The sequence below is a fragment of the Faecalicatena orotica genome (assembly GCF_905197545.1).
GTDB lineage: Bacteria > Bacillota > Clostridia > Lachnospirales > Lachnospiraceae > Faecalicatena_A > Faecalicatena_A orotica.
On the sequence record NZ_CAJJZH010000007.1, the window covers coordinates 1 to 57,671 of the forward strand.

Here is a 57,671-nt window from a genome sequence, read left to right on the forward strand (position 1 = left end):
AAACCCCGCCCCCACCCAATACTACTAAAAAAAAAAAAAAAAATTAATTACCCGGGTGGCGGGGGGGCCCCCCCCGGTTTTCTGGGGGGCCCCACCCCCTTGCTCCCGAAAGTCTGAATATTCAGAAATTTAGGAGGATGAAAGAAATGCAGCAGAAACAGTACAAATTTTGGTTTTGCACAGGATCACAGGATTTATATGGGGATGAGTGTCTTGCACATGTTGCGGAACATTCTAAACAGATTGTGGAATCGCTGAATGATTCCGGGATGCTTCCGTATGAGGTAGTATGGAGACCGACTCTCATTACGAATGAGCTGATTAGGAAGACATTCAACGAGGCGAATACAGATGAAAGCTGTGCGGGTGTGATTACATGGATGCACACGTTCTCGCCTGCGAAGTCATGGATTCTCGGACTTCAGGAGTACAGGAAACCTCTGCTCCATCTGCATACGCAGTTCAATCAGGAAATCCCGTATGATACGATTGATATGGATTTTATGAATGAAAACCAGTCAGCACATGGTGACAGGGAGTATGGCCATATCTTCAGCCGACTCCAAATGGAGAGAAAAGTGATCGTAGGCTTCTGGGGTGACAAGGCAGTGCAGGCAGAGATCGGTTCATGGATGCGTACTGCGGTTGGTGTGATCGAGAGCAGCCATATCCGCGTGATGCGTATTGCGGATAACATGAGAAATGTTGCTGTTACAGAAGGTGACAAAGTGGAGGCCCAGATTAAGTTCGGCTGGGAAGTCGATGCATACCCGGTTAATGAGATTGCCGAAGCTGTGGCGCAGGTATCTCAGGCAGACATTAATGCACTTGTAGAAGAGTACTATGATAAATACGAAATTCTTCTGGAAGGAAGAGATGAAAAGGAATTCAGAGAGCATGTAGCCGTACAGGCAGGTATTGAAATCGGATTCGAAAGGTTCCTGACGGAGAAAAACTATCAGGCAATCGTTACACATTTTGGTGACCTTGGAAGCCTGAAACAGCTTCCGGGACTTGCAATCCAGCGGCTGATGGAAAAAGGCTACGGCTTCGGAGGAGAAGGTGACTGGAAGACAGCTGCTATGGTACGTGTCATGAAGATCATGACAGAGGGAATGAAGGACGCAAAGGGTACCTCCTTTATGGAAGACTATACATATAATCTGGTACCGGGCAAGGAAGGAATCCTCCAGGCACACATGCTGGAAGTGTGCCCGACGATCGCAGACGGCCCTGTCAGCATCAAGGCACAGCCTCTTAGCATGGGTGACAGAGAAGATCCTGCCCGCCTTGTGTTTACTGCAAAAGAAGGACCTGCGATTGCAACTTCACTGATCGATCTTGGGGACAGATTCCGTCTCATCATTAACGACGTAGACTGTAAAAAGACAGAGAAACCAATGCCGAAATTACCGGTAGCGACAGCGTTCTGGACGCCGCAGCCGAATCTGAAGACAGGTGCACAGGCATGGATACTGGCAGGCGGGGCACACCATACGGCATTCTCCTATGACCTGACAGCAGAACAGATGGGAGACTGGGCGGCAGCAATGGGTATCGAGGCTGTTTATATTGATAAAGACACAACCATCCGTCAGTTTAAGAATGAATTGTTCTGGAATGCAGCAGCATTCAGAAGATAAGGCTATATAGCAGCCGGGATCCCGGCAGAAAGCAGGCAGGAGTAAAACCCTGTCTGTTTTTTACTGCAAAGGCCCACCTTTCATTGCAGGGGCGGCCGTGTTATACTATAGAAACAGTTGATTATCAGGAGAGTGATATAATATGAAAACAACAATCTTTGACGCAGTAACATTAACACAGCAGCTGATTCGCATAGAAAGCACCAATCCGGGGACCTATGAGAGGGAGATAGGCACCTTCATATCTGATTATCTGAAGGGAGCAGGCGTTGAACCAGAGCGTTCTGAAGGAGAAGACGGCCGCTTTAATATCAGGGCGGTAATAAAAGGGCGTAAGAAAACACCGGCGCTTGTTTTTATCTGTCATATGGATACAGTAGTCACAGGAGATGGGTGGAAAAAAAATCCATTTTCCGGGGAGATTCAGGACGGCAGGATTTATGGAAGAGGTGCATGCGACATGAAATCTGGTCTGGCGTGTGCGCTCACGGTTTTTGCGGAAATGGCGCAGGCAGTAAAAGAGGGCGCTGTCGTGCCTGAATACCCGCTCATGTTTATCGGAACATCCGATGAGGAAGGGGACATGACGGGGGTGGAAAGAGTGGTTGCTGAACAGTGGGTGACAAAGAATGACTGGATCGTGGATATGGAGCCCACTGACGGGAACATCCAGATGTCCCACAAGGGTCGGACATGGTTTGAAGTGGAAGTAAAGGGCGTGACCGCACATGCAAGTATGCCGGAAAAGGGGGCGGACGCCATTGCGGGAATGGCAGCTGTACTTACTTATATAAGAAGTAAAATAAAAAAATGCCCTGTACACGAAGAACTCGGGCCTTCTACCGTCACCTTCGGGCAGATTGGCGGCGGGTACAGCCCCTACGTTGTTCCAGACAGCTGCAGGGCAACGATTGATATGCGGCTGGCCCCGCCGATGAACACGGAAAAAGCGGCAGACCTGGTACAGTCGGCCATACGCTACGGAGAAGAACAGGTGCCCGGTGTACATGGAAGCTATAGAATCACTGGTGACAGGCCGAGCGTAGAGACACATGAAGATTCAGTCCTCTTGAAAGAGCTGGAAAAGGCAGTGGAGGAAACGACGAAAACGCCCCCCGGGATCACTGTATTTCCTGGTTATACGGACACGGCGGTTATTGCCGGAAAGCTTGGAAACAGGAACTGTATGTCCTACGGGCCGGGCAGTTTACAGCAGGCCCATAAGCCGGATGAGTTCGTTAATACCACAGAAATCGACAGATGTCAAGAGGTTTTTCGGAAATTAGTAAGAAATATGTTGACAGCAGGAAGAGCTTTGTGATATAGTAAAAAATGCACTATTGTGGAAAGGTATGCCATTATAGTGACGATTTACTGTCACAGGGCTCTTTCCCGATATTACTGGAATTAACGAAGGGCGACTCGTAGCCCGCCAAAAAATATATGAGGAGTGAAACGTCAATGGAGAAAAACAGAATTCGTCCCATCACAAACGGAAAAAGTTCACGCATGAGCTATTCCAGACAAAAAGAAGTATTAGAGATGCCGAATCTAATCGAAGTCCAGAAAGACTCTTACCAGTGGTTTCTGGATGACGGACTGAAAGAGGTATTTGATGATATTTCCCCGATCACTGACTTCAGTGGACACTTAAGTCTGGAATTTGTCGATTTTACACTTTGCGAAGACGACGTAAAGTACACAATCGAAGAGTGTAAAGAGCGTGATGCAACATACGCTGCGCCTTTGAAAGTAAGGGTCAGACTTTACAACAAAGACAACGATGAGATTAACGAACATGAAATATTTATGGGAGACCTGCCGCTTATGACGAAGACAGGTACCTTTGTAATCAACGGTGCTGAGCGTGTCATCGTAAGCCAGTTGGTTCGTTCCCCTGGTATCTACTATGGGATAGCCCATGATAAGTTAGGTAAAGAACTTTACTCAGCAACAGTCATCCCAAACCGTGGTGCATGGCTGGAATATGAAACAGACTCCAATGACGTTTTTTATGTACGTGTAGATAGAACGAGAAAAGTGCCGATTACAGTATTGATCCGTGCACTTGGTATCGGAACGAATGCAGAAATCATCGACCTCTTTGGTGAGGAGCCAAAAATCCTTGCAAGTTTCGGCAAAGATACAGCCGAGAATTATCAGGAAGGTCTGCTTGAATTATATAAGAAGATACGGCCGGGCGAACCGCTTGCGGTAGACAGCGCAGAGAGCCTGATTACGAGTATGTTCTTCGATCCGAGGCGCTATGACCTGGCGAAAGTCGGACGATATAAGTTCAACAAAAAGCTGGCTTTAAAGAACCGCGTAACAGGACAGAGACTGGCAGAGGACGTTGCAAGCCCGCTGACAGGAGAGATTCTGGCGGAAAAAGGAACCGTGATTTCAAGAACACTTGCAGATGAGATTCAGAACGCAGCAGTGCCTTACCTGTGGGTAGAGGGAGAGGATGAATCACGCAATATTAAGATTCTTTCCAACATGATGGTTGACCTGCAGGCAGTTGTAGATATCGACCCGAAGGAAGTGGGAGTGACAGAACAGGTATATTATCCGGTACTGGCAGGACTTCTGGAAGAATCAGCAGGGGATATCGACGAACTGAAATCCATGATCCGCAGGGATATTCACGATCTGATTCCGAAGCATATTACAAAGGAAGATATTTTAGCTTCCATTAACTATAACATCCATCTGGAATACAGAATGGGTAATGACGACGATATCGACCATCTGGGCAACAGACGTATCCGTGCTGTCGGAGAACTTCTCCAGAACCAGTACAGAATTGGTCTGTCCAGACTGGAAAGAGTTGTCCGTGAAAGAATGACAACACAGGACCAGGAAGGCATTTCCCCGCAGTCACTGATCAACATCAAGCCGGTAACAGCGGCAGTTAAGGAGTTCTTTGGTTCTTCCCAGCTGTCACAGTTCATGGACCAGAACAACCCGCTTGGTGAGCTGACCCACAAGAGACGTCTCTCAGCACTGGGACCAGGAGGTCTGTCAAGAGACCGTGCCGGATTCGAGGTTCGTGACGTTCATTATTCCCATTATGGAAGAATGTGCCCGATCGAGACTCCTGAAGGTCCTAACATCGGTCTGATTAACTCACTTGCTACCTATGCAAGAATCAACCAGTACGGTTTTGTGGAAGCCCCATACCGTAAGATTGACAAAACAGATCCGGAGAACCCGATTGTTACAGAAGAAGTTGTCTACATGACAGCTGATGAAGAAGATAATTATCACGTGGCACAGGCGAATGAGCCGCTGGATGCGGAAGGACATTTCATTCATAAGAATGTATCCGGCCGTTACCGTGAAGAGACACAGGAATATGAGAGAAGCAAGTTCGACTACATGGACGTTTCGCCTAAGATGGTATTCTCTGTGGCTACAGCCCTGATTCCTTTCCTGGAGAACGATGATGCCAACCGTGCGCTGATGGGATCCAACATGCAGCGTCAGGCGGTTCCGCTTCTTACAACAGAAGCCCCGGTTGTCGGAACAGGTATGGAAGTGAAGTCTGCAGTTGACTCTGGTGTCTGCATCGTTGCAGAGAGAGCCGGTGTGATTGAGCGCTCCACATCAACAGATATCACAATCAGACATGATGACGGAACGAAGAAGACTTACAAACTGACGAAGTTCTTAAGAAGTAACCAGAGCAACTGTTACAACCAGAGACCAATCGTCGATAAAGGCGAAAGGGTAGAGGAAGGACAAGTAATTGCTGACGGTCCGTCCACGTCCAATGGGGAGATGGCGCTCGGAAAGAACCCTCTGATCGGTTTCATGACATGGGAAGGTTACAACTACGAGGATGCCGTTCTGCTGAGCGAAAGAATGGTTCAGGATGATGTATACACATCTGTGCATATTGAGGAATATGAGGCAGAGGCACGTGATACAAAGCTCGGGCCTGAAGAGATCACAAGAGATATACCGGGTGTCGGCGATGACGCGCTGAAAGACCTGGATGAAAGAGGTATCATCCGCATCGGGGCCGAGGTCCGCGCAGGAGATATCCTGGTCGGTAAAGTAACTCCGAAGGGAGAGACAGAACTGACAGCCGAAGAGAGACTGCTTCGTGCAATCTTTGGTGAAAAGGCGCGTGAAGTAAGAGATACTTCCCTGAAAGTGCCTCATGGTGAATACGGTATTGTCGTAGACGCCAAAGTATTTACAAGAGAGAACGGCGACGAGCTGTCTCCGGGAGTGAATCAGGCAGTCCGCATCTATATTGCGCAGAAGAGAAAGATTTCTGTAGGTGACAAGATGGCCGGCCGTCATGGTAACAAGGGTGTTGTTTCCCGTGTACTTCCGGTAGAAGATATGCCGTATCTTCCGAACGGGCGTCCTCTGGACATCGTTCTGAACCCGCTGGGTGTGCCTTCCCGTATGAATATCGGACAGGTACTTGAGATTCACTTAAGCCTCGCGGCAAGAGCATTAGGATTTAATATCTCTACGCCAGTCTTCGACGGTGCGAACGAGATTGATATTATGGATACCCTGGATCTGGCAAACGATTACGTGAATCTGGAATGGGAAGAATTCGTGGAGAAACACGGCGAAGAGCTCCTTCCGGAAGTTCTGGAATATTTGTCTGACAACAGAGAACACAGAAAACTGTGGAAGGGAGTCCCACTGTCACGCGACGGAAAGGTCCGCTTAAGGGACGGCCGTACCGGAGAGTATTTCGACAGCCCGGTTACAATCGGACACATGCACTACCTGAAGCTTCATCATCTGGTAGATGATAAGATCCACGCCCGTTCTACAGGTCCTTACTCACTGGTTACACAGCAGCCATTGGGCGGTAAGGCACAGTTCGGCGGACAGCGTTTCGGAGAGATGGAGGTTTGGGCACTGGAAGCATATGGTGCATCCTATACTCTGCAGGAAATCCTGACTGTGAAGTCAGATGACGTTGTCGGACGTGTGAAGACCTATGAAGCAATCATTAAAGGCGAGAACATCCCTGAACCGGGAATTCCGGAGTCCTTCAAGGTACTTTTAAAAGAGCTTCAGTCACTGGCACTGGATGTACGAGTGCTGCGTGATGACAATACAGAAGTAGAGATTATGGAAACTGTAGATTTCGGCGAGACCGATCTGCACTCTATTATCGAAGGTGACAGAAGATACCGTGATGAAGATGAACCTCTCGGGGAACATGGATTCACAGAACAGGAATTTGTTGGGGAAGAACTTGAGGATGTGGAACCTGAGGACGATGAATTCGAAGACGATGCAGAGCTCGACTTTGATGAATTTATAGATGACGAAGAATAGGAGGAGCCATTTATATGCCAACAAGTAACAATGAACAACAATACCAACCATTGACTTTTGATGCAATCAAAATCGGGCTGGCTTCACCGGAAAAAATTATGGACTGGTCAAGAGGTGAGGTAACCAAGCCGGAGACCATTAACTATAGAACACTGAAACCTGAGAAAGACGGACTTTTCTGTGAGCGTATTTTCGGACCAAGCAAGGACTGGGAGTGCCACTGCGGTAAGTACAAGAAGATTCGTTACAAAGGTGTTGTCTGCGACAGATGTGGTGTTGAAGTAACAAAAGCCTCCGTACGCCGTGAGCGTATGGGGCACATCGCACTGGCAGCGCCGGTTTCCCATATCTGGTACTTTAAAGGAATCCCGAGCCGTATGGGACTGATTCTGGATATTTCTCCGAGAACACTGGAGAGAGTGCTGTATTTTGCTTCTTATATCGTACTCGATAAAGGAGAAACTGACTTACAGTACAAACAGATCTTATCCGAGGCAGAGTATCAGGAAGCAAAAGAAAAATGGGGCTATGGCTCATTCCGTGTCGGAATGGGGGCTGAGTCCATTCAGGAACTGCTCCAGTCTATTGATCTGGAAAAGGAATATGCAGAACTGCAGGCTGGCCTGACCAACGCAACAGGACAGAAGCGTGCAAGAATCGTAAAACGTCTGGAAGTAGTAGAAGCATTCCGTGAATCCGGCAACAAACCGGAGTGGATGATTCTGACAGCTATTCCGGTTATCCCGCCGGATTTACGTCCGATGGTACAGCTGGATGGCGGACGTTTCGCAACATCTGACTTAAATGATTTATACAGAAGAATTATCAATAGAAATAACCGCCTTAAGAGACTCCTTGAACTGGGAGCCCCGGACATTATCGTGCGTAACGAGAAACGTATGCTACAGGAAGCTGTTGATGCGCTCATTGACAACGGCCGCCGCGGCCGCCCGGTTACAGGCCCCGGAAACAGGGCGCTGAAATCCTTATCTGACATGCTGAAAGGTAAATCCGGACGTTTCCGCCAGAACCTGCTCGGAAAACGTGTTGACTATTCAGGACGTTCCGTTATCGTCGTAGGGCCGGAACTGAAGATCTACCAGTGCGGTCTGCCGAAAGAGATGGCAATCGAGCTGTTCAAGCCTTTTGTTATGAAAGAGCTGGTTGCAAACGGAACCGCGCATAACATCAAAAATGCAAAGAAGATGGTGGAAAGACTTCAGACGGAAGTATGGGATGTACTCGAGGAAGTTATCAAAGAGCATCCGGTTATGCTGAACCGTGCCCCCACACTTCACAGACTTGGTATTCAGGCATTTGAGCCTATCCTTGTAGAAGGTAAAGCGATCAAGCTGCACCCGCTCGTATGTGCTGCCTACAATGCCGATTTCGATGGGGACCAGATGGCCGTCCATGTACCGCTGTCTGTAGAAGCACAGGCTGAGTGCCGTTTCTTACTGCTCTCACCGAACAACCTGCTGAAACCATCCGATGGTGGTCCGGTTGCCGTTCCTTCACAGGATATGGTACTTGGTATCTACTACCTGACACAGGAAAGACCTGGTGCCAAAGGTGAAGGCATGTTCTTCAAGAGTACGAATGAAGCGATACTGGCATACGAAAATGGTTATGTAACACTGCATTCCAGAATCAAAGTCCGTGTGTCAAAGATGATGCCTGACGGAACCGAGAAGACGGGTGTGATAGAGGCAACAGTAGGAAGGCTCCTGTTCAATGAAATCATTCCTCAGGACCTCGGATTCGTGGATCGTGAAGTAGAGGGCAATGACCTGATACTTGAGGTTGATTTCCATGTAGGTAAGAAACAGCTCAAACAGATCCTTGAGAAGGTTATTAATACACATGGTTCTACACAGACAGCAGAAGTGCTTGATAACGTAAAAGCGATCGGCTACAAGTTCTCTACAAGAGCGGCTATGACCGTATCTATTTCCGATATGACTGTGCCGCCGGAGAAGCCTCAGATGATCGAGGAAGCACAGAATACCGTTGACAGGATCACAAAGAACTACAAGCGTGGTCTGATCACCGAGGAAGAGCGTTACAAAGAAGTCGTTGAGACATGGAAGGCAACCGATGATAAGCTGACAGAGGCGCTGCTGTCCGGTCTTGATAAATATAACAACATCTTCATGATGGCTGACTCCGGAGCCCGTGGTTCCGATAAACAGATCAAGCAGCTGGCAGGTATGCGCGGACTTATGGCCGATACAACGGGCCGTACAATCGAGCTGCCTATCAAGTCGAACTTCCGTGAAGGTCTGGACGTATTGGAGTACTTCATGTCTGCGCATGGTGCCCGTAAAGGTCTGTCTGATACAGCCCTGCGTACAGCCGATTCAGGATACCTGACAAGACGTCTTGTCGACGTTTCCCAGGAACTGATCATTCATGACAGCGACTGTGTGGAAGAAGGAAAAGAAATTCCGGGAATGTATGTCAAAGCATTCATGGATGGTAATGAAGAGATTGAGAGCCTTCAGGAGCGTATTACAGGACGTTTCTCCTGTGAGGATATTAAAGATAAAGATGGAAATGTCCTTGTAAAAGCAAACCACATGATTACTCCGAGACGTGCGGAGAAAGTCATGAAAAAGGGTGTGGATGCAAAGGGCAACCACTTAGAAAGCGTTAAGATCCGTACCATGCTTACATGTAAGTGCAAGAATGGTGTATGCTCCAAGTGTTACGGAGCGAACATGGCAACGGGAGAAGCAGTACAGGTCGGCGAAGCTGTCGGCATTATTGCCGCACAGTCCATCGGTGAGCCGGGTACACAGCTGACCATGCGTACATTCCATACGGGTGGTGTTGCCGGTGATGATATCACACAGGGTCTTCCTCGTGTCGAGGAGCTTTTTGAGGCAAGAAAGCCGAAAGGTCTTGCCATTATCACAGAGTTTGCAGGTACTGCAGTGATCAGCGATACAAAGAAGAAGCGTGAGATCATCGTAACAAATAGTGAGACAGGAGAGTCCAAGGCATACCTGATCCCGTATGGTTCCCGTATCAAGATACAGGACGGCGCGGTATTAGAGGCCGGAGACGAACTGACAGAAGGTAGCGTGAATCCTCATGATATCCTGAAGATCAAAGGCTTACGTGCCGTTCAGGATTATATGATTCAGGAAGTACAGCGTGTGTACCGCCTGCAGGGTGTTGAGATCAACGATAAGCATATCGAGGTTATTGTGCGCCAGATGCTGAAGAAGATTCGTATCGAGGAGCGCGGTGATTCCGAATTCCTGCCGGGTACAATGGCAGATGTGCTGGAATTCAATGAAGTGAATGAACAGCTTGAAGCAGAAGGCAAAGAGCCGGCAACGGGCGAGCAGATTATGCTTGGTATCACAAAAGCATCCCTTGCAACAGATTCCTTCCTGTCGGCAGCATCCTTCCAGGAGACAACAAAGGTTCTGACGGAAGCTGCAATCAAGGGTAAAGTTGACCATCTGGTCGGACTGAAAGAAAATGTAATCATCGGTAAGCATATTCCGGCTGGTACAGGTATGAGAAAGTACCGTGATGTTAAACTGAGCACGGAATTTGAAATGGATGACGAGATAGACTTTGACGAAGAACTAGATATTGAGGAAGAACTGGTACTTGCAGAAGAAGAATAGAAAAAGGAGCTGACGGCTATTTAGCCGCCGGCTCTTTTTTTACCTGCAGAGGTGAACAAAACAGACGGAAAATCACAGGGGAAACACTTGTAATATAAAAATATTTAACAAAAACTAACGGTTATCTTGTGTTTACGTCAGGAATAAAGTATGATTAAACTAGCTTGAATTTGAGGGGGCGGTTATGGATGGAAAAGATGGACAGTTCTTATCTGGTGTTTGAGGTGGATGCGGTTTTTTATCTGCTTACTCTTTCCTGTGTAGAAAGAATCATGGATGCAGACCAGGTGACAGAGCTGTCTTTTGTTGATTTTTTGCATACCGCAGGAGGTCATACGGACAGCGGAAATACTGTACACAGGTATTGTATACTACTGAAGGCAGACGATATACAAAGTACCTGCCCGGATGATTTTTGTATTGACCGGGAGGCGGCAGGAATCTTAGCCAGCAGAATAGACGGGATTGTAGAAAGCAGCTATCTGAGAGAGTTCCCGCTGACGGAGCCGGTTATCAACAGTCAGAACCATTTTCTGAAATCGGTGGCGAAAATACAGCTGGCTGACGGCGAACGCTGGGGATATATGCTGGACGCAAAGCTGCTGAAAAAGGCAGCAGAGATGGACACGCCCATACAGGCGGCAGAGGAACAAGGGACAGAAGTATGGAAAACGCCGGCAGAAGAGGCGGCACAGTACCTTATACTGGAGCGGGAAGGGCAGACCGTATATATAGACAGGGATAAGATAGTGGCTGTAGTGATGCGGCCCCAAATTTTGAGAGTGCCGCTGGCCTCTGACCGGGTAATGGGGATTTCTTTTTATGAAGAGGAGCTGGTAGTGTATTATGGCCAGTCTGTGGAAAGCGATAAAGAGTGTTTACCGGAAGGCGCGAGAGGTTTTGCCTGTGGTATCATATTCAGGACAGAACAAGGACATCTTGCAGGTATGGCAGGTGATTCTACAGGAGAAGCAAGTGCCGGGACTGGATTAACTGATTCAATACTGCCGTTGGGGGACGGCGTGTGGGGGAAAAGAAGTGATTAGGCTTACAGATCAGGAGTTTTTGGATATTGTGGAATATTTCCGTACACAATACGGAATTAATCTTAAAAATAAAAAGATATTAATCGAATGCAGAATGGTAAAAGAGCTTGAACGGTGCGGTGCAGAAACGTTTGCGGAGTATCTGAAAATGCTTCAGAAGGACCGGACCGGTGAGATTGCAGGCGGAATGGTAAACCGGCTGACGACAAACTTTACGTATTTCCTTCGGGAACCGGAACATTTTACTATACTCAAAGAGAGGGTCCTGCCGGAGCTAGCTCTAAAGAAAAGGTATGGATCCTGCCAAATATGGTGCGCCGGCTGTGCCACAGGTGAGGAATGCTATACACTTAAGATGTGTCTTCAGGAATATCAGGACCAGGGAGGACAACTGCCGAATGTGAGAATCCTTGCCACGGATATTTCGGAGGAAGTACTTAAGAAGGCAGAACAGGGCATCTATCCGGAACGGGAACGTGAAAATATCCCGTTGTCCTGGCGGGAGAAGTATTGTCAGGATATCGATAAAAATAATTTCCGGGTAAATGAAAACCTCAGGTATAACATAAGGTTTCAGAAGCATAATCTGATGGAGCCGATGAGACAGAATGGAAAGTTTGACGTTATATTCTGCCGGAATGTCATGATTTATTTTGACAAGGTGTCAAGAAAGCAGCTTGTTTCACGGCTTGAGGAAAACCTGAATCCCGGAGGGTATCTGTTCATAGGTCACGCGGAACTGCTCTCCAGGGAAGAGACAAGTCTGGAGCAGGTGTATCCGGCAGTATACAGAAAGTCAGAGAATGCATAAGAGATCAGGGGCTTTAAAAAAGATGGAGGAAAAGATATGGAAAATAAAATAATGATAGTAGATGATGCTGTGTTTATGAGGACGACCATACGAAAAACACTGGAAAAGGCAGGATATAATAATATTCTGGAGGCGGCTGACGGGGATGAGGCGGTTGCCATCTACCGCAGGGAAAGCCCGGACCTTGTTCTGCTCGATATTACTATGCCCGGAAAGTCAGGGATCGAAGTACTGGGTGAGATTATTGAATATGACCCGAAGGCTAAAGTCGTTATGTGTTCTGCAATCGGACAGGAGATGATGATCCAGAAGGCGATTGGCTGCGGTGCTCTGGAATTTATAGTGAAACCATTTAAAAAAGAAGAACTACAAAAGGTAGTTGCATATATTCTGGAAAGCTAATACATAGGAGAGGAAAAAGCTATGAAGGGACTTTTTAAGAATCTGAGAGTGGGGCGAAAGCTGATGGCAGCATTTGCCACGGTCATAGCACTGTATATCCTGACGGTTATATTATCGGTTCTGAGTATTCGTGATCTTGGACAAAGAATGGAGGCGCTGTACAGCGGCCCGTTTGCAAATGTTGAGACTTCACATGAAGTGAGCACGAATATTTTACAGATTGTAAAAAATCTTGCGATCATATCTACAACAGATAATGTGGTTGATGAAGAAGAGTGCATGCAGATTATTCAGGAAACAGCGAAAAATGTTGATGCAGGGATAACAGAGCTTAATTCGGGATATATCAGCGGCGGAGAAAAAGTAGACCAGCTTTCTGATGAATATGGAAAATTAAAAGAGGCCCGACAGCGCGTTTATACATATCTTGAGCAGAATAATGACCAGGCGGCATTTGATGTCTATTTTAAGGAATACGAGCCACAGGCGGAAACTGTAATCAGTGTTGTAGATGAGGTCGAGGAAGCCTCCAAAGCAGATGCAGAAGCCAGTCTGGAAACCGTTAAAAAACAGAATGTCAGTGTCATTACATTCTTGAGTATGCTTGCGGCCTTTTGTGTCCTGATTACCATCTTTTTATGGATTGCGATTACCAGAAGCACAGTGCAGCCTATTATAGCAGTGAAGGGGGCAGCCAGCCAGATTGCAAATGGCCAGCTGGATGTGAAACTGGATTACGAATCCGCCAATGAATTTGGTGAACTGGCTGATGATATCCGTTCCACAGCACGGTCCTTAAGCCTCTATGTTTCGGAACTGAGAAAAGGCCTGCTCGCTCTGGGGGCCGGACGGCTGAACTATACATGTGATATAAAGTTCAAGGGGGATTTTATCGCTCTCGGTGAATCGATGGAAGAGATTGGGAAGATGCTCAGAAATTCCATGAGGCAGATCAGCAGCAGTTCGGAGCTGGTGTCAGGAGGGGCAGAGCAGGTATCTGACGGGGCCCAGGTGCTGGCACAGGGGGCGTCTGAACAGGCGAGCTCGATCGAAGAGCTTGCCGTAAGCATCAATGAAATTGCTGAAAGCGTAGGCGTCAACGCAGAGAAAGCTGTGAAGTCCAGAGACTATGCGTCTGAAGTAAGAGACCGCATTCTGGAGAACAACCAGCAGATGGAGAAGCTGCAGGGCAGCATAAAAGAGATTCAGGAAAACTCGAAAGAAATTACAGGCATTGTCAAGGAGATAGAAGACATCGCATTTCAGACGAATATACTGGCCCTGAATGCGTCTGTAGAGGCAGCAAGGGCAGGTGATGCTGGCAAAGGCTTTGCAGTTGTGGCAGGAGAGGTGCGCCGGCTTGCGGCCAAGACCGCAAGTGCGTCCAAGCTGACTGCAGACCTTGCGGAGAAGAACTCAGAGGCTGTCAGAGAAGGCTATGAGGCTGCCAGTATGACAGCCCGTACATTAAAGACATCTGTAGAAGGTGCCGAGACCGTTAACGAGATGGTCGGGGACATATCCAGGCTCTCCGAACAGCAGGCAGATGCAATCGCCCAGATCAGAAAGAGTGTTGAGCTGATCTCCGATATTGTGCAGGGTAACTCTGCCACATCGGAAGAGAGTGCAGCAGCAAGCGAGGAGTTGTCAGCCCAGGCCCAGATGCTGAGAGAACTGGTAGAACAGTTTGAACTTTAATACAGCACCGGGCAAAGTATTTAGGATACGCGGTACCGGGACAGGAAAGAAGGATACAGATGGAAAATTATTTAGCTTTGGATGATATAGCAAAGGATATATTAAAGGAACTGGGAAACATCGGGACGGGAAATGCGGTCGCATCTCTTTCAATGATGATGGAGCATCCGCTTGAAGTAGGGGTGCCGACTCTCAGATTCGTGAAATACCAAGACATTTTTGATGAGCTTGACATACAGGAAGAACTGCAGGCGGGCATTCTGATTCAAGTATTTGGTGAACTCAAGGGGATGTTCCTCTTCCTGATGGATGAAGCGTTTACGCGTGCAGTTATGGATGCGATGCTGGAAGAGAAAGAGAGGGACCTGACGGCTTTGGATGAAATGGAGCTGTCTGTGTTAAGTGAGCTTGGAAACATTATGTGCGGTTCCTATATACGCGCCTTGTCACAGGTTACCGGGATGGAGACAGATGTGTCTGTACCCGATATGTGCATTGATATGGGAGGTGCGATCCTGGGTGTTCCGCTTGCAAGACATCTGCAGGTCAGTGATGACGTGCTGTTGATCGAGAATGTATTCCGTATGGGAGGCCATGCTTATGTCGGACGGATACTGTTCTGGCCGGAGATGACAGCAATGACTGCCATACTGGATAAGCTCAGGGAGTAATACTATGGAAAAAATCGTGGTGGGAATTGCTGAAGGAAAAACGGCCAGAAACGGCCAGGCATTGGTTTCTTACGCACTGGGATCGTGCGTAGGAGTATGTCTATATGACACGAAGACGAAGGTAGCTGCAATGGCCCATGTGATTTTACCGGACAAGAGCCGCGCGGTAAATCAGGAGAATGTATATAAGTTTGCAGTGGAAGGGACTCGTGAGCTGATCAGTGAGATTTGCAGGCAGGGAGCCAGCAGGAGAACTCTGACAGCGAAGATTGCAGGCGGTGCCAGGATGTTCCGCGGCGTAGAAAAGGGCTGGGATATCGGGTACTGGAATATACAGAGTGTGAAGAAAACACTGCAGGAAGAGGGCGTCCGGATTGCCGGGGAAGATACCGGGGGAAGCTATGGAAGGACGATTACTTTCCGGTCAGAAGACGGTGTGTTGGAAATAAGTACAGTCAGACATGAAATGATATATTTATGAGATATAGTATGCAGATACAATAGATGGAGGGACTATGATGGAAACGGAAAGGAAACAAATTGTAATGGTGGTGGACGACAGTCTTATGATCTGCCAGCAGATTAAAGCAGCGCTTCGGGATACAGATATATTTCTCTGTGAGGCACATACCGGGGCAGAGGCGCTGGATATGATAGAACAGTACCAGCCGGATCTGATTCTTTTGGACGTCGTATTGCCGGATACGGATGGATATCAGCTCTTTGACAAGCTGAAAATGAGGGATCAGAATAACGCTTCCATTGTCTATCTGACATCGAAAGATAAAGATGATGATGTAGTGAAGGGATTTACGCTGGGGGCATGTGATTACATTAAAAAACCTTTTGTCAAAGGTGAGCTTCAGTCACGCGTAGTAGCGCATTTGAAAATGAAGTGCCAGAAAGACGATTTGAACAGGATGAACACAGAACTGAAGACGACCATGAGCAAGCTGAATGAGCTTGCATTCAAGGATGGTCTGACGGGACTCTACAACAGGAGATATGTTGTGGGGGATCTGTTAGATGATATCAAAGGCAGCAGGGTAGAGGAAAAGAAAAATGTTGTGATTCTGTGCGATATCGACGATTTTAAAAAAGTGAATGATACATATGGACATGATGCCGGAGATGCGGCTCTCGTTTGTATTGCTAATATAATGGAGGCGCACTGCCGCCAGCATAAAGTTGTGAGATGGGGCGGGGAAGAATTCCTGATTGTGCTTTTCAATGTGACGGAGCAGGAAGCATTTGAGATTAGTGAAACGATCCGTAAAGACATAGAACAATTTGGAATCTGGAACAAGGAAGATAAATTTTTCTGTACGATTACATTGGGGCTCCATGTTTACGGACAACAGGAAGGAATCGAGGAATGTATCGCGTGTGCGGACAAGGCACTGTATTATGGCAAGAGAAACGGGAAAAACCGCAGCGTATGGTATGAAAGCATAGAACAGGCGGAGTGAGAATATGGGATACTTTGATGAAGATGCACAGGAGATGCTGGAAGTATATCTGATGGAGGCAAAACAGCTGACGGAACAGCTCGGTGCGGTTCTTCTGGAGACTGAAAAGAAGAATGCTTTCACAGGGGAAGATATTCATAATATATTTCGGATCATGCATACACTAAAGAGTTCTTCTGCAATGATGGGGCTGAAAGGATTATCTTCGCTGGCACATACGATGGAGGATTTATTTTCCTGGTTCAGAGAACAGCAGGAAGGAATCGAACAGGCGGAAACGGAGTTGTTTGATTTGCTGTATGCATTTTCAGATTATATTGAAGATGAAATGAAGTGCATGGTGCTGGCTGGTTACGAACCGGGAGATACGTCCGTACTGGAAGCAGGGGCAAAAGACTACCTGAAGAAAATCAGCAGTGAGCAGGTGTGCGGGGAAATAAAAGAACAGAAATCTGCCGGGGAGGAGGATGACAGACCCCGGGAGATGTTGGAGAAGCCCGGGGTTATCGTAAGGATCAGGCTGGAGGAAGGATGCCGGATGGAAAATATCCGCGCATTTATGGTTGTGCGCCAGATTACAGGTCTGTGCACGGAGTTGGAGACCCTCCCTGCGAATCTGGAAAGTGCACAGAGTGAAGCGGAGCAAATTGCTGAACACGGAGTCTTTATCCGTTTCCAGAGCGAACACAAAGAACAGGTTATGGATATATTAAGGGGAGGCCTGTTTGTTGCCCAGTGTGAGATACTGAAGGAAAACACGGCGGCTGGGAAGAAGGAACCGGAGCCTGCCGCGCCTGCAGCAGCATCAAATCCCGAGAATGACTTTTTGAACGTACGCAGCGACAGGCTTGACCGTCTGCAGAACCTTGCCCGTGAGATGATCATACAGATGATGTCCCTGGAGGCCCAGCTTGAGGAGAACGGGATGAGTGACCTGAAAGAAGGCACCGCCCACCAGATCAACCGGCTCATCAGTGAAGTTGAACGTACAGTCATGGAGATGCGCATGGTACCGGTTGAACGGATCGTCCCAAAGGTTCGCAGGATTCTTAGAGATATCTGCCGGGATGAAAAGAAAGAGGTCGATTTTAAGGCTAGCTGTGGAGATATAGAAGCGGATAAAAGTGTTGTTGAATATATTTCAGAGGCTCTTCTGCATCTGATAAGAAATGCGGTCGACCACGGGATAGAACCTCCTGAAGAGCGGATCGCAGCGGGAAAAGACCCGAAAGGGAAGATAGAGTTTAATGTGGAAAGCACAGTAGGAGAGGTGCTGATTACGATTTCAGATGACGGAAGAGGAATAAGCCAGGACAAGATTCTGGAAAAGTCAAGAAGTATGGGTATCCTCTCCAAACCAGAAGAAGAGTACAGCAGACAGGAAATTATGGACCTGCTCCTCCACCCGGGATTTACGACGAAGGATGTAGTGACGGAATATTCCGGCAGGGGTGTGGGTCTGGATGTTGTAAAGAATGTTTTGGAAAATGCCGGAGGAAACCTGTATATTGAGAGCGAGACAGGAAAAGGCAGTACCTTTACGCTGGTCGTTCCGCTTACACTGGCAACGATGGAGTGTATCCGCTTCAGAGTTGGAGAGTACCGGTTTTCTATTCCTGCACGTTATGTGTTCCGGTTTTTGGAATATGGTAAGAACAGGCAGAATATACAAGAAATCAATGGGCGTAATTATATTTTGTTCGAAGAACGTATGGTGCCGCTCGTTGACCTGAGAAAATTCTATAGTCTGGGAGGGGAGACACCGGATACAGCTGCCATCGTATATGCGAAGGGAACAGAAAAGGAAGGGTGTCTGCTTGTGGACAGCATGTATGAACAGAAGCGCATTGTTATAAAACAGCTCCCGGCCCTGTTTGGAGTCGACTTCCGGCGTAAAACAGGGGCAAGCGGAATGAGCATTATGGGAAGCGGGAAGATCTGTACGGCACTTGACCTGGAAATACTGTTTGATTTATATGAAAGAGGGAACATATGGAGATAGAGAATGACCGCGAACTGCTATGCATACGCGGGAAGAAGAAAAATTATGCGTTTGAGTTCAGGGACATCAGGGAAATATGCCGTGAGCTGAAGATATCCAGAATGCCCTGCCTCCCCGAACATTTTACCGGGGTCTGTAATTATAAAGGCGGGATTGTGCCGGTTTTGTGTATAGAAGAGACAGAGCCGGAGGAGGAGAGGACGCTTGTTTTTATCTTTGAGTACCAGAATTACCAGCTGGGAATCTTATATTCGGGAGAGCCATATATACTTGACCCGGGAAAGTATACTGAGATTCAGAGACCGGAAAGTGAGAGTGCCTGCAATGAGATCTGGATAGAGAAGAAGATGATTCTGGCGGATGAAGAGATATATACTGTTCTTGATATGGAGAAGATTATATGGAATCTGGCTAAATTTTTTCAGGGGGAATATATGAAGTATTAAGTGATCCCAATGAAAGCCCCTTTTAAAGCCCGGGAAGATTTGCTATAATCTATATAAAGAACTGTCTGCACAAAAGCGAAGTATTGCCGGTTGAATTTATCAGCAGCAGTCAAGGAACAGGAAGGTATGTTATGAACGAGGAACGTGTGCCAAAATATTATCAGTTAAAGAAGGAGATTATCCGCAAGATCGAGATGGAGGAATATACTCCGGACGGGCCGATACCAAGTGAGCGTGAACTGATGGAGCAGCATCAGGTCAGCAGGATTACCGTACGCAAGGCGATTGATGAGCTGGTTGTCGAGGGATACCTGTATAAAGTACAGGGGAAAGGGACTTATGTAAAGACTGATGAGAAGAGCAATGATCTGTTCTCTTTAGTCAGTTGTACCCAGGCTGTACGCAATATGGGGATGACACCGACCAAGCAGGTGATTGTATCGCAGGTTCTTACGACAGATAAAAAGAGGGCAAAGGCACTGAATCTGACAGCTGCGGATCAGGTTTTCCAGCTGGGGAGGGTCTTATATGCCAATGAAGAGCCGTTGAACTATACGCTTACATATCTGCCGATGAAGCTGTTTCCGGGGCTTGAAAAGCATGATTTTGGGAAAGAGTCTCTGTATCAGGTGCTCGGGGAAGAGTACCATGTCAATATTACAAAGGCACGCAGAACGGTTGAGGCTGTGCTCGTGAAAGACGAGATTGCCGAGTATCTGGATATTGAACCGGGGATGCCGGTCATACTGTTCGGATGCACCACTTACGGGGAGGTCAACGGACAGGAACAGCCGGTTGAGAATTTCAAGTGCTATTACCGGACGGATAAATATAAGTTTTATATAGACCAGGTGGCCCTGTAGGCAGGAAATGATAATTTTCCTCAGAAACATCCCGACTGGTTATGAAAAAGGACAGCATTTTTATTCAGCTTTTATAAAGCGGATAAAGAAGGCTGTCTTTTTTTACTTTTTTGCTGAGCACTTTTCACAAAATAAACACTTAAAATATGTGAAAATAAACAAAAATGAATCGGCAGTAAATAAAAAAATGGTTAAAGTGTTGACTTTTTTGAAAATAGGATTATTATATAATTACAACTGGTTATGACGACATAACGACATGATGACATAACGTCAGCAAGGGAGGAAGTGAATGGAAGAGGAACGCGTACCAAAGTATTTTGTCCTAAAAAAGGAACTGATCCAGAAGATCGAGGAAGAGGAATTTGAACCAGAATGCCCCATTCCAAGTGAAAGAGAGCTGATGGAGCAGTACCAGGTCAGCCGCATCACAGTCAGGAGGGCTATTGACGAACTGGTGACAAGTGGCTATCTTTACAAAGTGCAGGGGAAAGGAACATATGTAAAAAGCGATGATTACAGCCAGAACCTGTTCGCGATCACCAGCTGTACGGATGATGTGATCAGACTGGGAAGGAATCCTTCCAAGAAGGTGACAGTCAGTGAAATTGTTCCGGCAGATGCCAAGCGGGCAAGGCTGCTGAACACAGCGGTAGGAGATGAGCTGTTCCGCCTAGAGAGAATCACGATGGCAGACGGGGAGCCTTTGAATTATACGATCACCTATCTCCCGCGCAAGTTATTTCCGGGGATTGAGAAGTATGATTTCAGCACCCAGTCATTATATGATCTTCTCAGAGAGCAGTACGGAGTCAGATTTGCGAAGTCAAGAAGGACGATTGAGGCGGTCCTGACGGAAGAAGAAATTGCAGAATATCTGGATATTGATGAACAGATGCCCGTCATATTATTCGGAAGCACGACATACGGAGTCGTCCAGGGCAAGGAGCTGCCGATTGAAAGCTTCAAATGTTACTATCGGACAGATCAATATAAGTTTTATATTGAGCAGGTCAAATAAATTCAAGATGTGAAAGAAAAAGGAGGAACATTATGAAAAAAAGCAGAAAAGTGTTGAGTGTGTTATTAGCAGCGGCTATGACAGTAGGCTGTCTGACAGCCTGCGGCGGGGGAAGCAAGGACGAAAAGAGCGCGGACTCCGGCAAGAAAAGTGATGTGAAGATTGCAATCGTCTGTGATTCCGCAGGACAGAATGACAACGGTTACAATCAGACTGCAGTAGAAGGCGCTAAGAAAGCGGCTGATGAACTGGGAGTAGAGTACAAGGTAGTTGAGCCTACGAACGGAATCCCGGCTGCACTTGAGACACTGGCGGAAGATGGATACAATGTTATCTTTAACCTGGAATACGATTTCGATGCTTTGATTAAAGGAGTCGGCGGTTCAGAACCAATTGCAGAGATGTACCCGGATACAACATTTGTCTGTGTCAATGACAACCCGAACGTAGATGAGAGCGGCAATGTAATCCATGATAATGTCATTTGTGCACTGTTTGATGTGCATGAGGCTTCTTACATAGCAGGGGCACTCGGCGTACAGGTGCTTGAGAACAAAGATGTACTGTTCCCGGCTGAAAATTATAAGTTCACGGACCTTGACAAAGGCGGACGTGCAATCGGATTCGTAGGCGGAACCAATTCAAACGGTATCACAGTATTTTCTTACGGATTTGTTGAAGGAATCAACAAGGCAGCTGAAGACCTCGGAGTAAATTATGACTACTATGCAAAATATGATGCAGGATTCGCTGATCCGGCAACAGGAAGCACAGTGGCAGGAACTTATTATAACCAGGGGGCAAACCTCGTATACGCAGTAGCAGGAAGCGTTGGAGACGGTGTTGCATCTAAGGCAAAAGAAGACGGCAAGCTGGCAATCCACGTAGATGCAGACAAAGACGATATGCAGCCGGGATATATCCTGACAAGTGTTATTAAGAATACATCTGTTCCGGTATTTGATATCACAAAGGCATATGTGGACGGAAAAATCAATGACATTGACAGACTTCAGACATTCTCACTTGCATCAGGCGCAACAGATATCACAGACCTGACCCAGATCAAAAATGCTCTGGCTGATACAGATGAGGCACAGGCAAAATGGGATGAGATCATGACATACATTGATGACCTGAAGGCACAGATTGCTGATGGGACAATCAAGGTAACAAATGCACAGGTTGGCGAAGAATTCGACCCGGGCACATGCAAGAATGTAACAATTAAGTAAATAAGAAATGAGGGTACATAAATGAGCATGATAGAAGTGGTTGATCTGACAAAAAAGTTCGGCGATTTCACGGCTAATGATAAGATAAGCCTGAGTGTGGAAGAACAGGAAATCAAATGTATCGTCGGTGAGAACGGCGCCGGAAAGTCGACACTTATGAATATGCTCTACGGCTTATTGCAGCCAACCAGTGGGAAAATCCTGATCCGCGGCAAAGAGGTTCAGATGAACAGCCCCATTGATGCAATAGCAAATGGGATCGGTATGGTGCATCAGCATTTTAAGCTGGTGCCCAGCCTCACCGTGTATGAGAATATTTTGCTTGGTGTTGAGATAAAGAAGGGAAAATCCCCTTTTGTAGATTCAAAGACAGAGATTGAAAAGGTACAGAAGTTAATAGACGAATATCATTTTGAGTTAAATCCCCTCGATAAGATCGAGGATATCTCAGTAGGCGGAAGACAGAGGGTAGAGATTCTGAAGATGCTTTACCGTAATGTCGACATCCTGATACTGGATGAGCCTACGGCAGTGCTGACACCGCAGGAAGTAGATGACCTCATGGTCAGCCTGAAGAACATGAAGAACATGAAGAAACAGGGAAAGACGATTATTGTAATCACACATAAGCTGCGCGAGGTCATGGAATTAAGCGACAGCATTACCGTCATCAAGCAGGGGAAGGTCATCGGACATGTGAAGACGAAAGATACCAACGAGGCGGAGCTTGCACAGATGATGGTCGGAAGAAATGTTGTACTGACCGTAAATAATGAGAGAAAAGAACCAATAGCGGATGAAGTCATATATGAAGTGAAGGACCTGTCTACGATCAATGACTACGGAAAAGAAGTCGTATCTGAGATTTCCTTCAAAGTCCATAAAGGAGAAATACTGGGAGTAGCCGGTGTGGAAGGAAACGGACAGTCGGAGCTTGTAAAGCTGATGACCGGACTGATGGAGTCCACAAAGGGAACGGTAACATTTCTTGGAAAAGATGTGACCAATGACTGGCCGGCACAGCTCCGGAAATCCGGGGTTGGCATCATTCCGGAGGACCGTTATGCGCAGGGACTCTGCGGGGATATGAATATATCGGAGAACTGTATTGCAGGATACCACGGGAGTCCGGATGTCTGCAAAAGGGGGATCTTTGACCAGAAGGCCATCCGGGCAAAGAGGGACAAATACATCGAGGAATTTGATATCCGTATCGGCGACCTGAACGGGAATGTATCCAGCCTGTCAGGGGGAAATGCGCAGAAGATCATTGTTGCCAGAGAACTGTCTGCGGGCCCGAAGCTTCTGATTGCCTGTCAGCCTACCCGAGGTGTAGATATCGGTTCTATCGAATTTATCCACAAACAGATTTTAAAGTTCAGGGATGAGGGAAACGCTGTAATTCTGGTATCCAGTGAACTTTCAGAAATCTTAAGCCTTTCAGATAACATGATCGTTATGTATAAAGGGAAAATCTCCGGACGTGTTTGTCAGGATGAAGTGACGACGGCAAGTATCGGACTTCTGATGGCAGGTATCCAGCCGGGGGAAAAGGGGGCAGCTCATGAATAAAAAAGGAAATATTTTAAGGAATATAATCAATTCAGTCCTGCCGATTCTGCTGGCCTTTATTATCGGAGGAATTGTCATTGCATGCATCGGGGAGAATCCGCTGGAAACTTACTGGATACTTCTGAAAAAGTCATTTTTATCTTCCACGGGATTTATGAATACGCTCCACTATGCATCACCGCTGATCCTTACAGGTCTGGCAATCGCAGTGACGTTCAAAGCAAATCTCTATAACATGGGTGTGGAAGGCCAGATGCTGCTGGGTGGTTTCTTTGCAGGAATCGCGGGTGCGTATATTACCGGAATGAATCCGCTGGTACATAAAGTCATCTGTTTCGCAGTCGGTATCCTCTGCGGTATGGCGTTTGCCCTGATCCCGGCGCTTTTGAAGGCGAAGTGCAAGGTAAATGAGATGGTAGTAACGCTGATGCTGAACTACGCAATGGCAAAAGCACTGGAATACCTTTCCACAGGCGTTTTCCGTGACTTGAGCTCCGGTTATGTTGCGACACCGACCATTCAGGAGAGCGCGATGTTTTCCAGATTCGGGCGCTCCCGTCTGACAATGTTTTTTGTGATAGCGATTATTGTATTAATTATTATGTATATTGTGATGAAGAAATCAAAGCTTGGGTATGAGCTGACAGCAATCGGAAAGAATCCTGAATTTGCTGAGGCGGCCGGCATGAATGTGGCTAAGAAGACGATTATTCTGATGCTGATCAGCGGGGCTTTGGCAGGACTTGCCGGATCAGGCTATATGATGAGTGAACAGTTCAAGTATACATTAAGTTTTTCCGGAACACCGGGACTTGGCTGGGATGGTATGCTGATTGCACTTCTGGGCGGACATTCCCCGGGGGGAATCCTGATTGCGGCCATCTTCTATGCAGCATTAAAGACAGGAAGCGATAATATCAACATGTACACGAGTGTTCCGAAAGAAATTGTGGCACTGATCCAGGGACTGATCATCCTCTTCCTGGCGGTGAAATTCATCTCCGAGCGGACGAATTTTTCTTTCCGTAAGAAGAGTGCAAAGAAAAGGGAGGAGGCTGCATAATGGAACTGATTAACAACATTTTGTATGATACTGTGTATCACAGTACGCCGATTATCCTCTGCGTAATAGGTGGTATGTTCGCATATAAGGCGAACGTGCTGAATATCGCACTGGAAGGTATGATGCTAAACGGTGCATTCATTTCCACACTGGTAATGTTCTTTACCGGGAATCTGGCCCTGGCAGTTATTCTGGCGATTTTAAGTACACTGGTTTACGGACTGGTATTCTCTGTTATGGGCATTACTTATAAAGGAAATGTCATCGTCGTAGGTCTTGCCATCAACCTGATTGCCCCTGCGATTGCAGGTTTTGTCATGAAGATGATGGAGACGGCGAACATCAACCTGACGAATGTGAATATTGCGAAGTTTAAGATTAATATTCCGTTGATTAAAGATATCCCAATCATTGGGGCAATCTTAAGCGGCCATCCGCCGATCACGTATCTGGCATTTATCGGAATAGCCACGTTTGCAGTTCTGATGTATAAGACGAAGTTTGGAATCTATGTACGGGTTGTCGGTGAGAATGAAGATTCTGCGAAGAGCCTTGGTATCAAAACAAACTTTTATAAATATGCAGCAGTCCTGATCGGTGCCTTCTGCTGTGCTCTGGCAGGTGTGAACCTCTCGGTAGAGCGCCTCGGCCTTTATACCAATGATATGACGGCGGGCCGTGGTTTTATCGCAATCGCGGCAATCTACTGCGGACAGGGGAAACCGGTATTATCGTCACTCTATGCGATTTTGTTTGGTGTTGCGAGGTCACTGGCCGTAAACTTAAGTATCTATGCAGGACCGGCAGCAGGACTGTTCGATATCATTCCATATATCATCATGGTAACAGTGCTTGCGGTAGTTTCAATCGTGAAATACAAAAATGTCAAGGTGCGCGGATTTAAGAATGAACTTTAAATGTAAAAAGAATGGAGGGGCATGTATGGGAAAGACAGCACTGCTGATCGTGGATATGGTAAAGGATTTTACGGACCCGGACGGACTTGTATTTTACCCGCAGAACCGGGAAATCCTGCCGAAGATCAAACGGGTTTTAGATAAGTGCAGAGAAAAGGATGTACTTGTTGTATATCTCCAGCACTGCAACCGGAAGGGGAAATTCGACAGAAAAGCGGCAGCCATGCGTCCGAACTGCATCGAAGGCAGCGGCGGGGAGGAGATCGACCCGATGCTTCCTGTAGAGGAGTCTGACTATGTGATTAAAAAAAGGCGGTACAGCGGATTTTTTGCAACAGACCTTGACCTTGTCCTCAGAGAAAATGATGTGAAAAATGTGATTATTGTGGGCACGAAAACGAACTGCTGCATCAGGGCTACCGTTACGGATGCATTTTATCTCGATTATGAGGGATACGTAATCAGTGACTGTGTGGCAACGAATTCGGAGACTGTCAATCGTGTACATCTGGAGGATATTGATAAATATCTGGGTCATGTGATTGACAGTGAGACATTATTTAAAATGCTGGATGAGGGCACCTTATAATGCCTGCAGGAAAGGAATAACAAGTATGAAAGAGTATGACGTGATAACCAGTGGATATGTCAGCATGGACCATATCATTAAAATAGCCTCGCCTGCGAAGATCGGCTTTACTTCTCTGGTTACAAATAAAAACAACAGCCAGATCCAGTACGGCGGCTGTTCCGTCAATATCGCCTATGCGCTGTGCAGGCTGGGGAAGAAGTCCCTTCCGGTCCTGCGGGTGGGCGGCGACTATGAAAGCAATGGTTTTAAAAAGTTTCTGGAAGACGGCGGCGTGCCTCTGGATGGGATTTCTGTTTTAGAGGATGAGATTACTTCCATATGCTATCTTCTGCAGGATAACAATAACGACCATATCACGATTTTCTATCCGGGGTCAATGGATGGGAAGTTTGCGGGGGAGATGGATGATGCCCTGTTTGAGAATGCGAAGCTCGGGGTTATCACGGTCGCTTCCAGACAGGATAACGAAGTGTTTTTCAGGAAATGCAGGGAGTACAATGTGCCGGTGGTATTCGGGATGAAAGACGATTTTGATGCATTTCCGGAGGAATTCTTAAAGGAACTGCTCACGGGCAGCAGGATCATTTTTACAAACGAAGTAGAGCGCGGCATTATTGAGGAACTGTATGGATTTAAAGATATTACAGAGCTCTTTGAGATCGGTGAGGTGGACATCATCGTAACGACGATGGGCAAGGACGGCAGCATCTGCTATGAGAGGACGAAAGACGGAGTAAAGATTGAACAGATCGGAATCTGCCCGGTAGAGCATGTGGTAGACGCGACAGGGTCCGGCGACTCCTATATGGCGGGATTCCTCTATGGGTACCTGAACGGTGAGACACCGAAGGAATGCTGTGTTATGGGAAGCGTGCTGTCCTGGTTTGTTCTGCAGAAAGAAGGCTGCTGTACAAACCTGCCGGCGGAAGACTCATTTTTAGAGAAATACAGACAGGTGAAAAAGGGAGGACAGTCATGAGTACATTATATTTAGGGGCTGATAAGTCCAATATATCAAAATATGTATTATTTTCCGGGGACCCCTGGAGAGTAGAAGTACTGAAGCAATATCTGGATGATCCGCAGAAGGTGGCATTCAAGAGAGAATTCAACACCTACACCGGAACATACAAAGGTGTGCAGATCACAGTAACCAGTACTGGGATAGGAGCCCCGTCCGCAGCAATCGCGATGGAGGAAATGTACGAATCCGGTATGGAAGTGGCAGTGCGCATGGGAACCGTCATGGCGCTTCAGGATGACATGCTCGGGAAATTCGTTATCCCGATTGCCGCAATGAGAAGAGAAGGAACCAGTTCATCCTACGTGGACATGACATATCCGGCCGTTGCAGATATCGATCTGGTAAACTGCATGAACCAGACCGTAACCGACATGGGGGCCGAATACCGAAACGGCCTGAACTGCACAATGGACGGATTCTACAGTAAGATGCATGATTCCCGGTTCTCACTCGAGTGGGGACGCGACATGACAGAGACATTCGAAGAACTGAAGAAGCTGAAAGTAACAGGGATTGACATGGAATCCTCCTGTATGCTCACAGTCGGAAGGCTCATGGGAGTCAGGACATGCGTCGTAACAATGACAACCGTACTGGAGAACCTGAAAGAAACACTTCAGGGGCAGGCACGGACAGATGCAGAAGACCTGCTCTGTCGCGTAGCATTAGAGGGGATTTATAGGTTCAGTTGTTCATAGGGGTCAGACCCCTTTGCGGACCGTATACCGGCAATTCTGACAATTCGGGTGAAAAACGTACTTTCTCGTGGGACTGAGGCCGAATTGTTTAAATTACATATTCAATAATTTGATTAAAAAGAAGTTTAAAAGAAAGGTTAAAGGAAGGAAAGGTGACAGACGATGAGTAGTCAGGAAATTTTAAGGGTTGGGGACACGACAGTGATTGGTATGGTACATTGCCTTCCGTTGCCCGGAACTGCAGGATTTGACGGGGACTTTGATAAGATTATAGATCATGCGGTCAGGGATGCCATTACATTGGAGAAAGCGGGAGTTGATGCGCTGATTGTGGAAAATATGGGGGATACTCCGTTTACTGCGCTGTTGTCAACTGCTCAGGTTGCGGCCCTGTCGGCTGCGGCATATGCAGTAAGGCAGAGTGTGAAGATTCCGATTGGGATTGATGCGGCGTTCAATGACTGCAAGGCATCGCTTTCGATCGCGGGTATGGCAGGAGCTGATTTTGTCAGGATTCCGGTATTTGTCGATACGGTTGTGTTTACGGACGGAATTATCAATCCGGTTGCGAAAGAATGTATTGACTTTAGAAAACAGCTCGGTCTGGAGCACGTTAAGATTCTGGCCGATGTTCAGGTGAAGCATGCACATATGCTGCTTCCGTACATCACAATCGAACAGTCCGCAAAAGAAGCGGCTGACAACGGGGCAGACGGAATTATCGTAACGGGAAGTGTAATCGGTGAGGAAACACCTCTCGATATGATTGCTCGTGTAAAAAAGGTTGTGAAGGTTCCGGTACTTGCAGGAAGCGGCGTCAAGGCTTCCAATATTAAGGCACAGATGGAGACGGCAGACGGCGCAATCATTGGTTCCAGCCTGAAAGAGGGCGGGATCCTGACGAACCCGATTTCCTACGATCTGGTCAAGGAAGTTATGGACGGACTGAAATAAAAAGAAAAGAGGATGATTTATTATGATGAGACCAATGAAATTAGCAGGAAGCCAGCTTATGTTCGGTGAAGGCTGCCTGGAACATATAAAAGCTTTAAACACAAAGAAAACTTCTATTGTAATCGGCGGAAGCAGTATGGTAAAAAGCGGAATTCTTGACAAAGTAAAAGGATACCTCTCAGAAATCAATGCCGAATCACAGGTGATCGAAGGGGTAGAACCGGACCCGTCTTTCGCGACTGTTATGCGCGGTGCAAAAGAAATGCTTACATTTGGGCCGGACCTGATTATCGCACTGGGCGGCGGCTCTGTCATGGACGCGGCCAAGACGATGTGGGTATATTACGAGCATCCCGAGCTGGATTCTCTGGAAGCAATCCTTCCTCCGAATGAATTCCCGAAACTGAGGGAAAAAGCCCTTTTCTGCTGTATCCCGTCCACGGCCGGGACTGCAAGCGAAGTATCCCGTTCTGTTGTAATTTCCGATACAGAAACCGGAATCAAGCATGGTGTCGGAAACATGGAAATGATGCCGGACATCGCAATCTGCGATCCTGAGGTGACTCGTTCCATGCCGCCAAGAATCACGGCAGAGACAGGAATGGATGCATTGACACATGCCCTGGAAGCACTTGCGTCAACTCGTGCAAACTATCTGGGCAACATTTTGGCAACGCAGGCGGCTCTCGATATTATGGAGAACCTTCCGAAGGCATTCAAAGACGGCAATGACATGGTGGCAAGGGAAATTATGCTGAACGCATCCATGACAGCAGGAATCGCATTTACAAATGTATCCCTCGGAATCGTACATTCAATGGCACATACACTGGGTAGTTATTTCCATACCGCCCACGGTCTGGGAGATGCGATGCTGCTTCCATACATCATCCGCTATAATACAGGCGATGAGAGGGCTGCGGGCATTTATAAGGAATTCGCCGCAAAAGCAGGCGGGGAAGATCTGGCAGTCATGGTAGAAGAACTGAACAAAGAATTAAACATCCCGTCTTCATTCAAAGAAATTATACCGGACGAGGATAAATACATGTCCATTCTGGAAGAAATGGCAGAGATGGCAAAGGCTGACGGCTGCACCAAAACAAACCCGATCATCCCGACCATTGAAGAATTCAAAGAATTATTTATTAAGGCATATAAAGGAGAATAAATATGGAGATTATATTATACTTATCCAACGGCTATCCGACACTGGAAAGCAGCTTTTCAACAGCAATCGAATATGCAGACGCAGGGTGCCGCATGATGGAGATCGACTTTCCGTCCAGGGACCCATATCTGGAAGGCGATTATATAGCAGACAGAATGGCAAAAGCGCTGGAAGTCTGTGATGACTATGAAAAATATATGGAAAGCATGGTTCGCCTCAAGGAACGGCTTCCGGAAGTACACTTCCTCGTTCTTGCGTATGAGAACACTGTGGAGGAAATTGGAGCAGACCGCTTTATACAGTTCTGCCGGGAAAATGATTTCGAGGATGTTCTCCTTGTCGGCCTGAAAGATGAGAAAATCAAAAACCAGATTATGGAGGGCGGACTGAAAGTTTCCTGTTATGTACAGTTCCATATGCTCCCCGAAGAAATTGAGTCTGCAAAAGCATCGAACGGATTCGTATATATGCAGGCAAAACCAAACGGAAATATCAACCCGGACTACCCGACACTGGAATCATGTATAAAGCATTTAAGAGACTGCGGAATCGAGCGCCCGATCTACTGCGGCGTTGGTGTGCATGCTCCGGAGGATGTAAAAATGGTAAAAGACGCGGGCGGCGATGCTGCTTTTGTAGGCAGTACAATTTTAAAGCTGCATGAAGACGTACCGGCTATGAAAGATATGATCCGCAGATATAAGGCTCAATGCTAAAAATACGGGGCATCGTGATTCGAGAGAATCGCGGTGTCCCGTATAAATTTAAGGTGTTATGATTTTCTGTGCTTCCGAAAGTCCGCACTTTACCATATAATCACGTACATAGGTCAAAATATGGCAATAGCATTGTGACAGGTTAGAAGAAAATTCATGCACGTTCCCATCACAGAGACTCCTAAACGCGGCTTTGGCTGTCAGGGTAAAGGCTTCATCGCTTGAAGGTCCGTCATAAAACATGGAGTAATAATATCCTCCGATAATCAGCTCACCGATACTTTCCAATATAATTTTTAACGGCGGCAGTGTCTGGTTGTCAATAATGCATTGAATCATCCCTTCAAAAAGGATAAAATCCGGGTGATCCATCCGGCAAAGCAGATTGTCTGTATCGGCTTTCGTAATATGTGGAAATGCCAGAGCCGAAGCGGGTTTGATAAGAATTGCCATAAGCTGTAAACCACTCAGATACAGCATGGTTTCCAACTTTAAAGTCTTGTTTTTCATACACTGTATAATTGATTCATCTTCCTGCCAGACAATCATGGTGCCTTTAGCGTTAAATGTTTTGGCAAAACCGATCTCGTTTAACATAGCCAGTGCCCTGCGTACTGTGGAAACACAGACTTGGTAATTCTTAGCCAGCACTGCTTCAGGTGGCAGATAAGATCCTGCGGGGTACATGCCGGCACCGATTTTATCAATCAGGTCACGCACAATCTGGATATAGAAAGCATTTCTTTCATACCACACGTCAAAAGTAAAATCAGTGGAATCCCTTTCCGTGATATCGGGGAACTCCCGGGACAGGCGTCCGAGCTGATGCCGGATTCCATGCCTGACAGCTTCATACATTACTTCAAGACGTTTCTCAATTTCTGGGACATCCCGGTTAAGAAGCGCTTCCATAGGCCGTTTCACGCCGTCAAATTCGGGATGGGACATCGAGAGGTCTTTTAATTCATTAAAATTTTGTAAGAGCGGTATTTTCGCATATAGCTCAAGACTCGTATATAAATCTCCCAGTAAAAGATTGTTTGAACACTTTAGCAGATCGTACAAAAATGATAAAAAGGTTTTTGTTTTGGCAGCAGGCCTTTTCCTGTCCAGATTTTTATATATGGTCTTCCATTTTCCCAGATCATAATCGCTGCATGCACGGGCTGAGAACGAAAGTAGGGAAGGCATGATCAGGAACATGGTGTCGGCGACATCTAATATACATGTTTTATATTCCAATATGGACTGGACGGCCGCATTTTTATTTGTATTTAATTCGTTATAAATGACGACAGCGGGTTTCCGTTCTTCTGTACGGATATATCCCTCCATTTTCAGACGGGCCATCACATCTTTGACCGTGCGGATTCCGACATGGTAAGAGTCACACAGAATCCTCATAGAGGGGAGGTGGGTTCCGTAAGGCAGACGCTGCGTTACGATTTGCTCATGAAGGTCGTTGTAGACGCGCTCGAATAAAGTTTGTTTCATTTTCATGCTAAAGTACTCCCTGTTACGGTATATTTTTATTATTGTAAAATATAAACAGGGAAAAATCAATGGTAGTCAGCTATATGTATACGTGCACAGATTTTGTGTTGGATTTTATAATCTGCCGTGATAAAATAAAATCACAATTTAGGCAGGGTGGATCAAAATGGGACTAAATAATCTATATCTTTTAAATACTGTCATTGCCGGAATCGGCATCGCATTTCTTCTCATACTGGGCTGCATCGTTTATATCAGCAGGAAAAACCGGAAGGCATTGTTAAAGATGGCCTTTACAGATCCCTTAACAGAGGGAAATAATATCAATGCCTTCCAATTAAAATGCAGGCAGCTATTGAAACACAGTGCTCCTTGCACTTATTCTATTGTGTTTATTAATATCCGGGGCTTTAAGCACATTAACGAGAATTTTGGGACGGAAGCGGGGAATGAAACGCTCAAATATATTTATACTGTGATTGAACGTCATCTGCAGGAAGATGAAATTGTGGCCAGAGGTGAAACAGATCATTTTTTCCTGTGCCTGCATGAGAATAGGAAGGGACAGGTGCATTCAAGGCTGGAGGAAATCGTCAATGATATTGCTTCTTTTAACGGGAGGGAAAATGTTCATTATATAATCAATCTGGCACAGGGGGTATACATTGTTGAGGAGCCGGAACTGGATATCAAAATTATAGTCGGAAGGGCAATTGCAGCCTGTGAACACCAGACAGGGGAGGAAATCTGCGCCTTTTTCAATAATCAATTAGTCATCAAAATGAACCGGGAGGCTGAATTAAACGGGTTATTCGAGGAATCGATCCAAAACCATGATTTCCAGATTTACCTTCAGCCCAAGATCCGTCTGGAGAATCAGATGCTGGGCGGGGCAGAGGCACTGGTCAGGTGGATTCATCCGGAACGTGGTATGATTTATCCTTCAGATTTTATTCCCCTGTTTGAGTCAAATGGTAAAATATGTACATTAGATATTTATATGTTTGAGGAGGTATGTAAGTTAGTACAACGGTGGTTCAAAGAGAAGAAAACGGTCATTCCTATCTCTGTAAATCTGTCAAGACTCCACATGAAGAATCCTGATTTTCTGAAAGAATTTGTGGCAATAAAGGAAAAATACCAGATTCCAGATGGAATCATTGAATTTGAGATGCTCGAATCGGTGTTTTTTGATACACAGCAGATTATTCTGGTAAAGAAAGTAATACAGGACATGCATAAACATGGTTTTCTATGTTCTTTGGATGATTTTGGTTTTGGATACTCCTCCCTTGCACTACTAAACGAGTTTGATGTAGATACAATTAAGTTGGACAGACAGTTTTTTGCCGATACAATGAATGAGAAATCATGGAAAATTATATCCAGTCTTGTCAGGCTTGCCGATTCATTAAATATTTCTGTTGTAGCAGAAGGGATTGAGACAAAGGAACAACTCACCTGTCTGCGAGAGATAAAATGCGGTATGGTTCAGGGGTATATCTATTCAAAACCACTTTCTATCGATGTTTTTGAAAACTGGTCTGTTAATTTTGGGAAAACCTCTATATAATGGTTTTATGAGGAGGAATTGCAGATTGAAAAAAAGTATAACAAAAGCATTGATTATCGTTATTTCTATCGTTATGCTGTTTACTTTGCTTATAAATTATGTGCTTCGGATCCAGCTTATCCACAGCAATGTAGAAGAGAAATCTGCAGATTTATTCTGGCAGATTGAGAATATGATAAAGAAGAATGAGCAGGATCTGGCACAGATCAAATCTGATTTCGCGGATGACTGTCTGATACGGGCGCGGATGGCTGCTTATGTGGCGCAGCATTATCCCGAAGTGATTAACAGCCGGGAGGAAGCGATAGGGGTAGCAGAATTATTACAGGTTGATGAGATCCATTTTTTTAATACAGAAGGTGAAATATATGCCGGCACACATCCGGAATATTACCATTACAACTTTAACTCAGGAGAGCAGATGAAGTTTTTTCTCCCGATGCTGGAAGACCACTCACTTGAATTGTGTCAGGATATAACCCCGAACACGGCAGAACAAAAGCTGATGCAGTATGCGGCGGTGTGGATGGAGGATGGCAGCGGAATCGTACAGATTGGGCTGGAGCCACAAAGAGTTTTGAAGGCAATGGAGGGCAGAACCTTTTCATCGGTCTTTTCCCTGATTCCGACCGACAGCGCAACGGTATTGTATGCAATTGATCCTGACAGTTATGAAATTGTCAGCTGTACTGCCCCCGAATACATAGGAAAGAATGCGGAAGAACTGGGGCTGGAGCTGGATGGCCATTCAGGTAAATTAACCGTTGCCCACCCGACCATTGATGGCAGGAAAAATTACTGCGCCATCAAGGATTCGGATTCCCTGATTCTGGCAAGAACCTATCTGGAATCGTCACTGTATAAGCAGGTGCTGACAGACACATGGCTCTTAGCTACTGATATTGTATTCTTGTCTGTACTTGCAATCATTTTTATTTATATTTATTTAGACCGGAAAATTGTAAAAGGGATCATCGCTATTAATAAAAAATTATATGAAATCGAACAGGGCGGTACCGATATCCTGTTCAGTGAAGATGCGGTTCCTGAGCTGGCCGAACTCAGTACCCATATTAATGCAATGTTAAAGAGTGTATTGAGTTCCACTAAAAAGATGTCTATCGCGTTAGAACTGTCAAGGATTCCGATTGGTCTCTATGAATATACTCCGGGTTCTAAACGTGTTGTGGCAACCAGCCGGGTCAGGGATATACTGATGCTGACAGATGAAGAGTATAACTATATATTGGGGCACCCGGAACTGATTCCCCAAAAAGAACAACAGCTTAAGAAAAATGCATTACACCAGTCAGATAATATCTATAGACTGCCGGGAACTGTAGAACGGTATGTCAGGTTTGAGGAGTTTACATACGAAGAAAGTAATCTGGCTATTTTGATTGATGTAACACAGGAAGTACGGGAAAAGCGGCATATCGAGCAGGAACGGGATATCGAGTCGCTGACCGGATTGTTTAACAGGCGGGCATTCTATGCAAAAATGGATGAAATTTTCATGAATGGAAAGCCGCTGAATTATAGTGCATTGATCATGATAGATGCTGACAAGCTGAAAGAAACAAATGATCTTTACGGGCACAGAGGCGGTGACCTGTACCTGAAAAAAATAGCCGGGGTGATTGAAACATATCATCACGGCAATGCGGTTGCTGCTCGTCTGGGAGGAGATGAATTCGTATTGTGCATATATGACTGTCCTGACAAAGGCGAGATTGACAGTATTATTAAAGATATAACTGCCGACCAGGACGGGTATACCGTAGCATTGGATGATCATGTAGAGATTACCGTCCATTTTTCTATGGGGTACGCTTTATATCCGGAAGAGGGGGATAATTACCACTCTTTGCTGGAGCTTGCCGATGAGAGAATGTATCAGAATAAAAAGACGCGGAACGGGCCGTTGGTCCGTTAGAAGTTATATATGGACAGGATGGTAAATATATTCCCGCCGGAAATTCCATTGTCGTTGAGGCATGGATACCGGCGGGGATTTTTCTTTATAGAAATAATAGTGAAAAAAAGTTACAGAAATATCAAGTGTATTGGAAAACATAAATCAAGAAAATCAAAATATATTTTCAAAAACAAAAATTGATAATTGTTATAACTGCTTAATGCTCGGCGATATTCACAAAAAGAAAGTCTTATATTTGAAAATTATTTACAAAAATAAAAATAAGTATTGAAAATATTTTTCAGAAGTGATATGATTCAATCAACCTAAGAAAAAGGAGTGAATAACCATGAGAGCAGTTGTACTAAATGGACCAAACGACTTTGCACCCACAGATCTGCCAAAGCCGGCCATCGGTGAAAATGAGATGCTTATGGAGATGAAGAAAGCGGCTGTCTGCGGAACTGATATGAGAATTCTGACAGGAGCGAAGACGAAAGGTGTCCGCTATCCATCCGTAATCGGACATGAGATGTGCGGAGTGATTTCAGAAGTAGGTAAGAATGTTGCCGGATTCCAGGCTGGTGATAAAGTTTCGATCGCAAATGTAATACCGTGTGGATCCTGCCCGGCCTGTCTGGAAGGCAGAGAGAACGCCTGTATGAACCGAAAGGCCATCGGATACGAATTCAATGGTGGATTTGAGGAATATGTACTAATACCGGAGATTGCAATTAAAAGCGGCAATGTCATCAAGCTTCCTGAACATGTATCGTTCACGGCCGGGGCATTAATCGAACCGCTGGCATGCTGCATCAGGGGATTGAAAAATGCAGGAACAGGATTCAATGATACAGTTCTTATCGTCGGAGCGGGACCGATCGGGCTGATGCATATGCAGCTGTCGAGGATCGCAGGAGCTAAACAGGTAATCGTTAGTGAGCCAAATGGAATGAGAAGACAGGCTGCGGTAGAACTGGGAGCGGACAAGGTGGTCGACCCGGTATCAGAGGATCTGGAACAGATCGTAAAAGATGCCACGAACGACATGGGAGCGGATGTCATTGTCATGGCAATCGGTGTGCCGTCACTTGTGAACTCCACATTGAAGCTTTGTAAAAAAGGCGGGACAGTCAATCTGTTTGCGGGATTTGCCGGGACAGGGGAATGCAGCATAGAAGTGAATACGATCCACTATAATGAAATCAATGTAAACGGAAGTACTGCATATAAGAGGGCGGACTATCTGGAAGCTGCGGATATGGTAATTGGAGGAAAGATTAATCTCGATAAAATTGCGACACATACCTTCAAAATAGACGAGTTCCAGGAAGCATACGAATTATGCAGGAGCGGCAAAGGGCTCAAGGTTATGATCGAACCATAAGTGGAAATATTATTATTTTCCACTTGAAACGAAATAAAACATAAACTAATATCAATTAAAGGAGATTAAAATTATGGCAATGTTAGGAAAAGAAGTAAGAATGAGCAGACTGGTTAATCCAAAGAGTAAGAAAATGATGGCAATCACAGTTGACCATGCTATTTCAAGGGGGATTGCCCCGATGACGGGGCTTCATCAGATTCAGGATACGATCGATAAGATCATTGTTGGAAAACCGGATGCCATGACAATGACAAAGGGCATCGCAGAGCACTGTATGTGGAACCATGCCGGAGATGTTGCAATGCTGATGAAAATTTCAAACTATTCACCGGTAGCGCCTACGATGGATACCATTTTTGGAACAGTTGATGAAGCAATCCGCATGGGGGCCGACGCAGTCTCAATGGGAGCTATGACATTAGGAGATTTTCAGGGTGAACAGTTTGAAGCGATCGGACAGTTTTCAGAAGAATGCATGAGAAAAGGCATGCCGCTGATAGGCCATGTGTATCCAAAGGGAGAGAGTGTTCCGGTTGATCAGAGGGCGTCATGGGAAAATATTGCGTACTGTGTAAGAAGTGCTTGTGAACTTGGGATGGATATCGTTAAGACTACATATACGGGAGACCCGGACAGCATGGCGAAAGTAGTGGCCTGCGTACCGTCTACATTCCGAATCGTCATTCAGGGCGGTGATGCATGCAAGACACTGGATGATTATCTGCACATGACAAGAGAAGCAATGGACTGCGGAGTCGGCGGTGTCACAATGGGAAGATTTGTATGGGATTATAAGGACGTAACAGCACTTGTTATTGCACTCCGCTACATCATCCACGAGGGATACAGTGTGAAAGAGGCAAAAGAATTGCTTGCCCAGCTGGAGAATGACAAGAACTACGATGAATTTTAGTAAAGGTGTCTGACATGGGGAACAAATATTTATTAGGTGTTGATGTGGGTACGACCAGCATCAAGGTTGCAGTGATAGACGAGGATGCGCAGGTGCTTGGAATGAGCAGCAGTTCATACCGGTTAATAACTCCGAATCAGGATTATGCCCAGATTGATACGGAAGATATGTGGAGGGCGTTTCTGAAATGTGTGCGTCTGCTTCAGGACGGAAAAAGGATTGTGTTATCAAATGTGGCCGGTATCAGCATTTCCAGTCTTTGCCCGGGGCTTGCAGCACTGGGGGAAAAGGGGGAGGTTCTGGTAGACCCGATTATCTATTCTGACAGGCGCAGCACAAAAGAAGCTGAAATCATCAAAGAGGCGGCAGGAGAAGCCAGGTTGTTTGAGATTACGGCCAACACGGCGATGGCAGGGGCAATGTCGGGCACATCCATGCTCTGGATCAAAAGAAATCTGCCCGAAATCTATAAAAAGACAAAATACTTCGGTCATGTCAACACACTGATGGCACAGCGGATGTCAGGGGAGTTTGCAATTGATTACTCCAATGCATCCTATACCAATCTGTTTGAAACAACCGGTGGCTACAGGTGGTCTAAGTACCTGTGCCAGAAGGCCGGGATCGATATTGAAAAACTGCCCCCTCTGCATGCATCCACAGATGTTGTAGGGGGACTGGTCAATCAGGACTTAATAAATTTAGGAATCCCAGCACAGACACCGGTAATTATCGGTGGAGGCGATACCGCCTGTGCAACTCTGGCGGCCGGAGTTACCGGAGCCGGTGATGTTTGTGAATCTGTTGGGACTACGAATGTACTCACGATCTGCGTAGACCAGCCGAAGTTCGACAGGGGATTCATTAACCGCTGCCATGTAGTGGAAGGAAAATGGATTTATCAGGGTGCTTTATCCCATACGGGTTCGTCCTATCAGTGGTTCAGGGACAATTTCTGCCAGGACCTGGTGAATGAAGCAGACGGCAATACGAAAAATGCCTTCGAACTAATGAATGAAGAGGCAGAACTGGCTAACCCGGGCTGCGACGGCCTTGTATTCCTCCCCTATATGCTGGGGGAGAGAAGCCCGATATGGGACCCCTATGCCCGGGGTGTATTTTTCGGACTCAGTCTTAAGACAACACGCAGGGAAATGAACCGTGCGATTATGGAAGGGTGCGGCTACGGGCTTCGCCAGCTTTCAGAAATCGCGGAGCGCGTGACCGGACAAAAGATCAGGGAATTCACCTCGATCGGCGGCGGGGCAAAGAGTGAGACATGGGCCAGGATCAAAGCCGATATTACAGGAAAAGATATTAAGATTCTGGATATGAATGATATGGCTCCGGTTGGAGCTGCACTGCTTGCCGGTGTGGGCGCGGGAATATTTACGGATGTGTACGAGGCGGCAGGCAAGGTAGAGAAGAAAGTATATAAAGTCATTAAGAGCAGCAACGCTCATGAGGATGTCTACAATAAAAGATATAAAGTGTATACGGAATTATACCCGCAGATTAAAGAACTGTATAAAGTGGGAAGCAATTTACAATAATTCAGTGCTGCAGAGGAGGAAATTACATTGAAAATCGTTATTTTAGATGGATATACAGAAAATCCCGGTGACCTGAGCTGGGAAGGCTTTGAAAAATTAGGTGAGCTGGCCGTGTATGACAGAACATCCCTGACAGACATCGGGGAAGCGGTCGACAGGATTGGCGATGCGGATGCGGTACTGACGAATAAAACGCCGCTGCCAAAAAGCGTGATTGACAGATGTACGAACCTGAAATATATTGGTGTGCTTGCGACCGGATACAATGTAGTAGACATTCAGGCTGCAAAAGAAAAAGGGATTATTGTAAGTAATATCCCGACCTATGGTACGGCGGCGGTGGGCCAGTTTGCGATTGCACTGCTTCTGGAAATATGCCACCATATCGGGCATCATGACCAGGCGGTAAAAGAGGGGCGCTGGGAGAACAACCCGGACTGGTGTTTCTGGGACTATCCGCTGATTGAGCTTGCAGGAAAAACAATGGGTGTGATCGGGTTCGGCAGAATTGGACAAGAAACCGGAAAAATAGCAAAAGCGCTGGGGATGCAAGTGGTTGCGAATGATGAATACCCGAACGACACCGGACGTGAAATTGCAGAGTATGTTTCCCGGGATGAACTGTTTGAACGGGCGGACGTTATTGCGCTGCACTGTCCGTTATTCCCGTCTACGGAAGGTCTGGTGAATAAAGAGAGCATCGCCAGGATGAAGGACGGCGTGATCATTCTGAACAATTCCAGGGGTCCGCTGATCGTGGAACAGGATCTCGCAGATGCCTTGAACAGTGGAAAGGTATATGCCGCCGGTCTGGATGTTGTTTCCACGGAACCGGTGAAAGGGGACAATCCCCTGCTTACGGCCAAAAACTGTATCATTACCCCGCATATATCATGGGCGCCTAAGGAAAGCCGCCAGAGACTGATGGACATCGCGGTGGAGAACCTGAATATGTTTCTTAAAGGGGAACCTGTAAATGTGGTAAATAAATAGTCTTAGGACGGAAAGACTTGTTTTGATCGCTGTCCCCGACATTGTAAAGTGGTAATTCCTATGTTATGATAAAAAATAATAGTACATTTTAAATTGATTGTACAAAAGAAGGATTCTGTGCAAGTTCAGAAAACGGAGGGATTGCTTTGGAAGGTATCAGCTGCAAACAAAAAATCAGGGGGAAGATGAATCATCTTACCAATACAGAAACAAAGATTGGGAAATATGTGTTAGATAACTATGATTCTGTGCTTACCAGTAATATAACAGAACTGGCGGAGAAAGCAGGGGTCAGTGATGCATCTGTAGTGCGTTTCTGTAAAAGTCTCGGGTATAAGGGGTATCAGGATTTTAAGATCAATGCCGCCAGAGACATTCTTCCTAAGGAAAAGCATCTGAATCCGAGTCTGGAGCCTTCCGACGATATGGGAACCATCTGTAAAAAGATTTTCAGTACCGAGGTGGCGGTTCTGGACCGGACTCTGGCAGGGCTTGATCTGGATGCTGTGGAACGGGCGGCGCACATGATCCGGAATGCGGAGAAGATTGTTGTCTTCGGAAGCGGCGGGAGTCTTCTGGTAGGGAAGGATGCCCAGCATAAGTTTTTGAAAATCGGGATACAGGTGTATGTCTATGAGGATGTGGATATGCAGCTGATGGCCTCCTCACTTATGAAAGAGGGGGAAGTTGCCCTGTGTATTTCCCACTCAGGGTGTAATTCGAATGTCGTAAATTGCATGAAGAATGCGGCCGAGAACGGTGCGGGCAGGATTGCGCTCGTGAGCCAGGGGAAAACCCCGGTATCCAAGAATGCGGATGTCGTACTCTATACAGCGTCAGAAGAAACAATTTTTAAGTCAGAGTCAGTCAGCACGAGGATTGCACAGTTGGCGATTATGGACAGTCTGGTGGCTATCGCTGCGTTTCAGGATTATGAAGATTCCTATCAGGCAATTCAGCAGACTCGCAAGGCTACCTCCCAGAATAAATATTAGGATATAAAGTATATAGATATGTCTGGAATGCAGAAATATGAACAGGCTTCTCTCAGAAGGGAGTTTTAGAGAGGAAATAACTTTCCCTCCAAAGCTTCCTTTTTTCTTTCAAATTCATAAAAGAAATTTCATCTTACTACCAATTTTGAAAAATCAAAACATATATTCATGAAAAAAATATACAGAAAAATCAAATGATTTTGTAATATATTTTCCGAAAAACCAAAAAATACCAATAAAAAAGTGCATTTTCGTTGTCAATATGCACAAAAAATAAAAATTAATTTGAAAATTATTTACAAAAATAATTAAACTGGTTGAAAAATATTTTCAAACGTGCTATAGTCTTTGTAAACGAAAAACAAAGAAAAAGTAAGGAAAAAGAAAGGATATGGAATGCAGGGAGTTGGATGCAGGGAAAATATAACGACAAAATTAAAATTTTTAACTGCGACGGAGAAAAAGGCGGCAGACTACATACTTACCAATTATCAGAAGATTTTGAACTGTAACATCAGTGAGCTTGCGGAATGTGCCAATGTAAGTGATGCGACGATTGTACGTTTCTGCAAGAAGATGGGGTACAGAGGGTATCAGGATTTTAAGATTAATGCAGCGAAAGATATGCTCTCCAAGATACAACACCTGAACCCGCAGCTTTCAGAAGGGGATAATACAGAAACGATTTGTCAAAAGATTTTTCATTCCGAAATTAATGTTCTCAACAGGACGCAGGTTATGCTGGATATAGGTGATCTGGAGTTGGCAGCAGATAAAATCCTGAAGGCCGGGAAAGTGGTTTTTATGGGAACTGGGGGAAGTCTTCTGGTCGGGCGTGATATACAGCATAAGTTCCTGAAGGTGGGAGTCCAGATATACGTGTATGAAGACATTGATATGCAGCTCATGTCAGCATCATTGCTCAAGGAAAGCGATGTGGCATTTTTCATTTCACACTCAGGAACGAATAAAAACGTAGTGGACTGTATGAAAACCGCGAAGAGGAGCGGGGCATTTATTATTTCACTCGTCACAAAAGGAAAAACACCGGTTTCCAAGATGGCTGACGTGACTTTATATACAGACTCGGAGGAAAACATATTTAAATCCGAATCCATAAGCGCCCGTATTGCCCAGCTGTCAGTACTGGATGTCATCGTGTCGATGATCGCCCTTAAAAAATATGAGGACTCCTATCAGGCAATCCAGAAAACAAGAAAAGCAACATCTAACAACAAGTATTAACATTTTCAGTAACTGTTTACAGGCCTGCCTGCAAACGGCAGCTATTTAGGAGAGATGACTATGAAAGTAATAGAAACTGTGACCGGACAGGTAGACGAAAGACACATAGGACACTGCCAGCCGCATGAACACGTATATATCACACAGACGCCGGCGCTGCTTACGAACCCTGAACTGCGGCTGAATAATCTGGCAGCATCGATTGAGGAACTAAAGCTTTATAAGAAGGCAGGAGGGGACACTCTGGCAGACGCAAACCCGCTGGCCACGGGGAGGGATGCCCTTGCTTTGAAAACAGCCTCGGAAGTTTCAGGCGTACAGATCATCGCGTGTACAGGCTTTCATATTCCTGTTTTTTATACAAAAGACCACTGGATATGGAATACGCCGGGTGATGCGCTGGAAGAACTTTTTGTAAGGGAACTGACAGAAGGGATGTTTCTGGGAGGGTGTTATGGATGGCCACATTATCAGACGGACATCAAGGCTGGGTTTGTAAAGGCAATGCTCACAGAGGAAGGTGTAGGTGCAAGGACAGAAATCCTCCTGAGAGCGGCAGGCCGTGCGGCGGCAAGAACAGGGAGCCCGCTTATGCTTCACACGGAATATGGAAAAGGCGCAGTAGATGCGGTCCGGCTGCTGGGTGAGCAGGGGCTCGCACCGGAGAAGATTCTTATATGCCATGTGGACAGGCAGACAGAAGATTTAACGATACATGAGCAAATAGCACAGACCGGGGTGTTTATGGAATACGATACAATTACACTATTTGAATATCATGATAACGAATCGGAAATCAAAATGCTCCGGCACATGATTGACAGAGGGTTTCTGGACCAGATATTGATTTCAACGGATCCCACTGCCGACAGGCTGAAGGCCTACGGGGGAAAGGTCGGAATGGATTATATTCCGGGCACATTTATCCCCGTACTCAGAAAGAATAATTTTACAGAAAAAGAGATCCACCGGATCACAAGAGAGAATCCGGTCAGGGCCCTTGGAAGATAAATTGTGGTGTGGCAGGAGATACATAAATCAGAAGGCGCAGCAGATTTGCTTTGGTGTATTCCTGCAGTAAGGTATGGGTTAACTTAGTTTAACTAAATTTAAAATATACGGAGGAAGAGCTATGAAGAGAAAGGTTGCATTGTTATTATGTCTGGCACTGACAGGGACGTTTGTTTTTGCAGGATGCGGGAGCTCAAAAGGGGATTCGGACGGGGACGGGAGCGGCCCGGCCAAAGAATCAGAAGGAACGAAGTGGGCATCAACGGATGAGACGTTTAATCCGCTGGAAGAAGAGGATGCCATTACGTTTGAAGAACTGAGGGAAAAAGCAGGAGATATTGCAGCATCGGACAAAGAATTCAGTTTTGCAGGAAACGTAAAAGCTTTTGAGAACGTAGTGTGGCAGGAGATTGCCAACGGATATGAGGGATTTGCAAAAGATGCAGAGACCGCGGGAAGGAAACTTACTGTCGATACAACTTCTCCGATGGGAGAAAGCGATGAGGAAGGCCAGCTTTCCATCCTGAAGGACCAGGTAAGACAGGGTGTGAATGCGGTTCTTCTGTCACCTATTTCAGATGCGAACTGTCTGCCCGGTATCGAAGCTGCACATGATGCGGATATCCCGGTGTTTGCAGTAAATAATGAATTCAATGGCGCGGACATGTTTGTGGGGCCGAACTCTCTGGAACAGGGACAGATTGCAGCAGAGTGGGTGAACGAGAAGATAGGAAAAAAAGGAGAGGTTGCAATCGTTATGGGCATGGCGAAAACCGGCGTGACGAGAAACAGGACGGAAGGATTTGAGGGCTGGTTCAAGGAGAACAACTCTGATGTAGAAGTGGTTGCAAAACAGAATGCCGACTGGGACCGCTCCAAAGCCAAAGATGTTGCGGCTACATTTCTTAAGACTTATCCAGACTTAAAAGCCATTTTCTGTAACAATGATGTTATGGCACTGGGTGTTGTTGAAGCGGTAAAGGAAGCAAATCTGGAACTGAACAAAGATATCTATGTGATAGGCTGCGATGGACAGTCAGAGGCATATGATTCCATACGGGCCGGAGAAATGGCGGCGACAATCGACTCCTTCCCCTATTATGAAGGATATATGGCCGCTGAGGTATGTTACCGCTGGATGATCGGACAGGATGTGCCGCGTGTTGTATTTACTCCGAGTAAGATGCTGGATTCTGAGAATGTAGACAATACGGCCGAGGAGAATCTGGGATGGGAAAATCCGGTATTTGAATAAAGAAGGATGACCGCCTGCCGGTGCTGCCATGCCGGCAGGGTCACCTTTAGGCTGTACAGTTACTTTTATGGCAGCCGATAAGAAAGGGGCAGTGTTTTGTGAGTGAGACGATGATTCGTTTTGATAAGATACAGAAAAAGTTTCCCGGTGTATATGCTTTGAAAGGGGTGTCATTCCAGATAGAAAAAGGAGAGGTACATGCACTTCTCGGGGAAAACGGGGCAGGAAAATCCACACTGCTGAATATCCTCCACGGTGTCTTTACTGCTACAGACGGGGATGTTTATATAGAGGAAGAAAAAGTGAATTTTGAGAGTCCGGTAGAAGCACTAAAGTTCGGGATTGCAAAGGTGCATCAGGAGATACATATGGTAGAATGCCTGACCGTGGGACAGAATATTGCACTCGGTTTTGAAATCCAGAAGCATGGGATGCTGGACTATCAGGATATTTATAAGAGGACAGATGAGATACTTGAACAGCTTGGATGCAGGTTTAAAAGCAGGGACAGCATCAGCGGGCTGAGTGTCGGGGAACTGCAGATGATAGCGATCGCGAAGTCGCTGTATCACAATGCAAAGATTATATCATTTGATGAGCCGACAGCATCTCTTTCGAATGCAGAAACAGAAAAGTTATTTACAATTATAGAGGATTTAAAGAAAAAAGGGATTACGATCCTGTATATCAGCCATAAGCTGGATGAAATATTCCGTATAGCCGACCGGGCAACGATTCTGAGAGACGGGACTTACATAATGACGGCAAATGTCGCGGACATCACAAAAGAAGAACTGATAAAAAACATGGTCGGTCGTGATGTATCCAGCTATGCAGTGCGGCTGAAGCCGTCCTGTGTACAGGGAGAAGTAGTGCTGGATGTACGCAGACTCTGCGGAAACGGGTTCAGAGACATCAGCTTTGTGCTCCATAAAGGAGAAATACTGGGGGTTTCTGGTCTGGTAGGGGCAAAACGAACGGAAGTGATGAGGGCGATATTCGGAATCGATAAAAAACAGAGCGGTGAGGTTTGGGTACATGGCAAAGCCGTGGAAATAAAAACCCCGCAGGATGCACTTAAAAATGGAATTGGTCTGATATCAGAAAATAGAAAGAGTGAAGGTTTTGTGCCGGTTATGAGTAATGCTATGAATATGGGGCTGGCGGCGCTTCCCTCTTTTTATAAAGGAATCGGTTTAGATAAACAGTTGATTAATAAGAGCTTTGAAACCTATGGGAATAAGGTACAGCTAAATATTATGGACCCGGAGCATCTGACACAGAACCTGTCGGGTGGAAACCAGCAGAAAGTGATTTTGGCAAAATGGCTGGCAACCAGTGTAGATATCCTTATTTTCGACGAACCAACAAAAGGTGTGGACGTCGGTGCAAAGGCTGAGATATATGCTCTGATGGAGGAATTCGTGGCAGAAGGAAAATCAATTATTATGATTTCCTCGGAGCTTCCGGAGGTTATCGGGATGAGTGACAGAATTATTGTATTAAAGGAAGGACGCATGTCGGCCCTGATAAACAGGGAAGAGTTCAGTGAGACTGTATTGCTTGGACATGCGATAGGTGAGTAGAGATATGGAGAAGTTGAGAAAAGTCATAAAATCATACACGCGGGAATTATCGACTCTGCTGGCACTGCTGTTCATCATCGTGATATTTTCCGCGATAGCCCCAAGATATCTTGAGATCAGCAATCTGATGGATATTGTGGAACAGGGAACTGTAAATGGATTTCTTGCAATCGGCGTCACATGCGCCATTATCACCGGCGGCATTGACCTTTCGGTAGGCTCCGCTATGGCGGTGAGTATTGTGACATGCGGAAGGCTTGCGGTGGCAGGGGTATCACCTGTTATCGTTGTTGTGATCGGACTGGGGCTCGGTGCATTTATTGGAATGATCAACGGGCTGCTTGTCACAAAAATGAAGCTGCAGCCATTCATTGCCACGATGGGAACAAACAGTGTACTCAGAGGAATTGCCTACCTGATTACGGGAGGGTGGCCAGTTCTGAATATTCCGAAAGAATACCGTGAGATCTTCCAGTATTCTGTAGTGCCGAACCTGAGGATGTCTATGATCGTGCTGGTGATGATGGCGGTTGTATATTCCTTTGTCCTGAAGAAAAGAAAGACAGGCGTGTACATATATGCAATAGGATCTAATGAAGAGGCAACGAAGCTTTCGGGTGTAAATACGGACAAGTTTAAAATCATGGCATACATGCTCTGCAGTATGGGCGCGGCAATGGCTGGTATGGTGACACTCGCCCGTCTGGGAACCGGCGAACCGACAGGGGGCGAAGGATATGAACTGAATGCCATTGCGGCAGCTGCAATCGGCGGAGCCAGCCTGGCGGGCGGCAAGGGAAGTATCCTGGGAACTGTTTTGGGGGCAATGATTCTGTCCGCACTAAAAATCGGGCTGGTCGTAGTCGGCATGGATACATTCTATCAGTACATTGCAACAGGACTGATTATCATTGTTGCCGTATATCTCGAAGTTGTACAGCAGAAGGTCTCCGGGATCTTTACAAAGAAAAAGAGAACAGCATAACCGGGATGTGGCCAAAAAGAAAGTGTTTTCCTGTAAACATGACGCATAAAGAGAGCCGGGATCAATTGCGTTTCCGGCTCTCTTCGGGAATATGAGAAATAGTGAGGCAGTTTTAGTCAGTTAAGGCATAACCATAACGGATTTTACGGTATATCTTCCAGAGGATGACGGCCGGAAAACTAACGGCCAGATATAAGGTAGAAAGTATACCGGCTGAACCGCCGATAACCATGAGTAAAATCATTACAATATTTCCTGTGTCCATGTGTGTACGCTCCTTTATTGGTTCCCTTAATTGCTATGAACTCATTTTAGAACATAAACATCAGACAGGAAAGGTTTTTGCAGGAACCTTAGCGCCTTCTTAACATCAGTCTTGTGCAGGATCGGCTGTATCAAATTCATCTTCCTTCATGCGATAACCGACTCCGACCTCTGTGAAAATATACTGGGGCTGTGCGGGATCGGATTCCAGTTTTCTGCGTATATTAGCCATATTCACCCTCAGGATTTTGTTGTCATCATCAGCATAAGGACCCCAGACATTTGAAAGAATGGAGGCATAAGTCATGACCTTTCCCGAATTCTGGGCGAGAAATGCGACAATCTTGTATTCAATCGGTGTGAGGTGAATCTCTCTGCCGTCTATTGTCAGAAGCCGTTTGGAAAAGTCCAGACACAATCCCCCGCTCTGGTAGGGGCGTATATAAAGCGTACTGTCTGTGATCAGGCGGTTGCTGTGGCGCAGCGAGGCACGGATTCTGGCGAGCAGTTCTGATGTGCCGAATGGTTTGGTAATATAATCATCAGCGCCCAGGTCAAGTGCAGAGACCTTCTCCTTTTCTGCGGAGCGTGCGGATATAACAATGATAGGGGTACTTGTCCATGTACGTACTTCGCGGATGATCGAAATGCCGTCCATATCCGGGAGCCCGAGATCAAGCAGAATGACATCCGGGCATTGGGAATGGATCAGGTTCAGGCCTTCCGAGCCGTTGTCAGCACAGAGAACTCTGTATTCATGCTTCTTCAAAACTTTGCCAACGAAAGCCAGAATATTTTTTTCATCTTCTATTATCAACACGGTAAATTTATGCGTCATCTTCTGTCTCCTTTTCCTTTGGTAAAATAAATGTAAATTCGGCCCCTTTTTCATGATTGGAGGCGCAGATGGTGCCGTCATGCGCGGTTATAATCGTTTTGCAGATAGAAAGGCCTATCCCGATTCCCCGGTAGCTGTCTGTGTTATCGCTATGGTATTTCCCTTCAAAAATATAAGGAATCTGGGCTTCATCCAGCCCGATCCCGTAATCCCGTATATGGAAAGCAACCTGGTCCTCCTGATTCTCAATAACCAGATTAACAGGGGCATTGCTCCCCGAATGAAGAAAAGCATTCTCAAGCAGATTGATCATGACCTGTTCGATCAAAGTGGCATCCATTGGTATCATTAAAAAGTCTTCCGGCATGTCGACGTTAACCACCAGATCCGGATGGCGCTTCCTGACACGGTTGATAGCCTCCCCGACTACTTCTTCAACGACTTCCAGCGACTTCCTGACCTTGCCGGAATCATTCTGTATCCTCGTGACAGTCAGCAGGTTCTCAACCATATTCAAAAGCCAGTGCGCATCCTCGTTAATATTGGACACCAGCTCGAGCCGGTCTTCCTCTGTCAGCTCTTCATAATCCTCCATAAAAGATGCAGATGATCCAATGATACTTGTAAGGGGCGTGCGCAGATCATGGGAAATAGCTCTGAGCAGATTCGCCCGGATCCGTTCCTTATCCGCCTCCGCCAGCTTCTTATCCCGTTCTTCCAGAATCGCCTTCTGCTTCTTCATGCGTGTCGTAGTAGTACTCGTAATCAGGCTGATTGCAAGCATACCCACAAAAGTAACCGGATATCCGTCCAGCGAAAAATCCATTTTAAAAAACGGATAAGTAAAAAACACATTAACCGCCGCAACACAGAACAGCGATGCAAAAATACCGAAGAGATACCCCTGCGTATTCAAGGCAGTAAGAATCAGGGCGAGTATGTAGATCAGGGCAATATTAGCAGAGTTCCCGCGCCCGAAATGGAAAAATAAAAAAGAAAGAGCGGTAGCTATAATCAGGCACAGCAGAGTGACTCCCAGATTTCTAAAAAATAATTTCTTCAATAGTATTCACCTCAAACTTAATACAATAAGCATAACACAAAAAAAGAAAAAATCCACTGAAAAAGAAAGGGGGGGGACGCTAATGCGAAGGGGAGTCCGGCGGCCTGCGGGGCAGGGGGGCTGGTTCAAGTCCGGGCGTTTCGCTTAGAAGCTGTAGGAGAAAACGGAAGAGGAAGGGAGGGACATGCCGCATTCGGCCCAAAAACTGATGTTTTTGCACCTCAGGCGGCAACAGAATTTGTTTCGGAAACAAATTCTGCCCTCCCTTCCTCTTCCGTTTTCTCCAACATCTTCTACAGCTTACTTAACGGACTTGAACCAGCTCCCCTGCCCCGCAGGCCGCCGGACTCCCCTTCACATTAGCTGGTTCATCAGGACGGCAGGAAAGATCCCCGCCCAAAGCAAGCGTCCCCATTCGTTTCCGAGGCTAAAGCTCGTCCACTACTATTTCTACTTGTAATAAATGGGCTATGTTTTTGTAAAAAGTGTAATCTGAGGGTGCCCTGCTTGTATGGTATAATCAAAATATAACATTTATTTGTCAGGGATGGGGGATGGACATGTATCGTATAGCTGTATGCGATGATGAAGTGATTACATGTGAAGAGATTGAAACGTATCTGGTGCGGTTCGGGGAATCGGCGGATGTGGACATAGCTGTGGAGCGCTTTTATCTGGGGATGGATTTTGTGGGCAGGCTGGGGGAGGTAATGTTTGACATGATATTTCTGGATATAGAGCTGCCTGACCTGAATGGGGTTGAGATTGGCCGGCATATCAGGAGTGTTTGTCAGGACCAGAAGACGCAGATTGTGTATATTTCTTCTAAGACATACTATGCCCTTGAACTTTTTCAGATGCGTCCGCTGGACTTTCTGGTGAAGCCGGCCGGATATGAGAGTGTAGAAAAGGTGATGAAGGTTTTTCTTGAACTCTCAAGTATCGGGCGTGAGGTTTTTGAATACCAGTCAGGACAGAATTTTTACCGGGTTCCTTATGAGGAGATTTTGTATTTTTCCAGTGAGGGGCGTCAGGTGAAGCTGCAGTCAGTGGGGGAGGAGAAGTATCCGATGTTTTATGGGAAGCTGGACCAGGTTTTGAAGCAGTTAAGCAGAGGGTTTTTAATGATACACAAATCCTTCGTGGTAAATATAAGGTATATCAGGCAGTATAACTATGAATCTATTGTTATGACCAATGGAGATGAACTGAGCATCAGCCGGCCTCACAGGAAAGAGGTGCGGGACCGGATGATGCAGTTATGGAGGAAGCTGTAGCAGATGAGCGGCAGATTTGTAATCATTTTGGCAGTGTTTCTGGTGTTTTTTCTAATTTCTTGTTCGGCAGTACTGGTTATATACATACGATGGAGCAGAAAAAGCCGCAGGGAGAAGAGTCTGGAAAAACAGATAGAGGCATATGATAACCAGCTTCAGATTATGGCGGATGCACAGAGCCAGATGAGGGTGTTCCGGCATGATATCCGCCATCACCTGATTGTGCTGGGAGGTCTTGCAAGAGACAGTCAGGATATGCCTGTACTCCGCTATATTGAGGAGATTGAAGGATATCTGGAGCAGACGAAGGAGTATGTTTTCACTGGAAAAAAAGAAATAGACAGTATTCTGAATTACGTGATTAAGCAGGCAAAGGAAAACGGAATTGAGATTATATGGAAAGTAGAAGTGCCCAGGGAGATTTCGGTAAAAGCCTTTGACCTCACTGCAATTCTTGGGAATCTTCTGGAGAATGCAGTTCAGGGGGCGGTGAAAACTCAGGAAAAATGGATGAATATTTTTCTGCGGGCGGATGAAAGCATTCTGTATATCAGGATTGAGAACAGCTGCAAGGAACCGGTTGTAAAGAAGAATGGAAGATTTTTAAGCACCAAGAAGGACAGGGAGAAGCACGGCATTGGCCTGTACAGTGTACAGAGGATGGTGGATAAAAATAACGGTACATTAAAACTGGACAGCGGAAGAGGGCGGTTTGCCGCGGAAGTGCTTTTGTATTTATAGGCAGAATGTTTTTGGGTGTTGTTTCTGAACGGGGAGGAGAGAAATGCTTTTTAAAATTATTATCAAGAATTTTAAGTACAATTTGAAAAACTACGTGCTGTTTTTCGCCGGTGAGCTGATGGCAATTGCCATGCTTTTTACATTCCTGTCTTTGAAGGATTCGCTTTCCAGAGGGATTTTCGACAGCGTAATCCGGTATGTCGTGGACAGTGAATTTAAAATTGCGGCGGCCATCATCATTGTAATTAGTATTTTTATCATGGTTTTTTCCATGAAATATTATATGAAGGTGAGGGTGCGGGATTATGGGATGTTCCTGACTCTCGGAATGAAAAGAAAAATGGTTTTTCTGATGCTTCTGACGGAATCCGGGGCGGGGGTCTTTATGTCACTTGTAGTTGGGCTGGTTTTCGGGAACGGCCTTCTGTATGGATGCCAGAAGGTACTGGGGAAAATAGACAGTACCTACCATATACATATGAATGTACCATTTGCAATATATCGGAATACAGTGCTTTTAAGTCTTGTGATTATGGCGGCAGCACTTTTTTCTATTATGGTTATGATTGGGGAAAAAAATGTATCGGATCTTGCCGAGGATAAGCAGAAAGAGGAAATCCGCCCGAAAGGGAAATGGCTCATTCTTACAGCTGTCGGCATTATTCTTTGTATTGCAGGAATATATGTCTACAAGAAAGACAATGGTGTGGGGCCCTATCGTGCGATTATCATTTGGGCCATTTCAATCTTCTTCCTCTTGTATTTCGGGGTAGGACTGTTTCTGGAATTTCTGAAAAAGCGTCAGCGCTTTTATTTTCGGAATCTGCTGCATTTAAGCCAGCTGTACCACCAGTACAGCTCAAATTATCTGATCATGTATGGTCTAGCGCTCATTCATTTTATGGCGATCGGCTATCTCGCGGGGCAGATTGCTGAGTCTCTCCCGCTGACACCGGACGCACAGGGGTACCCATATGATGCCGTCTGGTGTGCGGCGGAAAAAGACGGGGGGTACATCAAAGATTTTGAAGAAAAATACAATGTCAAAGCCGAACAGTATCCGATGTTTATGGTTACTGGTAGAAATACGGTGCAGCAGATCGGAATCTCTGAGAGCACGTATGAAGCGATTACTGGCCATGAGATATCACTGAAAGGTGATGAGATCTTATATGCGGATCAATATATAAAATATCTGGACAGGGAATCAAAGAAAGGTATCCTTTCGATGACAGACATTATCCATATCGGAAGGTATCATGAAGAGTTCGGGACTTATGCCATGAGCGGGGACCAGTACAATAAAGAAGAGTATCGTAAGACGAATATAAAAGAACTGGTTGTGCAGCCGGCAGTTGGAAAATATAGTATGGATGGCTGGCATTCCAATGTACTTGTATTTTCGGATGATTATTTTGAAAAAGAGTGGAAACAGATAAGGCAGGCCAGGGATGAGCAGAACCTCCTTGTGCTGATGCATATTCCGGAAGCGGTGCGGGAAAGTGCAGCGGAAGACTTAATGGAATATGAAAATAGGGAAGGAATAAAGAATGATGTGTACACGATTGAGGTGGATAACCTGACGGTCACGGATCACTTTCTGGAAGGTCTGAAAATGCAGAATACTTTTAACTTTGCAAGCCGTATCATTATCATACTTGCCCTTATAATCAGCTGTCTGTTCCTGATTGGGCTGAAAGGATTTTCCACAATGGAATTCTACAGGCGGCAGGATGCGTTCTTCTATTGTATGGGGATGAAACGGGGACGCAGAAGGAAGACGGTAAAAAAGGAAATCTACAGCAGTATAAAGATACCTCTGCTTTTCGGCGGGGGGATGGGGCTTGTATACCTCGGATGCTACGGCTGGATCTTCGAACCCGCCAAATACGGCGACTATACATACTGGAAGACATGGGCATTTGTATTTGCCATATATATTATAGTTATCGTGACTGGCGCCTTACTGCTGTCGCATTATCTTGTAAGGAAAATGGAGGAGGAAACAAAGCATGAACGCTATTGAAGTAAAAGATCTGGTCCGCAACTATCGAAAGTCGATGCTGAAAAATTCAGACGAGGACGTAAAAGTATTGAAAAACCTAAATTTCGGGGTGGAGGAACACGACTTTGTCGGCATCATGGGAAAATCAGGCTGTGGAAAAACTACGCTGCTAAAGGTCCTTGGACTGATCGATAAGCCGACGTCTGGAAAAGTATACTTTAAAGGAAAAGATACAGAAGAACTCTTCGGGGATGAACTGGCAGAAATCAGACAAAAAGAACTCGGCTTCATTTTTCAGGATTTTTACCTGATGGACAGCCTGTCTGTAGAAGAAAACATCATGCTTCCCATGATACTCGGGAAAGAAAAGCCCGAAAAAATGAAAAAAGCGGCAAGGGCATACGCTGCAAAATTCGGAATAGAGCATCTTATGAAAAAGAACCCTTATGAACTGTCGGGCGGAGAAAAACAAAGAACCGCAATCTGCCGAGCCCTCGTAAATGACCCCGATCTCATCCTGGCCGACGAGCCCACAGGCAATCTGGATTCCAAATCCGGCAGCATAGTCATAAACGCTCTCGAAACAATCAACAGAGACTTCCAGAAAACAATCGTCATGGTAACCCACGACCCCCAGCTGGCAAGCCACTGCAAAAAAATCATCTTCCTAAAAGACGGAATCATACTGGATACCGTGTGCGCAGGAGAAAACAGAGAAAAATTCTACAAAGAAATAATTAACCGTATGGGGGAGCTTTAAGAATTTTTTGATATCGCGCAGAGAAGAAATGTTATTATTATTGGTAAGAATAGTTAGTTGCATAATTAATTATACCAAAAAAACGCTGAAGTCTTACGACCTCAGCGTTCTTTCTGTTTGGGGAGTTTTTTTACAGCTCCTTTTTTCTGTCTGGTCAAGCTAACCGGGCATTCCGAAAACTGCCGGATCGTCAATGACGTTTTCCACAGCGGTGCTTCCGGAAGACCAGCAGTACAGTGCAGCCTGCAAGGGCCGTAAACAGCAGCGCCAGCCAAACTGTTATGTTTGTATGATCTCCCGTCTGCGGTGTGGTGGAATTCCGGAACACCGCCCTGACCACTGCATCACTTTCACTCATGGTGAAGACTGTCTGTCTGCTGTCCGCCTTCTCCAGCGCGCCTGTTCCGGATTTGATCTCCCATCTCACAAATACCTTTCCCTTCGGCACGGTTGCCTGAATGGTTACCTTTCGGCCGGCCTCGTACCTGCCGCCGCCCGTTCCATTTTCTACAGTCAGTTTATAATCCGCCTTCGGGACATCAGCCATCTCCCATTTTGCTTTCAGCAGTACATTTTTTTCCGGCATCCGGAAGGCAGACAGATCCACCTTTTTATCCGCATCGTCATACCAGCCCAAGAAGGTATACCCATTTTTTACCGGGTCAGCCACTGCTGCGGGTGCCGCGCCGCTTTCCAGAGTCTGCACTGCGGGAACCGGACTGCCGCCGTCTGCATCGAAGCTTAGGCTATAGGTATCTGGAAGTACAGGAGCGCTGACCGTCAGTGTAAAGATATGGGACGCATCCGGTTCTACTCCGTTGCTTGCCACTAGAGTGACCGGATAGGTTCCTGCGTCCAGTCCGGCGGCTATATTCAGTTTTTTCGCCCCATCGTCCCAGGTGATGGAGTCACTGCCGGATGTCTTTTTGACCACAGGTGCCGGAGCTCCGGTGACAGTGAACTCTTCCGAGACTGAAGCCGCATAGCCATATTCCAGAGACATGGTATCCGGACCGGTAAGGGAAGGGGCTTCTTTCGCTTTCAGCACATAGCCCTCAACGTTCGGTACCACGACAAAGGCGCCGGACAGATAAGTGAAGTAAGCCGCCTCTGCTTCGGAGGCTGTACCGGCCTTGGTGGCGACAAAACTATTCTCAGCCGCGCCATCCATCTCCTCGATAAAGACCCAGCTGTCTCCCTTCAATCCATCCTGGCCTACCCGGAAAAGTCCGCCGTCAAGAAAGGCTCCCTTCTTACCGGCGCCGATCTGGACCTCCCCAGAGAGATTGATATCCGTATCCGCATAAACCTCAGTGCCCCTCTTAGCCGGGTCGCTGAGTGTATTGCCGGCGACAGTGCCGCCCTGCATATCAAATTCACCCGTGAAGTTTGTCGCTAAGGCAGTGACCGCCACCCCGCCTCCGCCAGCGCTGGATACGTTGCCGGTAATACTGCCGCCTTCCATAGTGAAGACAGCAGAATGGGTCACAAACACTCCGCCGCCCCAGCCGTCGGTGTTCGTCGCTTTGTTGTCCGTGATCATGCCTGCCACCATCGTAAAGCCGCTGTTGTTTACATACACCCCGCCGCCGCTGGTCTTGGAGGTGTTATTCGAGATCGTTCCTCCCGACATCGTAAACGAGCTCACGTTGCTTACAGCAACTCCGCCGCCGTAGCTCATCGAATTTCCGTTCATAGTATTCCTGGTAATGCTGCCGCCGTTCATCGTGAAGCGGCTTCCGGTGGTCACTGCCACCCCGCCGCTGCCGGCCAGAGAGGTGTTCCCGGTGACGCTGCTGCTGTCCTCCATCGTGATGGAGGCCCCATATACGTACACCCCGCCGCCGGCCGGGCTGGCATTGTTATTTTGCAGTACGGCTCCCGCCTTCAATGTCAGATTGGCTCCATTGTTCACCAGAACCAGCTGGCTGCATTCGCTTACCGTACCTCCATTGCCGTCCAACACGATATTGGATAACGACAGGTCAACCTTTGAGGTTTTAACCGCAAAGAAATTTCCTTTGAAGCCGTCACCGCGGGTGATGGTAAAAGGGCCTCCCTCTGAGCATATGGCTACTGTTCTTCCAACAGTGATTACACTATCAGCAGTGAGCTCGCTGTCCACACGTATTTCCGCTGCTCCGTCCACCTTTTCCACTTCACTTTTTAGTTCATCCCAGGTTCCGACTATCACCGAATTCCCTCCGCTGCCAAGCGGTGTTGTGTCCACCGTTTCCTCTGCAAATGCCGTGACCGTGAATGCACTGATCACCAGGCACAGAGTTAAGGGTAGAACCAGCCATCGGCTACGTTTTCTGTCTCTTATCATATTCATTCCTCCCGCTTTCACTATTCGAACCGCGCTCAGCGTCAATACGTATGCCGGATTTGCCGGCGGCGCATATTACGCAGTTTAATGGATCTAAGCGAATAATACTATATTTTCCTGACCGTTTCCATGATAAGTACAGAAGGTTACCAATTCGTTACCTATTGCAATTCCTATTCTCCCGCTCGAAGCAGTACCCTGTCCCCCGGCCCGATGAGATGGTATAGCCGCTCCCCGAGAGCTTCCTGCGCAGACGGGACACCGCAGTCTTCGCCGCATTCGTGTTTCCCAGCGCGGGCAGCTTCCAGACTGCCTCAAAAAGCTGCTCCGCGGGAACGCCTTCCCCCTCGTGCCGGATCAAATAGAGCAGCACCGCATACTCACGGGGTTGCAATAGAATATCCTCTCCATGGAGAAAAGCTCTTTGAGCCACCGTATCCAAGACCAGCGGGCCGCGGGTCAGCCGGATGTTTCCCTGTGCCGTCTCCCGCCTGTGCAGCAGAGCG

General features: G+C 46.4%; 48 protein-coding genes (1 of these 48 running past the window's edge). 42 read left to right on the forward strand and 6 right to left on the reverse strand.

Going from position 1 to position 57,671, the window contains the following annotated elements:
- The first annotated feature begins 146 nt into the window (after positions 1–146).
- The 25 genes from araA (at position 147) to ABIN22_RS15025 (ending at position 30,977) form a co-directional block, all read left to right on the forward strand.
- On the forward strand, positions 147–1,643 hold the full coding sequence (gene araA / locus ABIN22_RS14905; protein WP_109732710.1) for an L-arabinose isomerase: 1,497 nt from the start codon (positions 147–149) through the stop codon (positions 1,641–1,643).
- Positions 1,644–1,785: 142 nt separating this feature from the next.
- Positions 1,786–2,964, forward strand: a complete 1,179-nt coding sequence (locus tag ABIN22_RS14910) for a M20 family metallopeptidase (RefSeq protein WP_346909660.1) — start codon at positions 1,786–1,788, stop codon at positions 2,962–2,964.
- Positions 2,965–3,104: 140 nt separating this feature from the next.
- Positions 3,105–6,962 carry a DNA-directed RNA polymerase subunit beta gene (rpoB, locus tag ABIN22_RS14915; RefSeq protein ID WP_118620415.1) on the forward strand — a complete coding sequence of 1,286 codons (3,858 nt, stop codon included), beginning with the start codon at positions 3,105–3,107 and terminating at the stop codon, positions 6,960–6,962.
- Between the two features lie 14 nt (positions 6,963–6,976).
- Positions 6,977–10,606 (forward strand): DNA-directed RNA polymerase subunit beta', encoded by a 3,630-nt coding sequence (rpoC, locus tag ABIN22_RS14920; protein WP_109732707.1) that lies wholly within the window; start codon positions 6,977–6,979, stop codon positions 10,604–10,606.
- Between the two features lie 188 nt (positions 10,607–10,794).
- Positions 10,795–11,652, forward strand: coding sequence for a hypothetical protein (locus ABIN22_RS14925; protein ID WP_346909662.1), 858 nt, complete (start codon positions 10,795–10,797; stop codon positions 11,650–11,652).
- Positions 11,645–12,463, forward strand: a complete 819-nt coding sequence (locus ABIN22_RS14930; protein WP_109732705.1) for a CheR family methyltransferase — start codon at positions 11,645–11,647, stop codon at positions 12,461–12,463. Before ABIN22_RS14925 ends, ABIN22_RS14930 begins: the two co-directional genes overlap by 8 nt.
- Before the next feature lie 36 nt (positions 12,464–12,499).
- Complete coding sequence (locus ABIN22_RS14935) at positions 12,500–12,865, forward strand: response regulator (RefSeq protein ID WP_109732704.1); 366 nt, start codon at positions 12,500–12,502, stop codon at positions 12,863–12,865.
- A 21-nt stretch (positions 12,866–12,886) separates the two neighbouring features.
- Positions 12,887–14,563, forward strand: a complete 1,677-nt coding sequence (locus ABIN22_RS14940) for a methyl-accepting chemotaxis protein (RefSeq protein WP_346909665.1) — start codon at positions 12,887–12,889, stop codon at positions 14,561–14,563.
- A gap of 59 nt (positions 14,564–14,622) precedes the next feature.
- Positions 14,623–15,234: a chemotaxis protein CheC gene (locus ABIN22_RS14945; RefSeq protein WP_109732702.1), complete on the forward strand. Its 612-nt coding sequence runs from the start codon at positions 14,623–14,625 to the stop codon at positions 15,232–15,234.
- Positions 15,235–15,238: 4 nt separating this feature from the next.
- Positions 15,239–15,715, forward strand: a complete 477-nt coding sequence (locus ABIN22_RS14950; protein WP_118620412.1) for a chemotaxis protein CheD — start codon at positions 15,239–15,241, stop codon at positions 15,713–15,715.
- Between the two features lie 37 nt (positions 15,716–15,752).
- Positions 15,753–16,703 carry a GGDEF domain-containing response regulator gene (locus ABIN22_RS14955; RefSeq protein WP_109732700.1) on the forward strand — a complete coding sequence of 317 codons (951 nt, stop codon included), beginning with the start codon at positions 15,753–15,755 and terminating at the stop codon, positions 16,701–16,703.
- 4 nt (positions 16,704–16,707) lie between these two features.
- On the forward strand, positions 16,708–18,705 hold the full coding sequence (locus ABIN22_RS14960) for a chemotaxis protein CheA (RefSeq protein ID WP_346909668.1): 1,998 nt from the start codon (positions 16,708–16,710) through the stop codon (positions 18,703–18,705).
- Positions 18,696–19,151 (forward strand): chemotaxis protein CheW, encoded by a 456-nt coding sequence (locus tag ABIN22_RS14965; protein ID WP_109732698.1) that lies wholly within the window; start codon positions 18,696–18,698, stop codon positions 19,149–19,151. Before ABIN22_RS14960 ends, ABIN22_RS14965 begins: the two co-directional genes overlap by 10 nt.
- A gap of 131 nt (positions 19,152–19,282) precedes the next feature.
- On the forward strand, positions 19,283–20,014 hold the full coding sequence (locus ABIN22_RS14970) for a GntR family transcriptional regulator (protein WP_109732697.1): 732 nt from the start codon (positions 19,283–19,285) through the stop codon (positions 20,012–20,014).
- Between the two features lie 292 nt (positions 20,015–20,306).
- On the forward strand, positions 20,307–21,035 hold the full coding sequence (locus tag ABIN22_RS14975; protein ID WP_109732695.1) for a GntR family transcriptional regulator: 729 nt from the start codon (positions 20,307–20,309) through the stop codon (positions 21,033–21,035).
- Positions 21,036–21,067: 32 nt separating this feature from the next.
- Complete coding sequence (locus tag ABIN22_RS14980) at positions 21,068–22,270, forward strand: BMP family lipoprotein (protein ID WP_181368784.1); 1,203 nt, start codon at positions 21,068–21,070, stop codon at positions 22,268–22,270.
- A 21-nt stretch (positions 22,271–22,291) separates the two neighbouring features.
- Entirely contained in the window at positions 22,292–23,842 is a 1,551-nt protein-coding gene (locus ABIN22_RS14985; RefSeq protein ID WP_346909672.1) for an ABC transporter ATP-binding protein, read from the forward strand.
- Positions 23,835–24,905 carry an ABC transporter permease gene (locus tag ABIN22_RS14990; RefSeq protein ID WP_109732692.1) on the forward strand — a complete coding sequence of 357 codons (1,071 nt, stop codon included), beginning with the start codon at positions 23,835–23,837 and terminating at the stop codon, positions 24,903–24,905. Before ABIN22_RS14985 ends, ABIN22_RS14990 begins: the two co-directional genes overlap by 8 nt.
- Positions 24,905–25,822, forward strand: a complete 918-nt coding sequence (locus tag ABIN22_RS14995; RefSeq protein ID WP_346909674.1) for an ABC transporter permease — start codon at positions 24,905–24,907, stop codon at positions 25,820–25,822. The genes ABIN22_RS14990 and ABIN22_RS14995 overlap by 1 nt, the downstream gene beginning before the upstream one ends.
- A 25-nt stretch (positions 25,823–25,847) precedes the next feature.
- Positions 25,848–26,411, forward strand: coding sequence for a cysteine hydrolase family protein (locus ABIN22_RS15000; RefSeq protein ID WP_109732690.1), 564 nt, complete (start codon positions 25,848–25,850; stop codon positions 26,409–26,411).
- Positions 26,412–26,436: 25 nt separating this feature from the next.
- A complete protein-coding gene (locus ABIN22_RS15005) occupies positions 26,437–27,393 on the forward strand; it encodes a carbohydrate kinase family protein (protein WP_346909677.1) in 957 nt (318 codons plus the stop codon).
- Positions 27,390–28,136 carry a nucleoside phosphorylase gene (locus ABIN22_RS15010; protein ID WP_109732688.1) on the forward strand — a complete coding sequence of 249 codons (747 nt, stop codon included), beginning with the start codon at positions 27,390–27,392 and terminating at the stop codon, positions 28,134–28,136. Before ABIN22_RS15005 ends, ABIN22_RS15010 begins: the two co-directional genes overlap by 4 nt.
- A gap of 162 nt (positions 28,137–28,298) precedes the next feature.
- Entirely contained in the window at positions 28,299–29,090 is a 792-nt protein-coding gene (locus tag ABIN22_RS15015) for a BtpA/SgcQ family protein (protein ID WP_109732687.1), read from the forward strand.
- A 22-nt stretch (positions 29,091–29,112) separates the two neighbouring features.
- Positions 29,113–30,261 (forward strand): iron-containing alcohol dehydrogenase, encoded by a 1,149-nt coding sequence (locus tag ABIN22_RS15020; protein WP_109732686.1) that lies wholly within the window; start codon positions 29,113–29,115, stop codon positions 30,259–30,261.
- A gap of 2 nt (positions 30,262–30,263) precedes the next feature.
- Positions 30,264–30,977, forward strand: coding sequence for a tryptophan synthase subunit alpha (locus ABIN22_RS15025; protein WP_109732685.1), 714 nt, complete (start codon positions 30,264–30,266; stop codon positions 30,975–30,977).
- A 48-nt stretch (positions 30,978–31,025) separates the two neighbouring features.
- Here ABIN22_RS15025 and ABIN22_RS15030 read toward each other — a convergent pair whose 3' ends face one another.
- The gene (locus ABIN22_RS15030; RefSeq protein ID WP_346909680.1) at positions 31,026–32,477 is read right to left on the reverse strand and encodes a GntR family transcriptional regulator; all 1,452 of its coding nucleotides are present in this window, start codon (positions 32,475–32,477) and stop codon (positions 31,026–31,028) included.
- A 160-nt stretch (positions 32,478–32,637) separates the two neighbouring features.
- Between ABIN22_RS15030 and ABIN22_RS15035 the strand changes: the two genes are divergently transcribed.
- The 13 genes from ABIN22_RS15035 to ABIN22_RS15095 all read left to right on the forward strand — a co-directional run bounded on the left by ABIN22_RS15035 (position 32,638) and on the right by ABIN22_RS15095 (position 47,888).
- Positions 32,638–34,044 carry an EAL domain-containing protein gene (locus tag ABIN22_RS15035; protein ID WP_118620406.1) on the forward strand — a complete coding sequence of 469 codons (1,407 nt, stop codon included), beginning with the start codon at positions 32,638–32,640 and terminating at the stop codon, positions 34,042–34,044.
- Positions 34,045–34,069: 25 nt separating this feature from the next.
- Positions 34,070–35,980 (forward strand): sensor domain-containing diguanylate cyclase, encoded by a 1,911-nt coding sequence (locus tag ABIN22_RS15040; protein WP_346909683.1) that lies wholly within the window; start codon positions 34,070–34,072, stop codon positions 35,978–35,980.
- Positions 35,981–35,989: 9 nt separating this feature from the next.
- Complete coding sequence (locus tag ABIN22_RS15045; protein ID WP_346909685.1) at positions 35,990–36,163, forward strand: hypothetical protein; 174 nt, start codon at positions 35,990–35,992, stop codon at positions 36,161–36,163.
- Between the two features lie 148 nt (positions 36,164–36,311).
- On the forward strand, positions 36,312–37,349 hold the full coding sequence (locus ABIN22_RS15050; RefSeq protein ID WP_346909687.1) for an alcohol dehydrogenase catalytic domain-containing protein: 1,038 nt from the start codon (positions 36,312–36,314) through the stop codon (positions 37,347–37,349).
- 73 nt (positions 37,350–37,422) lie between these two features.
- A complete protein-coding gene (locus ABIN22_RS15055; protein ID WP_346909689.1) occupies positions 37,423–38,265 on the forward strand; it encodes a class I fructose-bisphosphate aldolase in 843 nt (280 codons plus the stop codon).
- Positions 38,266–38,279: 14 nt separating this feature from the next.
- Complete coding sequence (locus ABIN22_RS15060; protein ID WP_346909691.1) at positions 38,280–39,818, forward strand: xylulokinase; 1,539 nt, start codon at positions 38,280–38,282, stop codon at positions 39,816–39,818.
- Positions 39,819–39,845: 27 nt separating this feature from the next.
- The gene (locus tag ABIN22_RS15065; RefSeq protein WP_346909693.1) at positions 39,846–40,811 is read left to right on the forward strand and encodes a D-2-hydroxyacid dehydrogenase; all 966 of its coding nucleotides are present in this window, start codon (positions 39,846–39,848) and stop codon (positions 40,809–40,811) included.
- Between the two features lie 146 nt (positions 40,812–40,957).
- Positions 40,958–41,806, forward strand: a complete 849-nt coding sequence (locus ABIN22_RS15070; protein ID WP_346909695.1) for a MurR/RpiR family transcriptional regulator — start codon at positions 40,958–40,960, stop codon at positions 41,804–41,806.
- A gap of 396 nt (positions 41,807–42,202) precedes the next feature.
- A complete protein-coding gene (locus ABIN22_RS15075) occupies positions 42,203–43,051 on the forward strand; it encodes a MurR/RpiR family transcriptional regulator (protein ID WP_346909697.1) in 849 nt (282 codons plus the stop codon).
- Positions 43,052–43,111: 60 nt separating this feature from the next.
- Positions 43,112–44,062: a phosphotriesterase family protein gene (locus ABIN22_RS15080; RefSeq protein WP_346909699.1), complete on the forward strand. Its 951-nt coding sequence runs from the start codon at positions 43,112–43,114 to the stop codon at positions 44,060–44,062.
- A 121-nt stretch (positions 44,063–44,183) separates the two neighbouring features.
- A complete protein-coding gene (locus tag ABIN22_RS15085) occupies positions 44,184–45,317 on the forward strand; it encodes a substrate-binding domain-containing protein (protein WP_346909701.1) in 1,134 nt (377 codons plus the stop codon).
- A gap of 98 nt (positions 45,318–45,415) precedes the next feature.
- Entirely contained in the window at positions 45,416–46,903 is a 1,488-nt protein-coding gene (locus ABIN22_RS15090; RefSeq protein ID WP_346909703.1) for a sugar ABC transporter ATP-binding protein, read from the forward strand.
- Positions 46,904–46,907: 4 nt separating this feature from the next.
- Positions 46,908–47,888 carry an ABC transporter permease gene (locus tag ABIN22_RS15095; RefSeq protein WP_346909705.1) on the forward strand — a complete coding sequence of 327 codons (981 nt, stop codon included), beginning with the start codon at positions 46,908–46,910 and terminating at the stop codon, positions 47,886–47,888.
- A 112-nt stretch (positions 47,889–48,000) separates the two neighbouring features.
- Here the strand turns inward: ABIN22_RS15095 and ABIN22_RS15100 are convergent, their stop codons facing one another.
- The 3 genes from ABIN22_RS15100 to ABIN22_RS15110 all read right to left on the reverse strand — a co-directional run bounded on the left by ABIN22_RS15100 (position 48,001) and on the right by ABIN22_RS15110 (position 50,053).
- Positions 48,001–48,153 carry a hypothetical protein gene (locus ABIN22_RS15100; protein WP_181368782.1) on the reverse strand — a complete coding sequence of 51 codons (153 nt, stop codon included), beginning with the start codon at positions 48,151–48,153 and terminating at the stop codon, positions 48,001–48,003.
- A gap of 105 nt (positions 48,154–48,258) precedes the next feature.
- On the reverse strand, positions 48,259–48,990 hold the full coding sequence (locus ABIN22_RS15105) for a response regulator (RefSeq protein ID WP_346909707.1): 732 nt from the start codon (positions 48,988–48,990) through the stop codon (positions 48,259–48,261).
- A complete protein-coding gene (locus ABIN22_RS15110; RefSeq protein WP_118620403.1) occupies positions 48,980–50,053 on the reverse strand; it encodes a sensor histidine kinase in 1,074 nt (357 codons plus the stop codon). Before ABIN22_RS15110 ends, ABIN22_RS15105 begins: the two co-directional genes overlap by 11 nt.
- 560 nt (positions 50,054–50,613) lie before the next feature.
- On the opposite strand from ABIN22_RS15110, the gene ABIN22_RS15115 reads away from it, so the two are divergent.
- The 4 genes from ABIN22_RS15115 to ABIN22_RS15130 are packed head-to-tail and all read left to right on the forward strand — an operon-like array spanning position 50,614 to position 54,836.
- Positions 50,614–51,330, forward strand: a complete 717-nt coding sequence (locus ABIN22_RS15115; RefSeq protein ID WP_346909709.1) for a LytR/AlgR family response regulator transcription factor — start codon at positions 50,614–50,616, stop codon at positions 51,328–51,330.
- A 3-nt stretch (positions 51,331–51,333) separates the two neighbouring features.
- Positions 51,334–52,071 (forward strand): ATP-binding protein, encoded by a 738-nt coding sequence (locus ABIN22_RS15120; protein WP_346909711.1) that lies wholly within the window; start codon positions 51,334–51,336, stop codon positions 52,069–52,071.
- 43 nt (positions 52,072–52,114) lie between these two features.
- Positions 52,115–54,097 carry an FtsX-like permease family protein gene (locus tag ABIN22_RS15125; RefSeq protein WP_346909713.1) on the forward strand — a complete coding sequence of 661 codons (1,983 nt, stop codon included), beginning with the start codon at positions 52,115–52,117 and terminating at the stop codon, positions 54,095–54,097.
- A complete protein-coding gene (locus ABIN22_RS15130) occupies positions 54,084–54,836 on the forward strand; it encodes an ABC transporter ATP-binding protein (RefSeq protein WP_109732675.1) in 753 nt (250 codons plus the stop codon). Before ABIN22_RS15125 ends, ABIN22_RS15130 begins: the two co-directional genes overlap by 14 nt.
- 190 nt (positions 54,837–55,026) lie before the next feature.
- Here the strand turns inward: ABIN22_RS15130 and ABIN22_RS15135 are convergent, their stop codons facing one another.
- On the reverse strand, positions 55,027–57,165 hold the full coding sequence (locus ABIN22_RS15135) for an InlB B-repeat-containing protein (RefSeq protein WP_346909715.1): 2,139 nt from the start codon (positions 57,163–57,165) through the stop codon (positions 55,027–55,029).
- Between the two features lie 157 nt (positions 57,166–57,322).
- Positions 57,323–57,671, reverse strand: partial view of a response regulator transcription factor gene (locus tag ABIN22_RS15140; protein ID WP_118620398.1) — the 3' portion only. It continues 347 nt past the right edge of the window; 349 of the gene's 696 nt are visible here — the last part of the coding sequence; its start codon lies beyond the right edge, outside the window; its stop codon occupies positions 57,323–57,325.

Bases quoted from the DNA above. Each gene is read 5' to 3' on its own strand.
- ABIN22_RS14965 (WP_109732698.1), top strand. From the start codon at position 18,696: ATGGAGATAGAGAATGACCGCGAACTGCTATGCATACGCGGGAAGAAG.
- ABIN22_RS14910 (WP_346909660.1), top strand. From the start codon at position 1,786: ATGAAAACAACAATCTTTGACGCAGTAACATTAACACAGCAGCTGATT.
- ABIN22_RS15115 (WP_346909709.1), top strand. From the start codon at position 50,614: ATGTATCGTATAGCTGTATGCGATGATGAAGTGATTACATGTGAAGAG.
- ABIN22_RS15025 (WP_109732685.1), top strand. From the start codon at position 30,264: ATGGAGATTATATTATACTTATCCAACGGCTATCCGACACTGGAAAGC.
- ABIN22_RS15125 (WP_346909713.1), top strand. From the start codon at position 52,115: ATGCTTTTTAAAATTATTATCAAGAATTTTAAGTACAATTTGAAAAAC.
- ABIN22_RS15120 (WP_346909711.1), top strand. From the start codon at position 51,334: ATGAGCGGCAGATTTGTAATCATTTTGGCAGTGTTTCTGGTGTTTTTT.
- ABIN22_RS15135 (WP_346909715.1), bottom strand. From the start codon at position 57,165: ATGATAAGAGACAGAAAACGTAGCCGATGGCTGGTTCTACCCTTAACT.
- ABIN22_RS15085 (WP_346909701.1), top strand. From the start codon at position 44,184: ATGAAGAGAAAGGTTGCATTGTTATTATGTCTGGCACTGACAGGGACG.
- ABIN22_RS15020 (WP_109732686.1), top strand. From the start codon at position 29,113: ATGATGAGACCAATGAAATTAGCAGGAAGCCAGCTTATGTTCGGTGAA.
- ABIN22_RS15055 (WP_346909689.1), top strand. From the start codon at position 37,423: ATGGCAATGTTAGGAAAAGAAGTAAGAATGAGCAGACTGGTTAATCCA.
- rpoB (WP_118620415.1), top strand. From the start codon at position 3,105: ATGGAGAAAAACAGAATTCGTCCCATCACAAACGGAAAAAGTTCACGC.
- ABIN22_RS15000 (WP_109732690.1), top strand. From the start codon at position 25,848: ATGGGAAAGACAGCACTGCTGATCGTGGATATGGTAAAGGATTTTACG.
- ABIN22_RS14970 (WP_109732697.1), top strand. From the start codon at position 19,283: ATGAACGAGGAACGTGTGCCAAAATATTATCAGTTAAAGAAGGAGATT.
- ABIN22_RS14990 (WP_109732692.1), top strand. From the start codon at position 23,835: ATGAATAAAAAAGGAAATATTTTAAGGAATATAATCAATTCAGTCCTG.
- ABIN22_RS15075 (WP_346909697.1), top strand. From the start codon at position 42,203: ATGCAGGGAGTTGGATGCAGGGAAAATATAACGACAAAATTAAAATTT.
- ABIN22_RS15105 (WP_346909707.1), bottom strand. From the start codon at position 48,990: ATGACGCATAAATTTACCGTGTTGATAATAGAAGATGAAAAAAATATT.
- ABIN22_RS15035 (WP_118620406.1), top strand. From the start codon at position 32,638: ATGGGACTAAATAATCTATATCTTTTAAATACTGTCATTGCCGGAATC.
- araA (WP_109732710.1), top strand. From the start codon at position 147: ATGCAGCAGAAACAGTACAAATTTTGGTTTTGCACAGGATCACAGGAT.
- ABIN22_RS14925 (WP_346909662.1), top strand. From the start codon at position 10,795: ATGGAAAAGATGGACAGTTCTTATCTGGTGTTTGAGGTGGATGCGGTT.
- ABIN22_RS15050 (WP_346909687.1), top strand. From the start codon at position 36,312: ATGAGAGCAGTTGTACTAAATGGACCAAACGACTTTGCACCCACAGAT.
- ABIN22_RS14955 (WP_109732700.1), top strand. From the start codon at position 15,753: ATGGAAACGGAAAGGAAACAAATTGTAATGGTGGTGGACGACAGTCTT.
- ABIN22_RS15045 (WP_346909685.1), top strand. From the start codon at position 35,990: ATGGACAGGATGGTAAATATATTCCCGCCGGAAATTCCATTGTCGTTG.
- ABIN22_RS15015 (WP_109732687.1), top strand. From the start codon at position 28,299: ATGAGTAGTCAGGAAATTTTAAGGGTTGGGGACACGACAGTGATTGGT.
- ABIN22_RS15100 (WP_181368782.1), bottom strand. From the start codon at position 48,153: ATGGACACAGGAAATATTGTAATGATTTTACTCATGGTTATCGGCGGT.
- ABIN22_RS14950 (WP_118620412.1), top strand. From the start codon at position 15,239: ATGGAAAAAATCGTGGTGGGAATTGCTGAAGGAAAAACGGCCAGAAAC.
- ABIN22_RS14980 (WP_181368784.1), top strand. From the start codon at position 21,068: ATGAAAAAAAGCAGAAAAGTGTTGAGTGTGTTATTAGCAGCGGCTATG.
- ABIN22_RS14995 (WP_346909674.1), top strand. From the start codon at position 24,905: ATGGAACTGATTAACAACATTTTGTATGATACTGTGTATCACAGTACG.
- ABIN22_RS14945 (WP_109732702.1), top strand. From the start codon at position 14,623: ATGGAAAATTATTTAGCTTTGGATGATATAGCAAAGGATATATTAAAG.
- ABIN22_RS15095 (WP_346909705.1), top strand. From the start codon at position 46,908: ATGGAGAAGTTGAGAAAAGTCATAAAATCATACACGCGGGAATTATCG.
- ABIN22_RS15010 (WP_109732688.1), top strand. From the start codon at position 27,390: ATGAGTACATTATATTTAGGGGCTGATAAGTCCAATATATCAAAATAT.
- ABIN22_RS15030 (WP_346909680.1), bottom strand. From the start codon at position 32,477: ATGAAAATGAAACAAACTTTATTCGAGCGCGTCTACAACGACCTTCAT.
- ABIN22_RS14985 (WP_346909672.1), top strand. From the start codon at position 22,292: ATGAGCATGATAGAAGTGGTTGATCTGACAAAAAAGTTCGGCGATTTC.
- ABIN22_RS14960 (WP_346909668.1), top strand. From the start codon at position 16,708: ATGGGATACTTTGATGAAGATGCACAGGAGATGCTGGAAGTATATCTG.
- ABIN22_RS14940 (WP_346909665.1), top strand. From the start codon at position 12,887: ATGAAGGGACTTTTTAAGAATCTGAGAGTGGGGCGAAAGCTGATGGCA.
- ABIN22_RS15130 (WP_109732675.1), top strand. From the start codon at position 54,084: ATGAACGCTATTGAAGTAAAAGATCTGGTCCGCAACTATCGAAAGTCG.
- ABIN22_RS15005 (WP_346909677.1), top strand. From the start codon at position 26,437: ATGAAAGAGTATGACGTGATAACCAGTGGATATGTCAGCATGGACCAT.
- ABIN22_RS15060 (WP_346909691.1), top strand. From the start codon at position 38,280: ATGGGGAACAAATATTTATTAGGTGTTGATGTGGGTACGACCAGCATC.
- ABIN22_RS15080 (WP_346909699.1), top strand. From the start codon at position 43,112: ATGAAAGTAATAGAAACTGTGACCGGACAGGTAGACGAAAGACACATA.
- rpoC (WP_109732707.1), top strand. From the start codon at position 6,977: ATGCCAACAAGTAACAATGAACAACAATACCAACCATTGACTTTTGAT.
- ABIN22_RS14975 (WP_109732695.1), top strand. From the start codon at position 20,307: ATGGAAGAGGAACGCGTACCAAAGTATTTTGTCCTAAAAAAGGAACTG.
- ABIN22_RS14935 (WP_109732704.1), top strand. From the start codon at position 12,500: ATGGAAAATAAAATAATGATAGTAGATGATGCTGTGTTTATGAGGACG.